Annotated in this window: 50 protein-coding genes and 2 pseudogenes; 40 read left to right on the top strand and 12 right to left on the bottom strand. The window is 41.1% G+C overall.

Annotation, left to right across the window (positions count from 1 at the left end; genetic code table 11):
• Positions 1 to 534, bottom strand: a 534-nt coding sequence (locus tag ACWNM1_RS21095; protein WP_449602532.1) for a methyltransferase family protein, incomplete at its 3' end; no start/stop codon positions are given.
• Between the two features lie 107 nt (positions 535 to 641).
• Here ACWNM1_RS21095 and ACWNM1_RS21090 point away from each other — a divergent pair.
• On the top strand, positions 642 to 1,172 hold the full coding sequence (locus ACWNM1_RS21090; RefSeq protein WP_449602531.1) for a peptidase M56: 531 nt from the start codon (positions 642 to 644) through the stop codon (positions 1,170 to 1,172).
• Here the strand turns inward: ACWNM1_RS21090 and ACWNM1_RS21085 are convergent.
• Complete coding sequence (locus tag ACWNM1_RS21085) at positions 1,142 to 1,690, bottom strand: MepB family protein (protein ID WP_449602530.1); 549 nt, start codon at positions 1,688 to 1,690, stop codon at positions 1,142 to 1,144. The genes ACWNM1_RS21090 and ACWNM1_RS21085 overlap by 31 nt on opposite strands.
• 118 nt (positions 1,691 to 1,808) lie before the next feature.
• On the opposite strand from ACWNM1_RS21085, the gene ACWNM1_RS21080 reads away from it, so the two are divergent.
• From ACWNM1_RS21080 to ACWNM1_RS21035, 10 genes and pseudogenes are all read left to right on the top strand, one after another.
• The gene (locus ACWNM1_RS21080; RefSeq protein ID WP_449602529.1) at positions 1,809 to 2,696 is read left to right on the top strand and encodes a phosphotransferase family protein; all 888 of its coding nucleotides are present in this window, start codon (positions 1,809 to 1,811) and stop codon (positions 2,694 to 2,696) included.
• Positions 2,697 to 2,800: 104 nt separating this feature from the next.
• The gene (locus ACWNM1_RS21075; protein ID WP_449602528.1) at positions 2,801 to 2,998 is read left to right on the top strand and encodes a cysteine-rich CWC family protein; all 198 of its coding nucleotides are present in this window, start codon (positions 2,801 to 2,803) and stop codon (positions 2,996 to 2,998) included.
• 87 nt (positions 2,999 to 3,085) lie between these two features.
• A complete protein-coding gene (locus tag ACWNM1_RS21070) occupies positions 3,086 to 3,652 on the top strand; it encodes a 5' nucleotidase, NT5C type (RefSeq protein ID WP_042189883.1) in 567 nt (188 codons plus the stop codon).
• Positions 3,653 to 3,806: 154 nt separating this feature from the next.
• Positions 3,807 to 4,133 (top strand): PadR family transcriptional regulator, encoded by a 327-nt coding sequence (locus ACWNM1_RS21065; RefSeq protein WP_042189881.1) that lies wholly within the window; start codon positions 3,807 to 3,809, stop codon positions 4,131 to 4,133.
• A gap of 6 nt (positions 4,134 to 4,139) precedes the next feature.
• On the top strand, positions 4,140 to 4,913 hold the full coding sequence (locus ACWNM1_RS21060; protein ID WP_449602527.1) for a permease prefix domain 1-containing protein: 774 nt from the start codon (positions 4,140 to 4,142) through the stop codon (positions 4,911 to 4,913).
• A gap of 18 nt (positions 4,914 to 4,931) precedes the next feature.
• Positions 4,932 to 5,093 carry a hypothetical protein gene (locus ACWNM1_RS21055; RefSeq protein WP_449602526.1) on the top strand — a complete coding sequence of 54 codons (162 nt, stop codon included), beginning with the start codon at positions 4,932 to 4,934 and terminating at the stop codon, positions 5,091 to 5,093.
• Between the two features lie 158 nt (positions 5,094 to 5,251).
• Positions 5,252 to 5,404 (top strand): annotated as a pseudogene (locus ACWNM1_RS21050) (TetR/AcrR family transcriptional regulator); the annotation flags it as partial.
• 194 nt (positions 5,405 to 5,598) lie between these two features.
• Positions 5,599 to 5,874: a phosphotransferase gene (locus ACWNM1_RS21045; RefSeq protein WP_449602525.1), complete on the top strand. Its 276-nt coding sequence runs from the start codon at positions 5,599 to 5,601 to the stop codon at positions 5,872 to 5,874.
• Between the two features lie 14 nt (positions 5,875 to 5,888).
• Positions 5,889 to 6,377 (top strand): GNAT family N-acetyltransferase, encoded by a 489-nt coding sequence (locus ACWNM1_RS21040; RefSeq protein WP_449602524.1) that lies wholly within the window; start codon positions 5,889 to 5,891, stop codon positions 6,375 to 6,377.
• Positions 6,374 to 7,126 (top strand): hypothetical protein, encoded by a 753-nt coding sequence (locus tag ACWNM1_RS21035; protein ID WP_449602523.1) that lies wholly within the window; start codon positions 6,374 to 6,376, stop codon positions 7,124 to 7,126. The genes ACWNM1_RS21040 and ACWNM1_RS21035 overlap by 4 nt, the downstream gene beginning before the upstream one ends.
• 23 nt (positions 7,127 to 7,149) lie before the next feature.
• On the opposite strand, the gene ACWNM1_RS21030 is transcribed toward ACWNM1_RS21035, so the two are convergent.
• Positions 7,150 to 8,415 (bottom strand): MFS transporter, encoded by a 1,266-nt coding sequence (locus ACWNM1_RS21030; RefSeq protein ID WP_449602522.1) that lies wholly within the window; start codon positions 8,413 to 8,415, stop codon positions 7,150 to 7,152.
• Positions 8,416 to 8,464: 49 nt separating this feature from the next.
• Complete coding sequence (locus tag ACWNM1_RS21025; protein ID WP_449602535.1) at positions 8,465 to 9,376, bottom strand: LacI family DNA-binding transcriptional regulator; 912 nt, start codon at positions 9,374 to 9,376, stop codon at positions 8,465 to 8,467.
• Positions 9,377 to 9,693: 317 nt separating this feature from the next.
• Here ACWNM1_RS21025 and ACWNM1_RS21020 point away from each other — a divergent pair, with 317 nt between their 5' ends.
• Both ACWNM1_RS21020 and ACWNM1_RS21015 read left to right on the top strand, forming a co-directional pair.
• Positions 9,694 to 10,245: a polymer-forming cytoskeletal protein gene (locus ACWNM1_RS21020; protein WP_042189865.1), complete on the top strand. Its 552-nt coding sequence runs from the start codon at positions 9,694 to 9,696 to the stop codon at positions 10,243 to 10,245.
• 138 nt (positions 10,246 to 10,383) lie between these two features.
• On the top strand, positions 10,384 to 10,629 hold the full coding sequence (locus ACWNM1_RS21015) for a hypothetical protein (protein WP_042189863.1): 246 nt from the start codon (positions 10,384 to 10,386) through the stop codon (positions 10,627 to 10,629).
• Positions 10,630 to 10,693: 64 nt separating this feature from the next.
• Here ACWNM1_RS21015 and ACWNM1_RS21010 read toward each other — a convergent pair whose 3' ends face one another.
• Positions 10,694 to 11,311, bottom strand: a complete 618-nt coding sequence (locus tag ACWNM1_RS21010) for a histidine phosphatase family protein (protein ID WP_449602521.1) — start codon at positions 11,309 to 11,311, stop codon at positions 10,694 to 10,696.
• Between the two features lie 155 nt (positions 11,312 to 11,466).
• Between ACWNM1_RS21010 and ACWNM1_RS21005 the strand changes: the two genes are divergently transcribed.
• Positions 11,467 to 12,402: a LysR family transcriptional regulator gene (locus tag ACWNM1_RS21005; RefSeq protein ID WP_449602520.1), complete on the top strand. Its 936-nt coding sequence runs from the start codon at positions 11,467 to 11,469 to the stop codon at positions 12,400 to 12,402.
• Positions 12,403 to 12,444: 42 nt separating this feature from the next.
• On the opposite strand, the gene ACWNM1_RS21000 is transcribed toward ACWNM1_RS21005, so the two are convergent.
• Genes ACWNM1_RS21000 through ACWNM1_RS20990 form a run of 3 tightly spaced genes read right to left on the bottom strand, consistent with a single transcriptional unit; the run spans position 12,445 to position 17,282 of the window.
• Positions 12,445 to 14,274 carry an ABC transporter ATP-binding protein gene (locus ACWNM1_RS21000; protein ID WP_449602519.1) on the bottom strand — a complete coding sequence of 610 codons (1,830 nt, stop codon included), beginning with the start codon at positions 14,272 to 14,274 and terminating at the stop codon, positions 12,445 to 12,447.
• Positions 14,271 to 16,112, bottom strand: coding sequence for an ABC transporter ATP-binding protein (locus tag ACWNM1_RS20995; protein ID WP_449602518.1), 1,842 nt, complete (start codon positions 16,110 to 16,112; stop codon positions 14,271 to 14,273). Before ACWNM1_RS20995 ends, ACWNM1_RS21000 begins: the two co-directional genes overlap by 4 nt.
• Positions 16,113 to 16,154: 42 nt before the next feature.
• Positions 16,155 to 17,282, bottom strand: a complete 1,128-nt coding sequence (locus ACWNM1_RS20990; RefSeq protein ID WP_449602517.1) for a helix-turn-helix domain-containing protein — start codon at positions 17,280 to 17,282, stop codon at positions 16,155 to 16,157.
• 182 nt (positions 17,283 to 17,464) lie between these two features.
• Between ACWNM1_RS20990 and ACWNM1_RS20985 the strand changes: the two genes are divergently transcribed.
• The 8 genes from ACWNM1_RS20985 to rbsB all read left to right on the top strand — a co-directional run bounded on the left by ACWNM1_RS20985 (position 17,465) and on the right by rbsB (position 24,208).
• Complete coding sequence (locus ACWNM1_RS20985; protein ID WP_449602516.1) at positions 17,465 to 17,941, top strand: DinB family protein; 477 nt, start codon at positions 17,465 to 17,467, stop codon at positions 17,939 to 17,941.
• A 42-nt stretch (positions 17,942 to 17,983) separates the two neighbouring features.
• A complete protein-coding gene (locus ACWNM1_RS20980) occupies positions 17,984 to 18,379 on the top strand; it encodes a VOC family protein (protein WP_449602515.1) in 396 nt (131 codons plus the stop codon).
• A 140-nt stretch (positions 18,380 to 18,519) separates the two neighbouring features.
• Entirely contained in the window at positions 18,520 to 19,500 is a 981-nt protein-coding gene (locus ACWNM1_RS20975) for a LacI family DNA-binding transcriptional regulator (protein ID WP_449602514.1), read from the top strand.
• Between the two features lie 27 nt (positions 19,501 to 19,527).
• On the top strand, positions 19,528 to 20,406 hold the full coding sequence (gene rbsK / locus ACWNM1_RS20970; RefSeq protein WP_449602513.1) for a ribokinase: 879 nt from the start codon (positions 19,528 to 19,530) through the stop codon (positions 20,404 to 20,406).
• Positions 20,407 to 20,408: 2 nt separating this feature from the next.
• Positions 20,409 to 20,807 carry a D-ribose pyranase gene (gene rbsD / locus ACWNM1_RS20965; RefSeq protein WP_042189845.1) on the top strand — a complete coding sequence of 133 codons (399 nt, stop codon included), beginning with the start codon at positions 20,409 to 20,411 and terminating at the stop codon, positions 20,805 to 20,807.
• A gap of 18 nt (positions 20,808 to 20,825) precedes the next feature.
• A complete protein-coding gene (locus tag ACWNM1_RS20960; RefSeq protein ID WP_449602512.1) occupies positions 20,826 to 22,307 on the top strand; it encodes a sugar ABC transporter ATP-binding protein in 1,482 nt (493 codons plus the stop codon).
• A 2-nt stretch (positions 22,308 to 22,309) separates the two neighbouring features.
• Entirely contained in the window at positions 22,310 to 23,278 is a 969-nt protein-coding gene (locus ACWNM1_RS20955; RefSeq protein WP_042189841.1) for an ABC transporter permease subunit, read from the top strand.
• Positions 23,279 to 23,290: 12 nt separating this feature from the next.
• Positions 23,291 to 24,208: a ribose ABC transporter substrate-binding protein RbsB gene (rbsB, locus tag ACWNM1_RS20950; protein ID WP_449602511.1), complete on the top strand. Its 918-nt coding sequence runs from the start codon at positions 23,291 to 23,293 to the stop codon at positions 24,206 to 24,208.
• 68 nt (positions 24,209 to 24,276) lie between these two features.
• On the opposite strand, the gene ACWNM1_RS20945 is transcribed toward rbsB, so the two are convergent.
• A complete protein-coding gene (locus ACWNM1_RS20945; protein WP_449602510.1) occupies positions 24,277 to 26,145 on the bottom strand; it encodes an LTA synthase family protein in 1,869 nt (622 codons plus the stop codon).
• A gap of 207 nt (positions 26,146 to 26,352) precedes the next feature.
• Here ACWNM1_RS20945 and ACWNM1_RS20940 point away from each other — a divergent pair, with 207 nt between their 5' ends.
• From ACWNM1_RS20940 to ACWNM1_RS20870, 15 genes are all read left to right on the top strand, one after another.
• Positions 26,353 to 26,904 carry a sigma-70 family RNA polymerase sigma factor gene (locus ACWNM1_RS20940; protein WP_449602509.1) on the top strand — a complete coding sequence of 184 codons (552 nt, stop codon included), beginning with the start codon at positions 26,353 to 26,355 and terminating at the stop codon, positions 26,902 to 26,904.
• Complete coding sequence (locus ACWNM1_RS20935; RefSeq protein WP_449602508.1) at positions 26,894 to 28,192, top strand: DUF4179 domain-containing protein; 1,299 nt, start codon at positions 26,894 to 26,896, stop codon at positions 28,190 to 28,192. The genes ACWNM1_RS20940 and ACWNM1_RS20935 overlap by 11 nt, the downstream gene beginning before the upstream one ends.
• A gap of 68 nt (positions 28,193 to 28,260) precedes the next feature.
• On the top strand, positions 28,261 to 28,746 hold the full coding sequence (locus tag ACWNM1_RS20930) for a hypothetical protein (protein WP_449602507.1): 486 nt from the start codon (positions 28,261 to 28,263) through the stop codon (positions 28,744 to 28,746).
• 194 nt (positions 28,747 to 28,940) lie between these two features.
• Positions 28,941 to 30,911, top strand: a complete 1,971-nt coding sequence (locus tag ACWNM1_RS20925; protein ID WP_449602506.1) for a serine hydrolase — start codon at positions 28,941 to 28,943, stop codon at positions 30,909 to 30,911.
• 824 nt (positions 30,912 to 31,735) lie between these two features.
• Positions 31,736 to 32,602: a carbohydrate ABC transporter permease gene (locus ACWNM1_RS20920; protein ID WP_449602505.1), complete on the top strand. Its 867-nt coding sequence runs from the start codon at positions 31,736 to 31,738 to the stop codon at positions 32,600 to 32,602.
• A 61-nt stretch (positions 32,603 to 32,663) separates the two neighbouring features.
• Positions 32,664 to 33,494: a carbohydrate ABC transporter permease gene (locus ACWNM1_RS20915; protein WP_449602534.1), complete on the top strand. Its 831-nt coding sequence runs from the start codon at positions 32,664 to 32,666 to the stop codon at positions 33,492 to 33,494.
• A gap of 69 nt (positions 33,495 to 33,563) precedes the next feature.
• The gene (locus ACWNM1_RS20910) at positions 33,564 to 34,724 is read left to right on the top strand and encodes an efflux RND transporter periplasmic adaptor subunit (protein WP_449602504.1); all 1,161 of its coding nucleotides are present in this window, start codon (positions 33,564 to 33,566) and stop codon (positions 34,722 to 34,724) included.
• Positions 34,725 to 34,766: 42 nt separating this feature from the next.
• Positions 34,767 to 36,080 carry an ABC transporter substrate-binding protein gene (locus tag ACWNM1_RS20905; protein WP_449602503.1) on the top strand — a complete coding sequence of 438 codons (1,314 nt, stop codon included), beginning with the start codon at positions 34,767 to 34,769 and terminating at the stop codon, positions 36,078 to 36,080.
• Positions 36,081 to 37,249: 1,169 nt separating this feature from the next.
• Complete coding sequence (gene cysC / locus ACWNM1_RS20900) at positions 37,250 to 37,789, top strand: adenylyl-sulfate kinase (RefSeq protein WP_449602533.1); 540 nt, start codon at positions 37,250 to 37,252, stop codon at positions 37,787 to 37,789.
• Positions 37,790 to 37,979: 190 nt separating this feature from the next.
• Positions 37,980 to 39,959, top strand: coding sequence for an ABC transporter substrate-binding protein (locus tag ACWNM1_RS20895; protein WP_449602502.1), 1,980 nt, complete (start codon positions 37,980 to 37,982; stop codon positions 39,957 to 39,959).
• 84 nt (positions 39,960 to 40,043) lie between these two features.
• Complete coding sequence (locus ACWNM1_RS20890; protein WP_449602501.1) at positions 40,044 to 41,072, top strand: FecCD family ABC transporter permease; 1,029 nt, start codon at positions 40,044 to 40,046, stop codon at positions 41,070 to 41,072.
• Entirely contained in the window at positions 41,065 to 42,066 is a 1,002-nt protein-coding gene (locus tag ACWNM1_RS20885; protein WP_449602500.1) for a FecCD family ABC transporter permease, read from the top strand. The genes ACWNM1_RS20890 and ACWNM1_RS20885 overlap by 8 nt, the downstream gene beginning before the upstream one ends.
• 39 nt (positions 42,067 to 42,105) lie before the next feature.
• A complete protein-coding gene (locus tag ACWNM1_RS20880; RefSeq protein ID WP_449602499.1) occupies positions 42,106 to 43,167 on the top strand; it encodes an NAD(P)/FAD-dependent oxidoreductase in 1,062 nt (353 codons plus the stop codon).
• 235 nt (positions 43,168 to 43,402) lie between these two features.
• Positions 43,403 to 44,182, top strand: a complete 780-nt coding sequence (locus ACWNM1_RS20875; RefSeq protein WP_449602498.1) for an SDR family oxidoreductase — start codon at positions 43,403 to 43,405, stop codon at positions 44,180 to 44,182.
• A gap of 138 nt (positions 44,183 to 44,320) precedes the next feature.
• Positions 44,321 to 44,797 (top strand): GNAT family N-acetyltransferase, encoded by a 477-nt coding sequence (locus ACWNM1_RS20870; protein WP_094874754.1) that lies wholly within the window; start codon positions 44,321 to 44,323, stop codon positions 44,795 to 44,797.
• A 172-nt stretch (positions 44,798 to 44,969) separates the two neighbouring features.
• On the opposite strand, the gene ACWNM1_RS20865 is transcribed toward ACWNM1_RS20870, so the two are convergent.
• From ACWNM1_RS20865 to ACWNM1_RS20855, 3 genes and pseudogenes are all read right to left on the bottom strand, one after another.
• Complete coding sequence (locus tag ACWNM1_RS20865; RefSeq protein WP_449602497.1) at positions 44,970 to 45,329, bottom strand: VOC family protein; 360 nt, start codon at positions 45,327 to 45,329, stop codon at positions 44,970 to 44,972.
• Between the two features lie 54 nt (positions 45,330 to 45,383).
• Positions 45,384 to 45,845 (bottom strand): annotated as a pseudogene (locus tag ACWNM1_RS20860) (SRPBCC family protein).
• 73 nt (positions 45,846 to 45,918) lie between these two features.
• Complete coding sequence (locus ACWNM1_RS20855; protein WP_449602496.1) at positions 45,919 to 46,740, bottom strand: helix-turn-helix domain-containing protein; 822 nt, start codon at positions 46,738 to 46,740, stop codon at positions 45,919 to 45,921.
• 124 nt (positions 46,741 to 46,864) lie between these two features.
• Between ACWNM1_RS20855 and ACWNM1_RS20850 the strand changes: the two genes are divergently transcribed.
• The 3 genes from ACWNM1_RS20850 to ACWNM1_RS20840 form a co-directional block, all read left to right on the top strand.
• Positions 46,865 to 47,578: a class I SAM-dependent methyltransferase gene (locus tag ACWNM1_RS20850; protein WP_449602495.1), complete on the top strand. Its 714-nt coding sequence runs from the start codon at positions 46,865 to 46,867 to the stop codon at positions 47,576 to 47,578.
• Positions 47,579 to 47,587: 9 nt separating this feature from the next.
• Complete coding sequence (locus tag ACWNM1_RS20845; RefSeq protein ID WP_449602494.1) at positions 47,588 to 48,337, top strand: DUF4184 family protein; 750 nt, start codon at positions 47,588 to 47,590, stop codon at positions 48,335 to 48,337.
• An 854-nt stretch (positions 48,338 to 49,191) separates the two neighbouring features.
• Positions 49,192 to 49,998: histidine kinase dimerization/phospho-acceptor domain-containing protein (locus ACWNM1_RS20840; RefSeq protein WP_449602493.1), on the top strand; the 807-nt coding region annotated here is incomplete at its 3' end.

Below are 49,998 nucleotides of genomic sequence, written 5' to 3'. Positions count from 1 at the left end.
CTCTTCCTGAAGAATAAGTAAATGAATGGCTACTATGTTAAGAAAGAATATAATTAGTGTTAATGAATTTGGATACATAAGATACAATCCAAGAAACATGAGATCGAAACCGACAAATGCGGCATTTCTACTAAATTTATATATACCGTGCGTGATGAGTTTTGTTACAGTAGACTTATCAATCCCAACTCTCCACGAAGTACGCATGGCAATCATTGCTTGTATGAAAATGGAACATCCGAGGGCTACTACACCAACACCGATAAAGTGAATCGCCGGATGATTAAAATGTTCTCCTACTAGTGTAACTATGTATGACTCCGCTAAGGAAAACGTAAACCACGCTGCTCCCCACACAAAAGTAGTAGTCTTAACGAACAGCTCGGTATAATGGATCATAGATCGTTTATTTTCTTTAGCTAATACGTTTCCTTTAATGTGGTTCTTTTTGTAAAGTATAAGGAGCTTCAAAAGGTAAGAAATAAGGAATATGGAGAAAAGAATTAGGGATAGGATATTTTTTAGATTACTCATTGTAATTTCCTCCTTACTAATACATATGAATGATTGCTCATATGTTTGCTTATATCTTATTTCCTGATGCTGTGCATGTCAACTAAATATTGATTTAGGGGGATAATGTGAAGACGTCAACGTATAAAAGATGGTGGTTAGGGGTCCTGATTATTGCGGCTATTGCATTAGTAAGTACTGGAATCGGAATACTGGTCAAGCCATCGGGGTTGTCAACATATACTTCAAAAGAGCATAAGGTCACTTTGAAGTATCCCTCCGAGTGGGTAGTGAATCCAGAATATGATGAAAAATATCAGGGGGAAGACGGATTCTTTCAATTATCCGCTATTTCTGGAGAGGGGTTATCCATCGATGATGTAGCAAACATGGATGCCTTTCATCAACTGAAGCCTTATGGCTCCGACCCACAAATCATTGAACTGACACTAGAAGGGCTAAAAGCGGAAGAGAAAGCACGATTGATTGTGCCTTCTGCTGATCAGGAAGAGGAATGGAATCATCAGGCTGCTATTATTTTGAAATATCCAGAAGCAGTGAAAATAGGAGATTCTATGTACAATTATTTTATTTTGTGGGCGGATATAAAGCATGCGGAGGATATTGGTCAGACTGTACGATTTACGGGGAAACCGTAAAGCGTTTGCGCACGAAGGAATTCTAATGGCTTATCTGTTGGTATCTCTAAGAAATATTCCAACTGCCATTGTTGTGTTTTTTGAGCTTGACGACTCGTGGGATTATCCCATGGCGGGTACACTCGTAGTGCTCTTTTGCCACCCTCACCTTTATCGGATAATATATCTTGTTTACCTAGCACAGCTTTTGGAAATACAAATTGACCAAAGTGATTCTCATTGCGCGTACTTATAACGAAGAGATCAGCAGTATCTGATATAGCATAGGGTTGGATGGGGCCATCTCCAATTCTCTCCCATAACGTGACAAACTGCCCGATCTTTGTAGGTGTGATTTTTGCAACACGGAATCTTATGGATAGCGCGTTTAAATTAAATATATACGCCCCATAATCAGCATTGTGTGGTTCATGAATGAGGTCAGAGCAATCAAGATTGCACGGGTTATATACAAGCTCTTGGGTAGCAAGCAGATCACTATGAATGATACCAGAAAAGCTATGATTCTTAAATTTCATCTGTTCAAATCTCCCGGTTGAGTTCCTGAGAAACTCCTAATGTTCTCTATCTTAATGCAAGAATAGGGAGTTCACAACCGTGAACAGAGCACCTTCCCTTGAGACTGGAGGTAGTCGTATGAAATCCATACATAAATTAATTGAAATTTTTAAGCTGAATGTTTTGAATATAGAGTCTGTTCCAGAGTCGTTTAGTTCTGAAGTGTATAAACTTACTCTTATTAATCTAGACAACGTATACGTGAAAATTCCATACAACAGGGATAAACTGGTTCGCGAATTTGATATGCTTGAAAGACTAAAGGGTGTTATACCTGTTCCAAAAGTATTGGATTTCTGGGACGGAGATAATAGGAGTGTCGGTGCAATGCTTCTCTCCGCTATAGATGGGGTGCCTTGTACGAGTAACATTGATCAGAGTCTGGCGTTTCAAATCGGTAATTATCATGCCATGCTTCATGAAGTTACCATGCCAGCGTATGGATGTTATGGATCCGATGGTTTTCAGATGGTAGAGAACAATAGCTGGAGATTATACCTGAAAAATAATTATGAAAAGTGGAAAGAACCTTGTAAGGAGCTCCTTCATCCTGATTTATTTGAGAAATGTATAACTCACTTTGATAGCGTATATTCGGCGTTACCTGAACCTGATGGGCCTTGTGTTGTTCATATGGATTTTCGACCAGGCAATATATTAATAAAAGATAATCGAGTCGTTGGTATAATTGATTACGAGAGCGCTCGTGGTGGTTCCTCTGAAATTGATTTTACAAAAATGAACCGATACGTCTGGGAAGTGAACCCGCTAACCCGGCTCCCGTATGTGCAAGGCTACGAATCGGTTCGTCCTTTACCTGATCTCGAAAATATAATACCGTTTTATAGTTTTTATGATGCTTTTAGTGCGGTAGTTTGGTGTAAAACTAGAGGGATTGAGAACAATAAGGCATTTCTTCAGGAAAGTATAGAGGAATTGCAAAGATCTATAGAAGGAATGAATTGATAGGAAATCTTCAGAGGCGGTTATGAAGGAAGTATTTGAATTTCATGAAAAAGAAAAGTAAATAATAGAAGTGAAATGTTTAATCGTATGGGGGAGTAGAAGCTTTGGAAATAAAAAATAAACAAATTAAACAACGGTATTGTCCTTTATGTAAAGAATTAAATCATTGTGGTGCTAATAGTGGTGATTGTTGGTGTTTTCATACGGAAATTCCTGCAGAACTACTAGAAAGGGTACCTTTGGAACTGAGTGGTAAAGCCTGTATCTGTCAAAGATGCGTAGAGGCGTTTAAAAAACATTAAATATAAATTTAACTAACTCAAGACGAAAACAGTAATTATATTGTGTATACTCAAATAGTAATATAAAAAAACATATGGGGGACACAGATGAGAAAGCCTATAATTGCAGTTGATATGGATGACACGATATGCCATCTAGTCAAACGAGCTATATACCATAACAACAATGATTTCCCCACTCATGTACTGAAGTACGAGGAGATGCTTGATTGGAATACGGATCATTTACGTCATCCAGATTGTACACAAGATGTATTCTATGGGCGGCCTGGTTTATATGAGGAGCTTGAATTATTCGACGAGCATGTTGTAGGTGAAATGGAGAAGCTGCACAATGCTTATGATGTTATTATTGTTACGGCGGCCCAGCCCAATGCAGTTGTTGAAAAATGGAACTGGCTGCAGAAGCATATGCCGTTTATTCCCATCGAAAATTTCTTCCCATGCAAACGAAAGAATCTTATTAATTATGATCTTCTGATCGATGACGGGGTTCACAACTTGGTTCCTGCATTGCAGGACGGAAGGAAAGTACTCTGTATTCCGCATCCATGGAATTTGAGAGCCCGTGAACAATATGGATTTCCATTATTGACCTCCTGGGAAGGTGCGAAAGAGAAGATTGATCAGATTTTTGAAAATTCAAGAGACTAACTGATTTGAGGAGAGTTGCTCACATAGAGCAATTCTCTTTTTTTATCTTTTAGATTTTTTTACCTATTTTTTTCGCAACTACTTCATCTGTCGTAGTAATTATGGTATACTGCAACTACTACGACAGATGAAGTAATCATAGGGGGTACCATTTTTGATCAGCAGTGATGTTATACGTGGTTACAATGATACGATGATCCTCTACATGCTGCTCGATGGGGAATCCTACGGGTACGAGATTTCTAAGAATATCAGGCAGTTGACTCAAGAGAAGTATGTCATGAAGGAGACAACGCTGTATTCCGCCTTTACCCGGCTGGAGAAGAACGGGTACATTGAATCCTTTTATCTGGATGAGAGTCTTGGCAAGCGGCGCACCTATTACCGGATTACCCCGCTGGGTCTCGCCTATTACCGAGAAAAATGTGAGGAATGGAAGGTTACGCAGGAAGTTGTAAACCAATTTATCAAGGAGTGGTGATAGTGCATGGAGACGATCATAGTATATCTGGATAATATGTTTGCGGGTCTGCCGAAGACTCCGGAACTGGAGCATTTGAAGCAGGAGCTGCTGTCCGGGATGGAAGATAAGTACCTTGAGCTGAAGCGGGATGGCAAGTCTGAGAATGAGGCGATCGGTATCGTTATTTCGGAATTCGGCAATATTGAGGAGCTTACTGCTGAGCTAGGCATCCATCCAGCCGGACAGGAGAAGACTGTGCCCATGCTTAGTGAAGAAGAGGTCTATGCTTATGCGGCTGCCAAACGTAGCTCTGGATTATGGACCGGTCTCGGTGTTTTTCTCTGTGCATGCGGCGTGGCGCTGTTGATTACTCTTAGTACATTGTTTGAAAATAATGCTGATATGGCTGATAAAGGTTCGATGCTGGGGATGGTCGGAATGTTCGTGCTGGTCGCTGTGGCCGTTGGCATGTTCATTCATAGCGGCATGAAACTCGAGCGCTTTGAAAGTCTAGAGCAAGGTTTTCAGCTACCTTATGCGCTCAAAACAGCGCTTCAGCGCAGTCAAGCCCTTTATGCTCCGACTTATCGCCTTGCTTTGATTGTGGGCGTCTGTCTTTGTGTGCTATCGCCGACCTTTATCTTCGCAACTTCGTATGTCAACGATGATTTCGCTGCTTATGGAGTCTCTGCCTTTCTGGTGATTGCAGCAACTGCGGTGTTCTTGTTTGTCTATTACGGAAATATCCAAGAAACTTATAAGAAGCTACTGAATGAGCCACATATCGATGCAAAGTAGAAGGGAAAAGAACAATTTGTGAGGGCTGTGTTGTGGCCGTTGGCGACGGCGATTTTTCTGTTTACGGGCTTTGTCTATGGATGCTGGGACATTAACTGGGGTGTATTCCCAATTGCTGGCATCCTGTCCGGCATGTTCAGCAATGTGTATCATATTCTAAAGCGCAAAAATGTCTCTTGATTATGCTGACTGCACATTAAGGTAACCTCATCCATTTGAGGTTACCTTTTTTCTTTCGTCCAATTTGCTGGAACATCATTGACATGATGTATTAAATGGATTTTAATGGAATGGACCGACGGTCGGTCTATAAAAAGGAGGACTCAGAATAAATGTGAATTTCCAAAGAAGCAGAAGAACGCAGAAATGAAATATTGGATAAGACAGAAATGCTCTTTTTTACGAAAGGTTATGCGAGTACTACAGTGAACGACATCTTGCAGGAGATCGGGATTGCCAAGGGTACGTTCTACTATTATTTCAAGTCGAAATAAAATTATAACGATCGTCTTATTTATTTTATGATGTTATCGGCGTTGCTTGCTGCTTGTGCTTCTCAAGTCATTATGGAATTAAATGCTAAGGATACAAAACAGGATGGTTTGGAATGGTCTAGCTTGCTATTAGATAACCTGAACCAAATAATCCTTGGGAACAACTTGTAGATTCTTCAGCGGAACAATTATTGATATTGAATCATATGGTTATCAGCCATCGGGATTTAGATCAAAAAAATGTACTATGGGATGAGCTTCAGATACCCATTATTATTGACTGGGAAGCAGCAGGACCTATCCATCCAACCCAAGAGCTAATAGATGTAGCCCTTTATTGGTCAGGCTTTGAAACGGGAAGTGTAAGAAAAGATGCTTTCTACACGCTTATAAGTACCAATCGGGAGCAAGGTGGCGAGATTTATGCTAACTCTCAGTGTATCGAATGGTGTAACCAAGACTACTAAAGGAGAACTTATATATGAATGTAGTAAACGCTACTATGGAGGATATAAGAGGATGGCTGGAGCTGGCGGCAGAGGTAGAGTCCCTTTTTGGGCCGATGGTAGATGATCCGAATTTCACTCTAGCGTTAGAAAAAAATATCAGTCGACAAAGCGCTTTTTGTGTACGAGAAAACGATGGTTCGCCAGGTTCAAGATTACTTGGAGCTGTGTTATTCTCTTCATCCAATGCCCCTAATTACAAGATTGGTTGGTTATCTGTTTCAGCCATAGAGAGAAATAAAGGAGTTGCGACAGCCCTTCTTAACTATATTATCGAAAGTATCGAAACCCCAGCAGAGATATTCGTTACTACATTTGGGGAGGATCATCCAGAGGGTCAACCTGCTAGAAGATTTTATCAGAAGTTTGGTTTCTTTCCTATGCAGGATGGGGTTCCAAATGGCCCCGAAGGTGGCTCAAGACAAAATTTCAAGCTGACGATCGCTCACAAGGATTCATTATGAAAAAAATAATTTATTTATCGGTGATTTCATTTTTCTTGCTAGCGATTTCTTTCAGCCCATTGTTCAACTATATCCGTGAGTATATGATTTCAGATCAAATCAATCAGCGTTATGAGATCAACCATGCTGAAAAAGGATATAACACGTTAAACGTTCGAGAACTAACGGTTGATGATAAGCATATTAAGATCCAAGAAGAAAATACAGGCAGGAAAGCAGAATTGACCCTTTGGGATGAAGAGGAGAGTGTCCCGCCTGGAGATATTGTGAAAGTTCAGTTTTTATTAAATGGTCAAAAAATCTCAACTCCTGATGAAATATGGTTGTCTAATCGGGAACGAGGAAGCAGATATTTCTCATGGATAGATATCCTTTCTGTTACGGATCGAAAGACTGGTGAGAAAGAAATTAATATAGTCCAAAGACTTACAGATGATAGTCAGCCGATGGAAAAGAGAAAATGGAAAATAATCACGATCTCACATGACGGCAGTATAGAAGAAAAGGTGCTGAGTTATGCTCAAAGAAGTGACAATCATCTAGGGGTGAAGCTTATCGAGTTCTCGGGTACATCACTTATGGGTATGGGCTTCTATTCGGATATTACTAAAAGTTATCCAAGTTTATTTTTCCCTCTAATTTATCCGTTTTTGACGGGCGTCGTAGGAATCTTCTTATTGATCATTATAGTTGTTCAATTACTGATTGAACTTCATCATAGGCGCGTTATTAGGAAAAATGGACGATAACGGTCATAAGATATGTTCTAAAATTACTTATAATTACGAATCACCTTTAACTTGGTCAAGGTTAATAAAGCAAATAGTAGTAACAGGACTCCGATGGAACCCATGACAGGGGCTGGACTGAAGTGATCAGACAGGAATGAAACAGCTGTAAGACCAAGTGAGGGTGCAACACTCATAATGGAGCCAAGTACACCGAAGACTCTACCTTGTATATCCTCCGAAACTTCCAGTCTGAGGATTGTATTTATCAGCAATGTACAGAATGAGAACATAAAGCCGATTAGAAGAATGATGGGAATGGCTAAGGCAGCAGTAGTGACGAACGATAACAGGAGGTACAGGGGACCCAGACACAGCAGTCCAGTCATGATAAAGAAGCCGCGATTCTTTAATTTGGAGCCGAGAAACAAGATCATGCTGGAACCAATCATATAACCTAGAGGAATACAGGCTTCCATGAGTCCAAACTGAAAGGGACTAGAATTCCATACTTTGACGGCCATAACTTGCGTTAGCATCAGTGAAGGCATAAAGAACAATGTGAGCGTAGGGAGCATTATGATTATTGCTCTGGCGAAGGGGTATCTCCATATATAACGAACGCCATCCACAAGATCCTGTGTGAATTTTCTTTCTTCTTTAGATCCGGTATTCACTCGGTTTGGGAGTGGAAGGGAGCGGACAGCAAGAACTAGTAGAAAGGAAACGAAAAATGTAGCTCCATCAAATAATATGGCATCTGCCGCTCCAAAACTCGCTACAAAAATACCTCCAGCGGAATACCCAATCGTCCGAAAGACATTCTCTGATAGGTTCAGAATCCCGACTGCTTTTTGCACATGTTCTTTTCCAACTACAGTGGTAATTGAAGCTTGATACGCAGGGGATTGGAATAATGCTGAGACTGTCGTAAGTCCCGTTAATATGGCCACGATAATGAATGATGTAGAAGACATGGAAATGGACAGAGCAAGCGTAACTGCTAGACCGCAGCTTATCAAATCAGTGATTAACATAATGGTTCTGCGATTGATCCTGTCTGCGAGTGTGCCTCCTATCGATCCGAGTAAAGAACTGAGCAATAAATTGATTATCGTAATAAAGGCAATCATTTTAGCGCTTCCGGTCGTCTGAAGTACCCATAAACTTAAAGCAATGCTGTGAAAGGTATTTCCAAACAAAGAAATGGAATAGGAGCTGAGTAGCAGCATAAATCTCCGGTTTCCCCAAAGGGTTGGATAGGATTGTGCAGTGGTGGATGCATGTTTTGCTAAAACAGGATCTGTCATGGGTATCTCTCCTTTTAACTTAAACGTTTAAGTGAATGTCGAAAAAAAATTAATCAACAAAATAATGATTATTCTCTTGTTTGGAGTAGTCAGGACGATGTAATAACTCCTGCATTAGTTCAAAAGCAGTGGCTGATTTATCCCCAGTGAATATGAATTTCTGAACGTCTTCTCCAAGCATTTCTGGGCAATTACAGGTACATAGAACAGAAAGACGTGCGAATACCCCGGATTTTTCAACATAACTTCCGATAAACTCATTAATAACTATAGCTTCTTTGTAGATCCCCTCCGATAAGATTGTATTCAATTCCTCCATATTTTGAACTTTGAATATCGCTTTCTCAGGTAAAGGAAGACTGTCTTGGATAAAGTTAGTGAGTAAGGAATTATTGAAGCTCTCCATAATTAAACAAACCTGTGAAAGATCCTCCGGCATTATCTTTTGTAGAGCTGAACGATAATTGTAAAGAACTTGCTTAAACAGCTTATCTTCAATCATGCTGTCGATCAAAATCAAGGGGATGCCTTCTACAAAATGTTTGGAAATTGAATAGAAGGATTCATCGCGGACATCGATCAGAAAGACGGCTTCGAGCTTTCTTTCGACGATGATATTCAGAGAAGGATGGTCAGCACCAAGAGAATATAACAGCGTATGATATCCGGCATCCGTTAAACGCTGTTCCAAAGCACGGATAAAGGTGAACTGTGCATAGAGTTTCCAAGGGGGCATATAAGCAGAATGATTGACAAGTATCCCTACTAATCCCGTTTTTTTATTGGCAAGCGAACGGGCTGCTAGATTAGGAATGTAATGAAGTTCTTCGGCAAGTGACAGTATTTGATTGCGGGTCTTCTCAGGAATGGTTTGGTTATCGACGCGGTTCAGAACATAGCTTACAGTCGCAACGGAGACATTAGCTTGCAGCGCGATGTCTTTCATTGTAGTCTTTTTCATTTTCACCAGTAAACTTCTCCCTTGCTGAGATATTTATTTCCAAATATTATCATTAACACTTGAATAGAGTCAACGATTGACTTTATACCAAGAAGCAAATGATGCTTGTGTTCATTTTTATAATTTGGGTAAATAGATTTAAGAACCTAAATCAGTCAGCGAGAAGAGGTGTGACTCATGGGAGCGAATCTTAATCGGGAAGAGAGAGAGCTGTGAAACCGCTTTATATACTGACACAAATTTGTGAAATCATTCACTTAATTATTAAGAATTTTAATATATAATTAATTCATAATCAAAATTAGGGGGAATCGAAAATGAGACTATTTAAAATGATTTTAGTGGCTGGGGTTTCGGTAGCAGTATTGGCAGGTTGTGGAGCAAATGAGGATAAAGCAAACAATTCGGCGGCAACTTCAGCTCCGGCTGCTGAGCAGACAGATGCTGTCACTACAGCTTCGATCGTGAATCAAGCAGATGCATTTACTAAGGCTGTTAGCAAAGATGGAAACTGGATTGTTGCGATTCTAAATGATGTAACGATTCCTGATGAGGTTGTTGTAGCTGGAGAATTCCGTAATAAAGGAGCCGCAGATGGCGACATCTACCGTAAGATTGCCCTTTATTCGCAAGATGCTGATCACAAGATCACTGCTACTTATACACTAACCGTACCAAAGTTTACAGTACAAAGTGAGAATTTGAAAGTTGAAGGCGGAACGATTAAAGGCGATGTTTATGTAGAAGCGAAAGGCTTTACTCTGCCTGAAACCGCCACTATTGATGGTAACCTCTACTTCGCGAGCGAAGATCTGAAAACATCAGCTGTTATTGATGGAAAAGTGACTGGAACAACAGAAGTTAAATAATTTCGTAATCAACTTATATAGTAGAAGCCAATCCATAGACTATGGGTTGGCTTTTTTCTTTTTGTGATTATGTGATCTTCAGTTGATTTTCTTAATATTGAACTTATAATATTACTACCACTACTAGGAGGAACACACATGTCTAAGGAGTATTCACGCACATATATCGAAAGTGTAAAGCTTGAAATGTTAAATAGATTGGGACTTAAGCAAGTGTTCTTTAAGGAGCAAATCGGTGACGGCCTGATTTTTGAAGCGGTTGGTTTTGATAAAGGGAGCAAGCATCGTTTTTGTGTTAGACCGAAGACGAAAACAATTGACGAATTTATTTCAGGAAAATGGATGAAGGTCCGCAGCTTTACAATCAAAAGTGTGGAAATTTAAAATTGAAGTCTAAAAAGGGAACCCCATTTAAATCGGAGTTTCCTTTTTTATTTTTGAGAAGGATTCATTGATAATGTGAAGTATCGCCGTACAGATCGATAGTTGTATTGTTGTCAGTTAGGGTTACTTTACACAATGCTGTAGAGAGAATATCCGGTAGTTCCCCTAATTCCTGCAATGATTTATTGAGAAAATGAGCCATAATGACTTTCAGGGTCATCCGATGCGTGACAATAAGTACCTCATGTCCTTCATTATCGTTAATGATACGCTCAATAGTCGGCGTTACTCTTTGTTCAAGCTGACTATAGGTCTCACCTGGGGCTAGAGGAATAAAAAGATCAGGTCTGGTGAAAAAATGGGTGTACTGTAATGGATATTCTTGTTCAATCTGATCTGTGTTCATTCCTTCCCAAATGCCCATGTTAATTTCCATTAATGAAGCTTGCTGCTGAATCGGTAATCTCCGATTTCCTCGTAAAATCTGCGCAGTATGCAATGCTCTTGGACTAGTACTAGAATAAATGGCTCCTAAATTCTCACCTTCCAAACGATCTCTCAACCATTCCGCTTGCTGTTCACCTAAGGTTGTTAACGCTGAATTTTGATGTCCTTGCATTCTTTTCTGCAAATTCCATTCGGTCTGCCCGTGACGGGTTAGAAATAATACTGTCTCTTTCATTAACGAAACCTCCCTTTTGAATAGTTGTAAGTATAAGATAAATAATTATAAATAAACAATATATAATAGTTAATATTCATAATGTATAGTTATAATAAGAAAGCCGAAGGTCCGTTAAATATGATTTTATTTTATATAGTTAGGAAGAAATCAGGATGAACTATCATGTATTAAAATTATTTTATTATGTTGCGATAACAGGGAGTGTGACCAAAGCCTCCGAACGTTTGCACATTAGTCAACCCGCTATATCAGCGCAGATCCGCAAATTTGAACGGGACAATAATATCGTATTATTAGAGGTCATAGGAAAGAGAATGGTGCTAACATCGATTGGGAGAAAACTGATCGAACCACTTGAAAAGTTATTTGCTATGGGTGAACAGGTACAGCAGATTATTGAGGATTATCATAAATTTCCTGCGGGCCATATTCGGATTGCAGGTAATTATTTGGCCACAAGCTTACTCATCCCCCGGTGGGCATCATTATACAAGCAATCTTTTCCGGAGGTTAAAATTCAGATCTCTACTGCTAATTCTCATGAAGTCATGGAACAATTAAATAACTTTGAAGCGGACGTGGCGATTTATAGTGATATGGCGTTTCCTTCTCATCATACAGGGGTGTTCGAACATCGGGAGTTGTACAAGGACGAGTATGTGTTCGTAGTTTCTTCAAATCATTCTTTAGCCAAGCAGGAGGTTAGCTTTGAGGAAGTGATGGCTGAGGCATTTATTATGAGGGAGGAAGGTAGTGCAGCCAGAGAGAGAATTGTACAATTATGTGAAGAAAGAAAGGTACAACAACCGAAGATCGAACTGCAATTTAATGGAGTAAATGAGGTTATTCAAGCCGTGATTGCCGGTTATGGGATTAGTTTTGTATCAGCGTTGTTAGCAAAGCCTTATCTTGATCAGGGTATGTTAGCCAAGGTCGAAGTGGTAAATGTAGTTTCTAAGCATTCGATATGGATGAGCCACAGAAAGAAAGAGCTTCAAGAAAGCTATATCCAGTCATTTATTAAGCTCGTCATGAGACGATTAAAAGAAGAGGATAATTTATACTCGATTCCAACGCATACACCTTAATTAAAATAACTTATGAATTACGATGTATGCATTGAACTGAGATCAAAGATTGGAATGAAATTGAAGCAACTCAGGTGCACTAATGTCTTCTGCTTCAGAAGATTTAAATTGAATGTTATATAATTGTGAGTATAGCCCATTCATTTCTAATAAAGACTCATGTGTTCCTTCCTCAACAATTGAACCCTGATTTAACACGATAATTCTAGATGCTTCACGTATGGTGGATAGTCTGTGTGCAATAACTAATGTGGTTCGATTCTTCATTAACATATCAAGAGATTGCTGAATCATTCGCTCAGATTCGTTATCGAGTGCGGAAGTGGCTTCATCTAGAAGTAAGAGTGGAGCATCACGAAGAAAAGCTCTGGCAATGGCTATGCGTTGTCTTTGTCCACCAGATAAAGTCGATCCATGTTCACCTAGGATAGTGTCATAACCATGGGGCATCTTCGTAATAAACTCTTCTGCACCTGCGAGCCGAGCGGCTTCTCGAATATCCTCTTCGCTAGCTGTACTAGAACTGAAGGCGATATTGTCTCGTATAGTTCCTGAGAACAAATAAGGGGTTTGGGGAACATAGGTAATCATTGCGCGTGCTTCTTCAAGCTGATCATGTACAGACTTTCCATAAACCGTGATGCTTCCTGCAGTAGGCTCATAAAGTCCATTACATAATCGAACGAGCGTCGTCTTCCCTGACCCGCTTGGCCCGACAACCGCGATAGTTTCTCCATGTTGTATATGAATATTAAGCCCTGTAAATAGGGAGGCTTCATTATCCGGTTTACCCGAATAGTTGTAGTGGACATCCTCTATTTGTAATGCAGCTACCTCTACGGAAGCAAGTGTTGATGAGCTGGAATCTGGCAAAGGATGAGTAGCTCCTTCATCAGGTGCATCAAGTATAGCGAATACGCGGTCAGCTGCGCCTAAAGCCTCCTGCACACCTCCCCATGTTTGAGACATATTGACAAAAGGCCATTGAACCCTACCCATCAAAATAATAAAAGCGAGTACTTCACCTGCCGATGTTCCGCCACTTAGAGCTGATAACGCAATTAAAGCGGCGCATGTCACCATTACGAGATTGTTGATAAAGGCAGAAGATTGCCATAAGAGACCATTTAGAAGCGATTTTCGCAGCTGCATTCTTCTTAACTGCTCACGTTCTAATGTATATTTATTTAAGAGAGTTTCTTCAAGCGAAAAGGCTCTGACGACCTTCATTCCTTGAAGCGTTTCTTGTAAGATTCCTCGTAATTCCGCCTCTTTTGCATATATTTGAGTAGATAATTTTCGTAATTTGCGATCAAAGAAACGTCCGGAAAGAAAAACAAGGGGACCCGATCCAAGAGCTAACAGGGCGATCCAGACATCCATTTTAGCCAAATATAGAAAGGAAATGAAACAGAGAAGTAGATTATATCCTAGATCGTATACGATGCTGTTAATCATCCCCATGGCCATCCCTGCATCCTTAGTGTTACGCGAAGTCAAATCACCTGAATGCATGGACTGAAGGTAACGGAATGGAATTCGGTGACTTTTGTCAAACAACTTCGCACGAATATCCCAAGCCATCCGACTCTGCATAACGAAACGGAAGTAATGCTGCAACATAAGACAACAAATAATGATGACACAAGCAATGGCACAGATTACAGTTATACGTGTTAATGCATCCATATTGGCGTTGTTGATCGTATCAATAAATACTTGCTGAACGGCTGCAAATCCTATGTCCATTACGAGTTTAGCAGAGAGCAGGAGTACAGCCACAATAAATCCAATTCGATAAGGGCTAGCGTAAGAGATTAATCTACGCAGAGCATACCCCAATTTTAGATTCTTGGATTCCATCTCATTCATACCTCTACCTCCCCGACCAGAGTAGAAATATCAGCTTTCTTCATTGAGGTCTCAACCATATTGTAATACTGTCCTTGTAAAGTCATTAACTCCAGATGAGTCCCAGCTTCAACAATAGAACCCGCCTCCATATAATAAATGTGATCTGCATTTCTGATGGTAGATAGTCTATGCGCGATAACAACCGTTGTACGATCATGCATGAGTTCTTGCAGGGCCTGGCCGACAATCTCCTCATTATGGCTATCAAGTGCAGCTGTGGGTTCATCAAGAAGGAGAAGCTTAGGCGCTCGGACAAACGCTCTGGCAATAGATAGCCGCTGCCTTTCGCCGCCAGATAAGGTATGGCCCCGTTCCCCAATAGAAGTCTGATATTGAAGTGGGGTTCTCATAATAAATTCATGTATCCCCGCACTTTTTGCTGCATTAATAATTTCTTCAAAGGTTGCGTCAGGTCTTCCCCATGCAATATTTTCATATAGAGTTCCAGTGAACAGATAAGGCTCTTGAGAAACATAAGCCAAATGATTACGCCAAGACCGAGGGGGAATGCTGCTTAATGGCAACTTACCAGATTGGATGACCCCTTCATTAGGTTCATAGGTTGCAAGTATTAATTGAAGGAGGGTGCTTTTTCCACTGCCACTAGGACCGGCAAACGCAGTTACTTTACCTGGTTCTATGGTTAGATTAACGTTAGTTAATACTTGATGATTACCATAATGAAAACCTACATTCTCAAAGGTGATAGGGTACAAGCCACTAATTGCTTGGTTGTTATTCATCGGCGTTTCTTTATGAGAATCTTCCTGATTACATTCACGGCTTGCGTCTTCTTCTGGTAAATCAATGACTTCAAACAATCGTTTACCTTGCGCCAGCGAGGCTTGTAATTCTGTCCATAGATTAGCCAGCTTTGATACAGGGTTTGTTATTTGCTCGAAACAAATCAGAAATGCCGCCACTGCTCCCACATCTAATCTCCCTTGGATAACTAGATATCCGCCGTAGGAGAGAACATATAGCAATCCACTAAGAATAACGGCAAAGGGCATATTATAGCCCACAGCTTCTAAGCGTGTGACAGGTAAATGAATGTTGAAATATTGCCTAACACGTTGTGTGAATTGATTATGCAGCTTAGGTGCAAGGGAGAAGGCACGCACAACCTCAGCACCCTGTACCGTATCTTGAATAAACATTTGTTGAGCGGTTTCAATTTGCTGTCTTTGCTCGTGCATGGAACGTAGGCGGGAAGTGAAGGGAACCATCACAAGTGGAACAAGCGAGCAAATCAATATAGTTCCGAGCGTTAAGGCATATTGGAGTGAGAGCAGATAAGTTAGAAGAAATGTAATTTGCATCAGATTACTGAATAGTTCAATGGTCTTCTGATTGATACCTTGCTGAGCAGCTGGGGCAGAATCATTGATACGACTAATGAGATCAGCAGAATGATAACGATCCAAATCTTTCATCTGTACGTTTAATAATCTAGCTAGCAGTGATACCTGAAGCTTGGAGGTCGACTTGAATTCAAGCACACCTGATAAATAAGTCAATAAGAAGCTGGCTAAAGCATCTACAATAACGATTACTAGAGCAAAGATAGCACCAGACATCAAAAAGGACATGTTCTGATTCGCAGCAGCGTTGATTATACGTCGTAAAGATTCGGCTATCCCAACTGTTGCAAGGGAAACGACGGCTGCTAAGAGACATAATACGAGGTACCAGCCTAAATAGGGTTTTCCAAGTTTCAGTAAACGCATAAAAGTGTTAGAAACTACTTTGGATTTTTTGATCGAGTCTGCTTCTATGTTTGTAGATCCATTCAATTTAGACCCTCCCCACTATGGTTTTAATTTGCTGTGGTTCACTTAAAAGATAGGAGGTTCCTCATCGAGCATGACTTTTGTGGTGACGGCAAGTAATTCTCTCAATTTATCCATTCGAAGATGGTAATATAATCGATGATCGGTTCTTTTTAGTTCGATAAGGTCTAAAAAGAATAGGAAGTTGGCATGATAAGTTACTGCCGCGGGCGTTATGCCAAGTGCTGATGCAATTTCTTGTCCATAGTGAGGGCGATTCCTTAAGAGCAGCAAGAAGTCTAAACGTCGTTTATCCGAGAATGCTTTTAAAAAAAGTTCAGTTTTCTCTCGATCAGCAGCAGGTCCGAATACATGATCATTAAAAATGCCGAATATAACCCAAGCGATACGAGAACTTCCTGCGTAAAAGAAGAGAAGATGATTCCCAACTTGTGAGAAAAAGCTGACATGAAAAGTAGTGGGAACATCATAAACTGCAGGTTCATTTTTGTTGATATCACGAATGAATCTTTCAGGATTCGCTAGGAACAAACCTTCATAACGCTGAGAGGCTTGTTCAGACTCCCTTTTTAACTCCTCTTTCCAAAGTGAAAAGACATCCTTGTAGAACTGGTTTAAGAGCTGCATATAACGTAGCTTAGTTTCTTCGGGATAAGCGAGACACTCTAGTAATGGCCCCTGCGCTTCAATCACATCCAACTGCGGTGTTGTTCTTGCCACAAGCTCAGCCATTAAGCGGGTATCCTTCTTGACAATTTCCCAATCGTTTCCTTCTAGCAACTCATCTAATTTATCGTAATACACACCATATACCATTTCAGCGACTACCTTTTCTGCAGGACTCTTTTCCAGTCGATTTATCCATGCTTCAGCTGTTTGTGGTTCTGGACAAGTGCAAATGGATTCATAGAATGCAAAATCGAGTGCTTTATGAAAAAAGTTGTACTGGAAAAAAAACTGAAGTTCTCGGTAGGAGTGAGGTGACAACCGTGCTCGTGCATCTTTATGATAGGACAACACTTGCGGGTCCATTTCAAGTTTGTAATCCTCTGCTGCCTTAAGCAACTGCTCTTCACAAGCAATCATTCCCATAGAAACAATGAATTCCAAAGCTTCGTTGTACGCAAATTTTATGTTCGATAGTAAGGTATCTTTCATGTTATCTTCCATCATAACCTCCGATATTTATTGCTATAGAATTTAAATGTTGGGATAATACGAGTAATATTTAATCATTACTTAATGTTAAAATAAACCATTCGCTTTCTTTTGTAAAGGGATATTTTACAATTCGTACTAACTGCTGGGATTCGGTTGTCGTGCATGGTAAACTATGGATAAAAAAAGGAGGGGCTATGATGGAGCAAATCGTGTTCAAACAAATTGAATTTGTACGTAGTGTTACTGTTCGTGCAGTTGAAGAACTTTCCGAGGAAATACTAGATATCATTCCACAGGGCCTTAATAACAACATTAGATGGAACTTGGGACATATTTATTTGGTGCAAGAGAAGTTCGCTTTTCATTCCGCTAGAGAGCTTATGCAATTGCCGGAAAGCTTTGAACGATTATTTGCAAAAGGTACTAAACCTGCAGAGTGGAGTGAGAAACCACCAACACTTGAAGTGTTAATTGAGATGCTTTCGGAGCAACCCAAACGTATTCAGGAAGCAATGCACAATCGCTTAAGTGAGCCAGCAACACCTCTTACAACCGGAAGTGGATTAACCTTAAATACAATCGGAGAATTCATAAATTTCACGCTTTACCATGAAGGGATGCATTTTAATACAATCAAACTATTAAATCGATTAGCTGATAAAAATCTTTAGAGATCTTTAGTAGACAAAAGTCTAAGGTCAAGTAGGTATTCGATGGAGGTTGGAAGAATTTTAGGTATTGCATATAATGTGATCCCAGTTAAAGACTTGGAGAAATCTGCAGCTTGGTTTGTGAAACATTTTGGTTTTAATATTAGGGATCGAAGAGAAGGCAATCTAAGCTTATTTAGAGAGAATAGACCGATCCTATGTTTAACACAAAGTGATCATGATTCAAGAGCAGTGTTCGAGGTAAGGGATAAGAAAAGATGGGTGATCACTTTCTTTACTAATGATGTCGTATCACTTCATAACCATTTGAGTTGTGAAGATGTGAAAGTCGGAAACATTAGTGACGAAGGTGAGTATGGTAAGTTTTTTGTATTTGAAGATCTGGATGGTAATTTATTTGATGTTTGGGAACACCATGATTGTGAACTGGTTTATTAGCATCACTAAAGATATCAAGTTCAATCGATATCTTTTGTTATATATTGGAACGAAAAAAGATTTGTAATGAAAACGGTTTTATGATAATCTAATTAATGTAATACATGTAACCGGTTACACATTGGGGGATGAAATGAATCATGATGACGATTAAAGATGTTGCAAAAATAGCTGGAGTGTCAGTAGCAACCGTTTCTAGGGTGTTAAATGAATCTGGTTATGTGAATATCGATACTCGAAAAAAAGTTGAGGCAGCTATCAAAGAAATGAATTATACCCCTAATGAGGTTGCAAGGTCATTGTATAAACGGAAATCCAAATTAATAGGACTTCTATTACCTGACATTACGAACCCATTCTTCCCGCAATTAGCACGTGGGATAGAAGATCGGATGCAGGAGCATGGTTATCGGATAATCTTTGGTAATAGTGATGAGAACGAGGAAAAGGAATTGGATTATATTCAAACCTTTATCCAAAATAATGTCATTGGCATGATCTCATCAACCAATTTTCCCGAGAAAGATATTTATTCTAATTTGAAAATTCCGGTTGTATTTCTTGACCGTACTTCTAATGACAGTCCCTCCGTATATGCAGATGGCAGAAAAGGCGGACGCCTTGCTGCTCAAGAAATCATTTCACGGGGAAGCACCAAGATCACAGTCATGCAAGGACCGGCGCATATTAAACCGGCGCAGGATCGATTTCAAGGTGCAATTGAAGTACTTGATGAAATGGGAATCACTTATCAAGTGATCCAGACTTCATCCTTCTCCCACACAGAAGCGGAACAATGGGCTGTAGAGTTGTTTGATAAATATATAGATACAGATGGTGTAATTGCCAGTAATGATATCGTGGCGACAGCTGTTATTCATGAAGCACATCGCTTAGGTAAAAGAGTGCCACAGGATCTCCAAATCATTGGATTCGATGATATCCCACTCAGCAGCCTGTTGTCGCCTTCGTTATCTACTATCCGTCAGCCTGCACATGACATGGGCCGTGAAGCAGCTGGTTTACTTATTAAGTTAATTGAGCAAGATAAAGTAGAAGATAAAATCATTCAATTCCCCGTCAGCTTTGTGGAGCGGGAAACAACAAGAAGAAAAGAATAGATGACAACATAAGAAAGGTTGATGGACATGGCTAAGATTTGTGTAATCGGAAGTTGTTCAATGGATTTGGTGGTGACCTCATCCAAGCGACCTCACGCAGGGGAAACTGTTCTTGGAGAGAGCTTCGCTACCGTTCCAGGAGGCAAAGGAGCGAATCAGGCTGTAGCTGCTTCGCGTTTGGGCGCAGAAGTTACGATGGTTGGTTGTGTAGGTGAAGACTTCTATGGTACGGAGATCATGGAGAATCTTAAGAGAAATCGGGTTCTTACCACTAATATGGAACCGGTTACACATGTCGAAAGCGGGACAGCTCACATCATTTTAGCAGAAGGTGATAACAGCATTATCGTTGTAAAAGGAGCTAATGATTTAGTCACTCCTGCGTTGGTTGAGCGAGCACTTGATGCTATAAAAGGGTCTGATATGGTGCTAATCCAACAAGAAATACCCGAGGAAACGGTGTCTTATGTAAGTGAGCTTTGCCATAAAGTCAATGTACCTATGCTGCTTAATCCAGCTCCTGCTCGTCCCATCAGTGACACGATTATAGAAAATGCCGCCTATCTGACACCGAACGAACATGAATGTACGATTTTATTCCCTGGGATGAGTACTACAGATGCTTTACGGAAGTATCCCAACAAGCTGTTTATAACAGAAGGAAGCAATGGCGTACGATTTTACGATGGAGAACAAGAAATTCTGGTTCCTACTTACAAAGTGAACGCTATAGATACGACTGGAGCTGGAGATACTTTTAATGCGGCATTTGCAGTTGCTTTAGCTGAAGGCAGCTCCATTCTGGATAGTGTAAAGTTTGCCAATCGAGCAGCATCTTTATCCGTTACTAAATTTGGGGCTCAAGGTGGTATGCCAACAAGAGCAGAGGTGGAGGCGAATCTGTAATTATGAAGAAACACGGAGTATTAAATAGTCATATTTCTAAAGTGCTTGCGGACTTAGGTCACACCGATACGATTGTCATCGCAGATGTTGGGCTTCCTGTTCCACCGGGTATTCCGAAGATTGATTTGGCGGTTAAACTAGGTGTCCCTAGCTTCCAAGATATCGTTGATATGATTTCAGAGGATATGGTCATCGAAAAGGTAATCGTTGCAGAGGAATTAGAGACCGATAATAAAGTCACCTCTCAATACTTGAATAATAAATTTAAGGGAATACCGATAGAGGCGTATTCACATGAGCAATTTAAGCAGCTAACCCAGCAGGCTAAGGTTATTATTCGCACGGGTGAAGCTAAGCCATATGCAAACTGTATTCTACAAGCCGGAGTCTATTTTGGATAAAAAGGGGGTTCTAAGTGTATGCACATTACGATGAAAGATATTCATAAGTCTTTTGGCGCTAACCGTGTATTGACCGGTGTGGATTTTGAACTTAAGGATGGTGAAGTTCATGCCCTGATGGGTGAGAATGGCGCAGGTAAGTCTACGCTGATGAATATTCTGATCGGTCTGCACCAACGTGACCAAGGTACCATTCGTATAGATGATCAGGAGAAATACTTTACGAATCCCAAAGAGGCAGAACAATATGGAATCGCATTTATCCATCAGGAGCTGAATGTATGGCCAGATATGACGGTTCTTGATAATCTGTTCATTGGCAAGGAACGAACATCCAAATTCGGCCTGTTAAATAGGAAAGAGATGAAAGCGTTAGCAAATGAACAGTTTTCTAAGCTCTCTGTGACCATTCCTTTGAACCAAGAGGCGGGGGAATGTTCGGTAGGTGAAAAACAGATGATTGAGATCGCTAAAGCGCTTATGACTCATGCGAAAGTTATTGTTATGGACGAGCCTACCGCTGCATTAACCGAGAGGGAAATACAGAAACTATTCGAAGTCATTGCCTCACTGAAGAAAGAAGGCGTCTCTATCGTCTATATTTCGCATCGGATGGAAGAAATTTTTACGATATGTGATCGAATCACCGTTATGCGAGACGGGAAAACCGTAGACACGAAGCCCATTCCTGAAACTAATTTTGACGATGTAGTTCGGAAGATGGTAGGTCGTGAATTAACGGACCGGTTCCCTGAGCGTACTTCTAAACCCGGAGAAGTGGTTCTTGAAGTTAAGAATGCTTCAAAGAAAGGGCAATTTAAAAATGCTAATTTCTCTGTGCGAGCTGGCGAAATCATAGGATTCTCTGGATTAATGGGATCTGGACGTACAGAGATGATGAGAACCTTATTCGGATTAGAATCATTAGACCAAGGTGAGATTTGGGTGAAGGGACAGAAGGTTACCATTCGGAATCCCAATGACGCTATGCAAGCTGGAATCGGCTTTGTTACAGAAGACCGCAAAGATGAGGGGTTAGTCCTAGATTTCTCTATTCGAGATAATATGGTGCTGACGAATTTATACGACTTCGCCCCTAAGGGTGTAATTAATGCTAAGAAGGAACAAGAATTCGTGGATATGCTTATTAAACGGCTACACATTAAGACTCAATCATCATCCACTTTGGTCCGGAATTTATCTGGGGGTAATCAACAAAAAGTAGTTATCGCCAAATGGATTGGTATTGGCCTCAGTGTTCTTATCCTTGATGAGCCTACACGCGGCGTCGATGTTGGGGCAAAACGAGAAATTTATCAGCTTATGAACGAATTAACTGAACGAGGTGTCGCCATTATTATGGTATCCTCAGAACTTCCTGAAGTCTTAGGGATGAGTGACCGCATCGTAGTTGTTCATGAAGGGGAAATCAGTGGAGAACTTTCACAACAAGAAGCTACGCAAGAAAAAATCATGACGTTAGCTACAGGGGGGCAATAGTAATGACTACTATCAAAGATGAGAGTGTAAAGAAAGGTTTCCAAATTGGGCAAATCACGCAGAAATTAGGGCCGTTACTAGGGCTAATCATTCTAATTATTATTGTAACCGTGCTGAACCCAAGCTTTATGGAACCCCTTAATATACTGAACTTGCTTAGACAAGTCGCAATTAATGCGCTTATCGCTTTTGGGATGACCTTTGTTATTCTAACGGGTGGTATCGATTTATCAGTAGGGTCTATTCTAGCTTTATCCAGTGCCTTCACAGCCAACTTGATGTTGTCAGGCTGGGATCCAATCTTAGCTATTGTTGTGGGTTGTTTAGCGGGTGGACTGATGGGGATGGTCAATGGACTGATGATTACGAAAGGCAGAATGGCGCCTTTTATTGCTACACTGGCGACCATGACTATTTTCCGCGGATTAACGCTTGTATACACGGACGGTAATCCGATCACAGGTCTTGGTGACAGCATGACGTTCCAATTGTTTGGCCGTGGATATTTACTAGGAATACCTGTACCTGCTATCACGATGATTATCGTATTCGCTGTGTTGTGGATTGTACTGCATAAAACGCCATTTGGCCGTAAAACGTATGCTATTGGGGGTAATGAGAAAGCTTCCATTATTTCAGGGATCAAAGTAGACCGCATCAAAATAATGATCTATTCCTTAACCGGTATGTTATCAGCATTGGCTGGTGCCATCTTGACCTCTAGATTGAACTCAGCGCAACCAACAGCAGGTACATCCTATGAGTTGGATGCGATCGCGGCAGTAGTATTAGGGGGGACGAGCTTAACAGGTGGCCGTGGACGTATCGTAGGCACATTAATTGGTGCTCTTATTATCGGGATTCTGAACAATGGCTTGAACTTGCTCGGCGTATCATCATTTTACCAAATGGTAGTTAAAGGGATCGTTATTGCGATTGCTGTACTCATAGACCGTAAGAAAGCCGTATAAGGGGGATTCCACATGAAAAAGCTCACATTAATTTTTACTTCCTTACTCTTGATTCTTATGACCGGTTGTTCCTTAGAGCCTCCAGAGTGGGCAAAGCCTAACATCGGCGGGGGCCCAGGGAATATGAAGATTGGATTATCCATATCTACCTTGAACAATCCGTTCTTTGTATCGGTTAAAGATGGAGTTTTGGCAGAAGCTAAGAAGCTAGGTATGGAAGTTCTCGTTATCGATGCACAGAATGATTCGGCCAAGCAAAGTAATGACGTTGAAGATTTAATGCAAAAAGGTGTAAATGCGCTGTTAATCAATCCAGTAGACTCTTCAGCGATCTCGACGGTTGTTCAGACAGCTAACAGTCTAGATATTCCAGTCGTTACTTTGGACCGTTCTGCAGATAAGGGAGATATTAAAGCCCTTGTTGCCTCTGATAATGTAAAAGGTGGATCAATGGCAGCTGAATATATTGTAGAGCAGCTTGGAAAAGGTGCAAAGGTTATAGAACTAGAAGGATCACCGGGAGCATCAGCTACCCGCGAACGTGGGAAAGGATTCCATGAAATTGCCGACACGCAGCTTGAGGTGATTGCGAAGCAAACTGCTGATTTTGACCGTACGAAAGGGTTGACCGTTATGGAGAACCTTCTTCAAGGAAATCCAGATGTACAAGCGGTTTTCGCTCATAATGATGAAATGGCTCTTGGTGCTATAGAAGCGATTCAGAGTTCAGGTAAGAATATTCCTGTCATCGGTTTTGATGGAAATGATGATGCACTTAAATCCATTGAGGCGGGTAAACTCACAGGAACCGTTGCTCAGCAGCCTGCATTAATTGGACAGTTAGCAATTCAAGCAGCGAAAGACGTGTTAGATGGCAAGACGGTTGAGAAACTGATCGCCGCACCTCTAAAACTGGTCGTAAAAGAATAAGTAAACGGATATAGAAAAACACTGCATTCGCCGATTTGGTGAATGCAGTGTTTTCGGTATATACAAGCTTATTTTTCCTCAATTACTCTATCCGGTAACTGTGTTACATAACTATCTGATAGATGGAGAAGCTCTAAAGCACGATCGAACTCATCCTCGGTCGTTTGTTGCGTGTGATTACCATCGCCAGATAAGGTATAATGCTGACCATCCTCGAAGCCACTGCCAGATAGGAAGAGCTCCTCATTATTTACGAAAGATCCTGTTGGCAAATAATAGCGCTGAGGAAGTAGGTTATAAGTCGATTGATTCAATAAATCTTGCCCGAAATGAATATGATCCGCAAGAGAAACACCCAATAAATTAGCTACAGTAGGCAAAATATCCACTTGACCGCCTAACTGTTCTTTTACACTTGGCGTTGTAATCCCCGTCGCTGATAGGATCAACGGAATATTAATTAATTCGCGTTCCGTATATTCATGACCAAGGATTTCCTGTAATAAGACGTGATCGTCTTCTTTTAGAGAGAAGATTGGAAGTCCGCGGTGATCTCCGTACAATGCAATCAAGCTGTTATCCCAAACCCCGTTTTGTTTGAGCTCATCAATAAAAAGTCCCAGTGCATAGTCAGCATAATTCTGAGCACGAATATAATCTCCGACTAACGTTCCTTCGAATCGTTCTGGAAGGGCCATTTTGTATTTATCCTCAGGGATCGAGAATGGATTATGCGCTGACATCGAAATAACATGAGAGTAGAAAGGCTGATCCTTCTGATCCATCCTTGCTAGCTCTGCAGCTGTTTTCTCATACAATACTTCATCAGAAGCGCCGTAAAATACAGTGTCCTCTTCACCATAGTATTCCTTATCGTAATATCTATTAAATCCTAAAGCATTATAAAGCTCGCCACGGTTCCAAAAGTCGACTTCATTCGTATGGAATGTTGCCGTATCATAACCTTGCGCTTGAAGTAGCTTAGGTAAGCTTGGAAGCTCTTTGGGCGCATACATTTGAGTGGCTGGACCATCAGGTGGAACATAGAAAGAAGTATTTACAATGAATTCAGCGTCCGAAGTATTTCCTTGTCCAACCTGCTGGTAGAAACGCGGAAAGTAATAACTGCTAGCCGCAAGCTTGTTCATATTCGGTGTGATTTCTATTCCATCAATCTTAAGGTTGATTAAGAAGTTCTGGAAAGACTCCATCTGAAGAATGATCAGGTTCTTTCCTTTGGCGGCTCCAAATTGAACCGGATTAGAGGTTGTTTGAATTCCTTTGGTCTCGTTAATCGCAGCTTGTGTAATCTTAGCGACGTCGATTTGTTCTTCTTCTTGATTGGCTAATAGAGAGTAAGCTTCATAATTGAGAATGCCCATTTGCTCGGCTTTAACAGTTTCGTTCATACTGGCTCGGTTTGGAAAAATATTCATTGCACAAATGACGATGGAAATACAGAACAAGATCGCAACCGCTTTCCGGTTACTTTTACGCGACATGGCTTTTTTCCAATTAAGTGCCTTCTGTTTTCTAAACATGACCAAACCAATGACAATGATATCCACGAAAATAAGCATATATTGCGGACGCATGACCGAGAAAATACTTTTCTTAACGGCTCCAACTTGCTTGACCTGATCTAATACTTGTGAAGTAGCAATAATGCCAAAATGATTATGATATACAATGAGTGAGAAAAATAGGGTAGTGATCAACACATTGACCAGCATGTAGATGGCAATTTTTCGTTTCGTTGCGAACCATTCAATCAAGCAAAAGACTAGAAGCACAAAAGGGATTTCTTTAAGCCATGTGGTCCACGTAGGCCCGTCTTCAAAGAGAAAATACCAAGCAAAATAACTTTTAACTAGCATAATGAGAGAGAAAAATAATAGGGATCTTTTACTGAGTGTACGAGGTTCTTTAAACGGCATCTCTTATGCCCATCCTTTTCTTTTAGATTAGTTCATTCTATTACTTGAAGTGTTTAAAATCAACTAGATTGGGGTATAAGAGATACTTATTTTCCTTAATATTACATTTGGGTGAATGAAACCATAGATTTTATATATAAAATTATTTTTATGGGAAATGAACTTTTTAAGGTACTCCTAACTCTTATAGGGGAGAGAGGTGAAAGCATGGATGTCGCACGATGGGTGAAAAAAGCCAAAAAGGGGAATAAAGAAGCATTGCTCCACTTAATCATGTCTGAAAAAGACGTTTATTATAGGCTAGCATTCAGCTATATGGGGAATGCGCATGATGCCATGGATGCCATGGAGGAAATGATTGTCACACTTTATGAAAAGATCGGTCAACTAAAGAAAGAGGAAGCATTTTATAGCTGGAGTAAGACGATTCTGGTGAATGGCTGTAAACGACTCCTTCATAAGCGCGGCAAGCTGGTGCTGTTAGAGGATTGGAGTAAGGTTGACGATAGGGAAATAGGCCAAGTAGTGATTAGTAGTGATCCATATAGCAGAACTGAGCAACAAATGGATTTGGAGACTTTATTGTTACAAGTAAATGAGCATCAGAGAGAAGCGATTCAATTAAAATATTTTCATGATCTCGATTATCAAACGATAGCTGACATTACAAAGGTTTCGATAGGAACGGTTAAATCAAGAATTTATCATGGATTACAAACGCTCAAAAATCAGTACAGAGGTGATGTTGATGAACAATAATGTCGAAGAGCGATTAGCTGATGAGAAGACGCGCATAGCGTCCATTACCGCACCTGAAGAATTAGAAATGAGATTAAGAAAGGCTTTGAATTCGGCTCCCGTAAAAAGAACGAAAAGAATAGCACCGATTTGGAAGATCGCGGCAGTTGTGCTATTGGTGACAGTAATATCTGGACAAAACTACAATGCTTTTGCTTATTATGGCAAACAACTTTTTGGCTTTGATGAATTGCTTAATGGCACAACTTTACAACAGCTAAATGAAAAAGGGTTGGGACAAAACGTCAACAAGAAGACTACGTTAGTAGATGGGACGGAACTTACCATTAACGGAATTATGGCGGACTCCAATCAATTCATTATGTATTACACGTTAACTAACCCCAATGGATTAGAGGATATGTCTGTGGACGCTTTTAGACCCTCTAAAATAAGTGGTTTTTTAACTGATTCTAACGTAGTAAGTGGTACATCATTAATCAATGAAGAGCATACGGAGATTAAAGGACAGATGTCGTTTGACAGCGTAAATCCATTTTCGAAAAAACTAACGTTACACTTTTGGCAGCAGCTGGAAGAGAACAGTCAGATGAGCGAAGGAAAAGTTACGTTCCCTTATAACCCTAATGAGGCCATGGAAACTCAGATTAAACAATCGATTAACAAGAAGGTTAAAGTCGACAAAGGCACGATTACCTTCAAATCAATCACAGCTACACCAACGATGACTGTAGTAAAAGGGAAGCTGGATGTCGATAATTTTGATCGAGTAAAGCTTGGATTACATGGGGTACAATTAATTGTCGATGGAACACCTGTAGAGATCCTGGGTAGTGGTAATCAAACCTCATTAGGTGGAAGAACGTTTGATATTCGCTTCGACACATTGCCTAAGGAGCTACATTCCATGCAGCTAGTCGTTAAAGAATTTGCTGGGTATCAGACGATAGATGAAAAGTATCTCCTGACTGCGAGAAGTGACAAGCCGTTAATGCTGGGTGATAAAGAACTATGGTTAAAGGATGTATCCAAAACCTCTAAAGGTATCGAAATAACGATTGCTACGGATGATGATGTAATGCTGGATGGTGTGTCTATTGAAACGAACAACGGGAGTACAACTTTAAAAACAACGATTAATCAAAAAGAGGTAAAACAAACGGATGGTAAACTAATGAAAGAACGAACTTTATTATTTGATACACAAAGTGAGCCTGAGTCATTACTAATAGAAGGATTGCATTATTTGAAAGCATATAATAAGGTGATTGAGATTCCTGTGAAGTGAAGAAAAGTGTAATATCCATTTTTTATAACATATGGTAATCTATATGGACGTGAGAAAAGGAGGGGCACATGGATCATATAGGGGTTTATAGAGTAAGGCGTCCGTCGTTAATACCACTTCTGGTGTATATCAGTCTGCTAATGGGGATTCAATTATTTCAAATTTATAATCTAAACTATCGCTATACAAGTAGTGACAACTTAGTGCTTTCTTGTTTACTTTATGGTCAGGCTATTTTGTGTTTGATTGTTGCAATTGTTTTAGTCTACAGGATATTTACGATCAGAAGAGTTGTTGAAATTCAGATTCAACCGGAATCTATATTAATAGAAGATCTAGGAATAGAAGCAGAGCGGATTAATGACATATATATAAAAGGATATTTTAGTCCTGTAGTTGGGATTAGGCCTAAAGTGAATAAATTTGTTCCTTATAAATTATGCTTTAATTTTCTGTCACAAAAAGATGAAGATGAAATAATGAAACAGTTAAAAGCTTGGGCCGAGCGAAATCAGATCAAAGTAACTCATAAAAATTTTTCAAGATGGCTATAAGCTCTTCTAGACTAATATACGAAATGAAAGACACTGACTCCTTGTTGGTGTCTTTTTTTTGATCAACCTACACGTCATATGACATGTAACAAAGCTAAGTGGTGACAGAACGTTTCTAGCTTGAATGACATTCCATTTGTGATACTCAGAACAGGTTCACTATTCACAAATCACCCTATAGAGGAGAATGGATTATGAAGAAAAAGACACGCAGGCTCAGCGTCATCGCACTAATATTATCAACAACTGTATTTACAGCATGTTCAGCACCAGTCTCCACTAACGCAACCAGTTCGAAAGGATCTTTTAATGGAAAAGAAATCGAGGCTTTCGCGGACCCAATATTTGCGCAGAAAATGAAGGAATACAATGTGAACGGATCCAATTTTGTCGTGGTTAAAGACGGAAAGGTGCTCGTGAATAAAGGGTACGGATATGCGGACAAAGAAAAGAAAACACTTGTCGATAAGAATACCGTCTTTCAGATCGCATCCGTGTCGAAGACATTTACCGCACTAGCAGCTCTGCAGCTAGTGGAACAAGGAAAGATGGATCTTGATCACGATATCAATGGGTATCTTGGAGGTATGAAAGTACCAAATGAAACGGAAACTCCGTTAACCTTAAGAAATATGTTATCTTACACAACGGGCTTTGATTACCCGGATAAAGCTAACTTTGTTGCACCGGAATATGTAGATCAAGACATTCCCATGAAAAAGTTTATGACGGAGCATATGCCGACGGTCGTTCGGACACCTGGTGAAGCGTATACCTATGATAATTTTGCGTTTTTACTTGCGGGCTATGCGATTGAGAACGTAAGTGGCATCCCGTTTTATAAGTATATGGAGAACCAGGTGTTTAAACCTTTAGGAATGAACTCTACTAGTTCTCGATTTACCCCAGAGCTTTTAGATAGAATGGCTACACATTATGGACCAGATGGTAAACCTCATCCAACCTTTGGGCATGCGCCTACCGATGGGCCACAGGGCAGCATCCTATCCACAGGAGAAGATATGGCTAAATATTTAACTCTTTTTCAACAACAGGGTAGCGTGAATGGAAAGCAAATCATTAGTAAAGAAACCACGGAGATGATGCAAACGTACTCCGTTTTTGCGAATGAATCGCTTCCGATGACGACGGTTGGAGGATTTGAAGGGTATCGTAATGATCTGATGAATGGCCATCATGTGGTTCTCAAAGGTGGAAATATGCCTGGTCATCAATCACTGATCGTATTATTGCCTGAGGAGAATATGGCTTTCTACATGTCCTATAACAATGACACAATGATGAGTTTAGATATTTATGAAGCCTTGATGGATCACTATTTTCCTGAAAAGAAAGCTCCAGAGGCGCCAACGTATCTCCCATTGCCTGCATCAGAAGCTGCTAAATATACTGGAACTTATTTGAACACCAGATTCTATTTCTTGAAATCGAACTTCACCTATGCAGACGGCAATCTGATTATGGAGACTGGAACAAGCGGTACACATACGTTACGAATGATTAATCCGCTATTGTTCGAAGATGAATTAGGTAACAAATTGGCCTTTAAAAAAGATCATAAAGATCAGATCGAATACTTCTATTATACGAATCCTAATAGCCCAGACTTTGTTTCAGATGCTCGTAAGGTCCATACGAAGCCAGCATTCGCTGATGTATCTGAGGAGAGCGCTTATAAATCTTACATCGACAACCTGTATTCGCTGGATGTGATAAGTGCTAAATCTGGCAACCATTTCGAACCGCAGGGAACGATGACGCAAGGTGAGTTTATGGATGCGCTAATTCTTGCCCATGGTTGGTACGGCTTTCCTCATTTAATTGAGGGGAATAAAGAATTAACGAAAAAAGGAATCCCTGGTTTTGATCGTAATGCAGTCATCACAAGACAAGTAGCAGCCGTTATGATTCAAAATCTAAAACAAGCTAAGCAAGCTTCAGAAATTACGCTTAAAGGTGACACAGACTCATGGGCCACTGATTCGATCATAGCATTAGTGTCACAAGGCATTGTAGATCCTGATACAAAAGTGAATGATGACGGGACTGTCGATTTTCGTTCTAAAAAGCCTTTGCTTCGCCAAGAAGCGAGTGCATTACTTGATCTTGCTTTTGGATACTATACGTTGCCAATCAAACACTAAGAATTGGACACCTCAGAGAGACTCTTTGGGGTGTTTTTTTTAATGATAGGTTTAAGAGTCAACGAGTACGGTAATTTTGGTTATCAACTGCGAATAATTTCTCCTCGTAGCGTTCGTTTGCAATAGATTGTACTACGCGAATTCCGCCTACATTATCCTCAATACGTAACAACATAGTTCAGAATGCTATTAAGTGCATAGATGGCGAGTAGGGCCAGACAGGCCCACACGATAAGCGACCAGTTGCCATTAGGTAGTAAGTCATCAATAAAGCTACTTACCGCAAGCGGCAATGCCAGTTCTAGCAGCCAGAAACGTCGAATCAACGGCAATATTTAGTGAAAAAGAGTCTGCTATCTATTGTAGTGTTGGTCGTCAGTGGTGTTTGGAATACCCAAGCAGCTATTCAGTCATGTAACAACGATTCCTACACATGTTGTCGATGGGGCAAAGCTATGTGCAGCTGAAGCTGCTGTTCTGACCCGGTATTGATGCTTGCTGGCTTGCTTCAGACTCCTGAAGAAGACATCCATTACTATTTACAATCGTTTTGCAGCATACTCATCAAAATTAAATCCAAGCCTGAAATTTAAGGAAATTTTAACATTTACCCTACTTCTTTTTTAAACAGTTGTCCTTATTCTAAATGAGTGGAGGAGAAAGCTGAGGATGAAGAAGTGTTTTTTTGGTTTGTCCTACTTCTATTATTGGGTTATGTAGTCTTTCAAAATCGTCACTATGGGATTTCGGACAACAATATGGATGGAGTCATTGTAACGGTGTACCCTTGAACAGTAATTATTGAAAGGACGATGAAGACAACAATGAAGAAATGGATCCGCAAAGATACTTCAGCGGCATTGATGTTTCTCGCGCCGAGTGGTATCGGATTTGCGCTGTTCTACCTTATTCCGTTTGCGATGGGAGTGTTCTATTCTTTTATGAACAGTACGGTAGACGGCCAATTTGTGGGATTGGATAATTATCGCGAGCTGCTCGCGAGTAATTCCTTCAGAGAGGAAGCATCCAATACGTTTTATTTTAGCGTGATCAGTGTTCCGCTTATGCTTGTGCTGTCGCTAGGTTTGGCGATGCTGTTGAATAAAAATATTTATTTTCGAAAATGGCTACGGACTGTATTTGTGTTACCGCTTGTCGTTCCAGTCGCCTCGATTATTCTGATCTGGCAGATGCTGTTCGATTGGAACGGCTCCCTGAATGCTTGGATGAGCTACTTTGGATCCGAACGTGTGGATTGGATGAAGACCGATGCGGCCCGAAATGTCGTCATTGTCGTGTATTTATGGAAGAACATCGGCTATAACGTCATATTGTTTTTGGCGGGACTACAGCAAATCCCGAAGGATTACTACGAAACCGCCCAAATTGAAGGGGCAGGGCGTTTGCGGCAGTTTAGAAGTATTACACTTGTCTATCTAACATCCACGATGTTCTTTGTAGTGATCATGTCGATCATTAACTCATTTAAAGTATTTCGGGAAACGTATTTGATCGCAGGCGATTATCCGCATGACAGTATATACATGATGCAGCACTATATGAACAACATGTTCATGTCGTTGGATATTCAGAAGCTGACTGCGGCTGCGACTTTGATGTTTGGTTGTATTTTTCTGATCGTCATGGGATTGTTTGCGATTGAACGCCGGCATCGGCAGTTCATGGAATAGGGGGTAGAGAAGGGTTGTGCCAGTTACTAAAATATTGAAAAAAATTTCGTTAACGGTCGTCATGGTCGCTATCGCGGTCATGTTATTATTCCCTATTGTAATCACTTTCACAAATTCGATCATGACAGAACAAGAAATTGGCATCAATTATGGGCCCATAGGGCAGATGAACGAAGCGGTTGCAGGGAGATCAAATCCTTTTGTGAATTTAAAATTGCTGCCGGATAAAGTGTCCTTGGAGCAGTATGACAAGATTTTGGTGGGTAGCCCAAAATATCTGATGATGTTCTGGAATTCGGTATTCATGGTGGTGCCGATCATCGCAGGGCAGACCATCATAGCAGCACTGGCTGCGTACGCGTTCTCCAAGCTAAAATTTCGCGGCCGAGAGCCCTTGTTTCTCGTCTATGTCTTGACGATGCTCATGCCATTCCAAGTGACGCTAGTACCGAATTACATTATGGCGGATAAGCTTGGGCTGTTGAATAGTCCAAATGCGATTATATTACCTGGGATTTTCGCAGCTTTCGGTGTGTTTATGCTCAGGCAGTTCATGCTGGCTATTCCATATGCCTACATCGAAGCGGCCAAGATCGATGGATCCGGACATTTGCGGATATTCTGCACCATTATCATCCCGATGATCAAGCCAGGTTTGGCTGCACTCGTTATTTTATTGTTTGTCGACTATTGGAACATGGTGGAGCAGCCACTTATTTTTCTGGACGATCCGTTCAAGCAGCCGCTATCGGTTTATTTATCCATGATCAATAAAGAGAAGGGGATTGCTTTCGCTGCATCGGTGCTCTACATGTCTCCGATGGTGCTGTTGTTTCTGTATGCAGAGTCGTATTTCATTGAAGGCATTCAATTGTCTGGCATCAAGGGGTAATGTTTGCGAGGTTGATGCTTACGAAGTAAACTTTCCTACGGAAAGTTCTTAGGAGGAGAAGAACGGGATATGGAGTTAGAAAAAGTAGCGGCTGATCGTAGGCGCAAACGAATCATTCAGATCGTGTTCATTATTTTTATGGGATTGTTAATCTTCTTTACGTTGTTCAGTAACACGCTACAGTCGCTGACCTTGCCGAAAGTGAGAACGGAAAAGCCGGCTGCTGGAAGTCTTGTACTTACGATCGAAGGTAGCGGAATACTGCAACCGCTCGCCGAAGCTAAACTATCGAATGCTGCCGGCTGGAAGGTCCAAAAGATTCTCGTGAAAGAGGGAGATCGTGTGAAGAAGGGGCAGAAGTTAATCATCTATGACAGCAAATCTGCCGAACGAGAATTGGAAGATGAAATAACCAATTTAGAAAAACAGCAAATCGAGCAGCAGAATATTCAAGATCAGTTCATTCAGTCGAGCATGGAAGGGGACGAACTCAAGATTCGGAATGCAAGACGTACTATCGAGACAGGTAAACTTAATCTACATATGCAGGAACGTAAAATTAACGAGATGAGAGATAAATTGACAAGCCAACAAGATATTGCCGCCCCTTTCGATGGTATTATAGCGAAATTGAATGCCGTTGAAGGGTTAACATCAGCGGGAGAACCGGATGTTCTTATCTCGAACAGCAGGCTAGGTTATCGATTCGACATATCTGCTGATTCAAAGGTGTTGTCCAGCTTAGGGATTTCGATCGGAGAGAAGATCGAGGTCGAGGTAAATACTGTCCAAGAACAACAGGCCCGTATGATCGAAGGCACGATTGAGGAAGTGGCGAATGAACAACCACGTATCGAGAGCTCATCTAGTGAAGAGGGGGGGCAGACCATAACGATCCCTCAGAAGGTTCTTCGCATAAAGGTCGTTAACTCTGAACTGAAAGGGGGTGAGCAAGCAAAGATCAAACTTGAGAAAGGTTCACGGCAAGAGGGATTGCTCGTTTCCAATAAGGCTATTCACGAGGACCGTGGCGGCATGTTTGTTTATAGAGTTGAAGAACAGAGAGGGGCATTAGGAAATGTCTTTGTTGCCCGTAAAGTCCTCATTCATACAAGTGAAACGAATGACAAAGAAACGATGATCCAATCGGATAGCCTGTATGAGGAAGAACTGATTATTCTGGAAAGCAGTGAGCCTTTACAAGACGGAAACCGTATTCGAATGGAATAGTTAAGCATTTATGCGATAAAAATTATAGGAGGAATTTATACGATGAAAAAGTGGCTAGGGATGATATGTGTTGGTATTTTAATAACGACAACGACTGCATGCGGTTCTGGAGGTAGTGAGGAATTGGCAAGTAAGGAGAAACAGGTAATTAAAGAGGGCAAAACAGTCGTTACTTTGTCTATCCAACAACCGAGCGAATTTCTTAAGACAGCAGAGAAAAAGTTTGAAGAAAAGTATCCGGACATTGATCTTCAAATTCAGACTACAGATGATTATGAAAAATACACAAAAACGACGAATACAGCGCTGCTATCAGGAAAGGGTCCGGATATCTTCGAAATAACCGGCCGCATGCCTATCGATGATTTCGTGAGCAAAAAGCTTCTCCTGAACATGGATGACTCCATGGAACAAGACAAAACGTTGAATAAAAGCGATTTGAAAATGAACGTATTGGAACTATTGAAGATGAATGGCGGTATGTATGCCATGCCTCTCGGATTCGGGATGAGTTTATTCGCAGGAGACGGGAACGTGATTAAGAACTCCACTGTGAAGATTGACGACAAGAGCTGGAACTGGAATACCTTTGAGGATATCTCGAAGCAGCTCATTCAACAGGCAGAGAAGGGTGGCAAGAAACAGTTTTATGGCTTGGCTTATTACCCGGCGGATAGCATTCTCACGAACATGGTCGCGGACAATTACGCGGAGTTCGTCGACCTCACGGCGAAAAAGGCAAAGTTCGACTCCCCCGAATTCGTGGAACTGATGCAGAATATCAAAACAATGTTTGATGAAAAAGTCATGACTGAGGAGCTAGCGGAAACGGACAATCAGTTGTTTTCTCACGTCAATTTAACGTCGGTAGACTATATCGGCGGCTTATATTCACACTTTGAAAATCCGGTACTGCTGCAACAGCCGCATATAGGGAAATCAGAAGGAACGCGGATATTTCCTTTATCCCAAATTGCGATACGGGCCAATTCTCCGGTGAAGGACGAAGCGTGGAAGTTCATTTCCTTCCTATTATCTGACGAGGCACAATCGCTGCAAGAGAGAGAAGGTTTCTCCCTGCTAGCATCTGTGGACGATAAAAAACTGAACGAGATTCAGGAACAAGTTAAAAGCGGAACATACAAGCTCTTGGACGGCAAAAAGGCCAAGGTATCGGATGAAGAATTTACGCAATTCAAACATTTAGTTAATGGCACGTATCGATACGAGGACGCGGATGGTAAAGTAATGCGCATGATATCCGAAGATTCCGTATTCTTCTTCAGTGGACAAAAGTCCGCAGAGGAAGTTGCCAAGCTTATCCAGAACAAGGTGACAATCTATTTAAACGAATAGGAAACAATAAAACTGAAGCAGCTTCCCTGTGAGCTGCTTTTTAAAGCTATATAGATTGAACTAAAGTTTGCGCTCACAAGTTCAATCATTTCTAAAGAGAATCATGAATATGAGGGTTCGTCTTTAGTACAATCTATTAATTAACATGGAAAACCAGCTATTCATGCTATTCAATCGCAATCGATAGATTTGGCCATTTTGGATATTATGCTGGCTGAGCTGGATAGTTACGAGGTCACCCGTCAATTTCGGGAAAAGAATCATCTGCCGATCATTTTTTAAGTGCCAAGACCTCTGATCTTGATAACTCAAACCTCGCAGAGCGAAAATAAGCGTAAATCCTAGGTGGAATTGGTATCGAAGATCATAGAATAGGAGGGCTTACAAAAATAGAAAACACCGTTTCTGTTTGGTATAGTGATTGTGACGAGCAATCAACTCTCCCAAGGAATTAAACCTGCAATCAAAGAAATTAACGTTCTGCGTCATTAAAGGAATACGAAGATCAATAAAAGTTCGGCTATACCGCAGCGTACCTGTTCCTGAAAAATATTGAATTTAAGATAGAGGATATTAGAGAATGTAAGCCAGATCCCCAGTTTTTTAATAGTGAAAAAGAGTATAAGAGAAGGATGAGAATCCCACATTTTCTCGTGTTTAAATGTATAAAATAAATTGTCGAAGTAACGCTAGTCTAATGAGCATATGAATTCAAAGAATTGCAATGAGGAGGTTTAAAGATGAAGTGGATGCCATTTATACGCCCAACTGAGCATTATGATCAACAAATTATAGATATCGATGAGCAGATTTATGCATTGATAAAACAACGTAAGGATTGATTTTTTTATACACTGACCTCTATACGACAATACAGTAATGCAAGTGTTATCACGCTTAGTATAGATTGGGATATTACCTCTGAATTATATGCCAATAAACTTAACCATTTTGAGCTGTATATAGGAGAAGCGTATGACAGTAGAATGACGAATGGCGGAAGTTCATCAGGGCATGCAGCTTATAACTACGTAGTATCTCCGCCACTCCCCGACGATATCTCCGGTATTAAATTAGAGTTCAGGGAATTTAGTTCACCCTTAAAGAAGGATGGGACAGGTACTGAAATTGTGTTTAAGCTAGAATAACTATACAAGGTATTTTTAACAATAGAATCTAGCAGGAAGAGGTACGTATCTATGAATCAAATGATATGGCTAACTGGACTATCGGGTTCAGGTAAATCTACGCTTGCAGAGGAACTGAAAAATCACATTGAGAATTGCTACATTCTGGATGGTGATACATTGAGGAGAGGTATTAATCAGGATCTTCAATTTAGCGAAGAGGATCGATTGGAAGTTGGTAGAAGAATTGGTGAGATAGGTAAGATTCTGCTTGATGCGAACCTGAATGTGATCGTTGCCTCGATCTCTCCATACCGCTCCACACGTGATAAGGTCCGTTCTCTCATAGGGGACTCCTACAAGGAAGTTTATGTGCAATGCCCTTTGGAAGTATGTGAGAAGAGAGATCCGAAAGGTCTATATAAACAAGCAAGAGCCGGACAAATCAAGCATTTTACGGGTATTGATTCTCCATATGAGGAGCCCGTTAGCCCGGATGTGATCGTAGAGACAGACAAGTTTTCCTTAGATGAATGTGTGTCGAAAATCCTTCAACACACATCAGCTATGGGGAGGAAATAAAACATTTATTAAATTTGATAGAAAAGACGAGCAAACCATCAACGGTTGCTCGTCTTTTTTACGTTCCATTGTCAGTAACACTGCTGGAAAATAGTTCTGCGAATATCATTGTAAATGATAATCATTATCATATATGATGGGGGTATAAATCTCTCAACATGGAGTGATAGAGAAGGGGGAGCGCAAGACAGTGACATTGAATGATCAAGCTTTGCTATGGAATCAGGCATTCATCAAGATCATAGATATACGACATACAAGAATGGAACAAGGCGAGGAGCTGTACGCGTACAGAATGCCCTCAAGCGTCTTCTTATATGTGACTAGAGGTAGCGCACATCTCCAACTGGACGGCATAGCACACCGCGTCAGCCGCTTTTCCTTGCTCCATGGTGGCAAGGGTCTCTACCTTGATATTACGGCAGATGAGCTGCTGGAATACTATATTATTTTGTATAAAGCGGTACTAGCACTACCATCCCGTCAAGAAACGATCAAGCTGATGGAGAAGCACAATCCGTTTCAAATGCAATATGTATTTAAGCCCCATTATCCGATTTCCGTTTTCCATCATGTCACCTCCATGAGCAAGGAGTGGCATCGTTCAGATCTTCTCAATAAGCTTCAAGTTAAAGCAATATTTTATCAAATGGTTTATGAAATTCTAGAGCAGATGGAACGCCAGAATATCATAGCCGTTAAGCCTGACTTGGTGGCCCAAGCGGTTCGTTATATTCATGAACGCTATCGGGAGCCGATAACGCTTGAGACGCTGCTTGAACATCTTAGTTGCAGCTCCAGACAGCTACTACACGCCTTTAAGAAGCAAGTGAGAACGAGCCCGATCGATTATTTGATTCAATTGCGGATGAGCAAAGCGAAGCAGTTGCTTCTATCCACAGATTTCACGCTGAAGGAAATCGCCGAGAGTGTAGGCTATACCGACAGCTATTATTTCAGCCGTATCTTCAAGAAATACGAGGGTGTTTCTCCCACCAGCTTTAAAGAAGCAGCGTTGCAACAGGAGCAGCGTCGAAATAATCCATCCTTCGTGTTCAGATCTCCCATTGTTGCTAGAAGGCAGCAACGTTATATTGGTAATGAGTTTGAGAATCATTATCAATATAAAAGAGAAGGGGAAATACCGATGTATCGTAAGTCAAGAACAACAATGGCAGCAACCTTATTATTTTGTTTCGTTCTCTTTTTGAGCGCATGCTCGACAGGGGGAACGAATGTCACACCGACAAGCAACAGCACTTCTACTAATAATGTTGCAACTTCCGCAAGTCCAGCTGCGAGTCCGTCGACGGATGTAAGTAATGACACAAGAGTGATTAAGCATGCGATGGGGGAAGAAACGCTTACCGGCGCCCCTGAACGTGTTGTCATATTGACCAATGAAGGAACAGAGGCACTTTTGGCACTGGGCATCAAACCGGTCGGAGCCGTTCAGTCTTGGATTGGTGACCCTTGGTACGACCATATCAAGAAAGACATGGAAGGCGTTACGGTTGTAGGAGACGAGCTTCAGCCGAATATTGAATTGATCGCGAGCCTCAAGCCGGATCTGATTATCGGTAATAAGGTCAGACAAGAGAAAATCTACGACCAATTAAAGCAGATAGCTCCGACGATATTCTCCGATGACCTGGCAGGAGATTGGAAGATTAATTTCAAGCTCTACTCCGAAGCTTTAAACAAGCAGGAAGAAGGAGCGCAGGCGATGGCGGACTTCGATAAACGAGTTGCGGAAGTCAAGGCGAACCTCGACAGCAAAGCAGACACGAAAGTGTCGGTGGTGCGCTTCTCCGCGAAACAAGTGCGTATTTATCAGAAGCAAACGTTCTCCGGCGTGCTCTTGAGCCAATTAGGAATTGCACGGCCTGAGTCGCAGGATAAAGACTCCTTTATCGAAGTTATGACCAAAGAGACAATTCCTAGCATGGATGGTGATGTGCTCTTCTATTTCGTGTCAGAGACTCCGGGCAAGGACGATGCATCGAAGGTCGTGGAGGAATGGAAAAAAGATCCGTTGTTCCAAAATTTGAGCGTTTCAAAGAACAACAAGGTGATTCAAGTCGATGAAGCGATCTGGAACTCGGCAGGCGGATATGAAGCAGCCAATCTGTTGCTGGACGAACTCGTTAAATACTTTGATGTGAAATAATAAAGGCGGATCGAATCAACAAGCTGGCGCTGTATTCGCGTCAGCTTGTTGACGATTCCGGCAGTTTAGTTGTTAAGACTGCCAATGAATAGGAGGCTCGGTGCAGACGTGAATGGTTCTTTCCTAAGCAAGCGAAAGCTCGCCGGCCTAGTTGTCGGTGCAATTTTGTTTCTAATTAGTATGTTATGCAGTGTATTGTATGGTCTTCATCAATTCAGCTTGAAAGATCTATGGCTGGCTTACAGTCAATTCAACGGTTCCAACGAACATCTTATTCTGACGAAGGTTCGTGTTCCCCGAACCCTGATTGCGGCACTGGTGGGGGCAAGTTTAGCAGTAGCCGGGGCAATTATGCAGGTTCTGACAAGAAATCCGCTGGCTTCGCCCTCTGTCTTCGGTGTAAATGCGGGCGCTGTGCTATTTATTGTCATCGGGTTACTCGTATTCGGTTCCTCGTTAACGATGAGCGGTATGGTCTGGCTTGCTTTCGCAGGTGCGGTAGCAACATCGGTGGTCGTCTATACGCTTGGATTGCAAAGAGGCGGTTTCGAGCCGGTAAAGCTGACCTTGGCCGGCGCTTGTATGGCAGCTTTCGCTTCCTCTATTACATCCGGCATTATTCTAATTAATAAGCAATCGTTGGAATCTGCCCTATTCTGGATGATCGGCTCTGTAGAAGGAAGAAATCTGGAGCATTTATTGATGGTTCTGCCTTATATGGCAATAGGAATGACGATCTCACTATTACTCTCGGGCTCGTTAAATATTATGGCGATTGGAGACGATAGCGCGAAGAGTTTGGGACAGCGTCTAACGCTGGTCCGCGTGCTGTCTGCTACGGCAATTGTACTATTGGCGGGAAGCTCGGTAGCAGCAGCTGGTCCGATTGCTTTCATAGGACTTATTGTCCCTCACTTATGCAGATACATCGTTGGGCATGATTTTAGATGGCTGCTTCCTTATACCGCATTAGTTGGGGCGATTCTTTTGGTGACTGCGGATTTAGCATCGCGCTTTATTCTGGAATCCAGAGAAGTTCCGGTTGGTGTCGCAACGGCGATTATCGGCGTTCCCTTTCTGATCCATGTGGCTAGGAGGAAACAGCATGCTTAAAGCGCGTATAGCGAAGCATTCATTCTTGTTGTTTTTAGGTTTAACTTGTCTCGTTGCCGCCTTGTCACTCCTTAGTTTATCCGTTGGGGGAGTTAGCGTACCAATAAAAGAGGTACTTGCTTCTCTTACGGGGCGAAACGCAGAAGCCAGTAACCTGATCATTATGCAGTTCCGTTTGCCTCGAATAGTGGCTGCTATACTCATTGGCGCAGCATTGGCTGTAGCGGGTGCGCTATTACAGGGCGTCATCCGCAATCCTCTCGCTTCGCCCGATCTGCTGGGTGTAACCGGAGGGGCATCGGTAGCTGTGGTTGCCTTCATGACTTTCGTGACCGGCTATAGTATCCACTGGGTACCGTTCATTGCCATCGGCGGTGCGTTGGTTGCGACAACTATTAATTATGTATTTGCTTGGAAAAAAGGTGTGTCGCCGTTTCGGCTGGTGCTGATCGGTATTGGCATTTCTACGGCAATGGGCGCGCTCACTACGTTTCTGCTAATTAGCGGGCCGGCTTATTTGGCCGCACAAGTGCTGAATTGGATGACGGGAAGCATCTACGGCACCAATTGGAGTTATATTGAAGTGCTGTGGCCATGGGTAGCGGTATTCATTCCTTTATCGCTACTGCTCGCGAAGGAATTAAATGTGCAATCCTTAGGTGAGGATGTCGCTCGCGGGCTTGGAAGCAGGCTTCAGCTAAGCCGGATGATTCTCTTATTTTATAGCGTTGCACTTGCCGGTGCTGCAGTTGGCGTAGCCGGGACGATATCGTTCATCGGATTGATGGCACCGCATATCGCCCGAATGCTTGTTGGAAATTCTTACAAGCTGATCATCCCGGTATCCGCGTTAATAGGTGCAATCATTCTACTGTTGGCGGATTTGGCAGGAAGAATGCTTTTTCAACCGCTAGATGTTCCGGCAGGCGTGTTCACAGCAGGCATTGGAGCTCCTTTTTTCATGTATCTGCTGTTTAAGCGTAAGAAGATTTAGATCTTCTTTCAAGAGGATGAGAACAGAGGGAGGCAAAGAATGGGACAGAAATTGGAGCTTTTTGACGTAACTATAATCGGCGGAGGACCGGCGGGGTTGTATGCTGCCTTTTACAGTGGAATGCGCGACATGAAGACGAAGCTGATTGAGGCGAGAGAGGAACTCGGAGGAAGGACATTAATGTATCCGGAGAAGATCGTCTGGGATGTCGGCGGTATGGCCCCGAATCGCGCAGCGCAGCTGACAAAGCTCATGATCCAGCAAGCTCAAACTTTTGATCCGACCATTGTACTGAGTCAACAAATTACCGGGTTGGAGAGATTGGTTGATGGCACGATGCGTATAACATCTGCGACCGGAGAGCAGCATTGGAGCCGGACGCTGATTTTGGCCATAGGCCATGGTGCGCTAAAGCTTGCTAAGCTTAACCTGCCTGGAGCGGAAAATTACGAAAAAAATAATCTCCATTATAACGTTACGGATGTGGCAAGCTTTCGCGGTAAAAGAGTGCTAATCTCTGGAGGCGGTGATTCAGCTGTCGATTGGGCTAATGAACTAGTAGGAATCGCTTCATCGGTTACGCTCGTGCACAGGCGGGATCGATTCAGTGGTATGGAACGGAATGTGAAGCGTATGAAGGCATCGAACGTTCAAGTTCTTACGCCATATGCCATTAAGGATTTATATGGGAATGGCAATCGTCTTGATGAGGTTTCAATAGCTCCATTAAATGCGGACGGGGAATGGACGGATGAAACAGAACAGGAGCGTCTTGCGGTGGATGCCGTCCTAATTAATCATGGGCTACGCGGGGATTTAGGTCCTATTGTAGATTGGGGGTTAGTGAGAGAGGATTGGAATTTTAATGCGGACGAGAAGCTGGCAACCAATCTTCCAGGAGTGTTCGTGGCTGGAGATACGGCAAATTACGGCAGCAAGCTTTATCTTATTGCCGGAGCTTTTACGGATGCAGCGTTAGCCGTGAACAGCGCCAAGTTGTATATCGAGCCGGATGCGTCAACAAGAGCGCAGGTCTCCTCACATAACAGTAAGTTTGATGAGAAGAACAGGGCGTTAGAACTTGTAGAGGAACGACGTTGAAGGGATGACTTACAAGCGATGTAAATTCATTAATTGTTTTGGAAAGTTTATCTATGTTTGAAGCAGAATTTCAGCTACTATTGTTAAAGGATAGAACAGTAACTGTTCCTACACTAATTCACATAATTAATAAGACGATACACTATCTCCCTTATAGATTAGTGATGCTGAATCTGCTTATGTCTATGGATCTCTACCTATCTATCCTTCTAATTTATGATCGGAGATGGTATAGATGAACTCATTGAAAAATAAAATAGCAATCGTTACTGGAGCAAGCAGATCCACAGGAATCGGTACAGCCATATGCCGTTCACTTGCAAGCCAGGGGGCAGATATTTTCTTTACGCATTGGCATCCTTTTGATGAAACGGAAGGGAATGGTGGAGAAAAGGAATGGCCGGAGCAACTTTGTGCAGAACTGAAAAGCTTGGGAGTCGGGGCGAGTCACATGGAAGCAGATTTTTCCAATCCTGAAATCTCAATAAAGATTATGGATCAGGTAGAACAAACTTTAGGAAATGCTTCCATTTTGATTAACAATGCAGCTTATTGCGTGCCCACGAATTATCAGAACCTGAGCATCACTTCGTTAGATCAACACTATGTAGTGAACAATCGTGGCACGGTTTTACTCAGTACTGAGTTTGCCAGAAGGTTCGAAAAGAATCATTCAAAGGGGACTCCAGGTAGAATTATTTTTATGGTTTCTAAAGGGCCTGACCCTGATAACCTGGCTTATATATTAACAAAGGGTGCATTAATTGGATTAATTGAACCTCTTTCAGTTGGTTTAGCTCCGCTACATATCACAGTTAATGGTTTTGATCCGGGTCCTACGGATTCCGGGTGGATAACGGATGAGATGAAAACTCATTTTTTACCTATGTTTCCAATGGGAAGAATCGGGTTGCCAGAAGATGCAGCTAGAGGCATTAGTTTCTTAGCGAGTGATGATTCGCAGTGGATTACGGGGCAAGTGATTAAGTCTGAAGGTGGATTTCTAGGAAAATAAAAGACATAAGTACTTTATCCTGGCTACCGATTGAACGGTAGCCTTTTTTGTTAGTGGGCAGACTATCGCTACAAAACATGGAGAATGATGATATAATATCCAAACTCAATGATTTAGATATGAAGGGAGAAGCCCAGCATGATTACTCTCAGAAAGATCACACTAGAAAACCGACGTGCTATTTTCAATTTGGAGGTTTCAGACGATCAACGTCGCTTCGTAGCGTCCAATTTATCAAGCATGGCTTCGTGTTATGTCCTTGTAACCAATGGTGGTCATCCATTTCCGTTTGCGATTTACGCGGATGAAGAGCCGGTTGGTTTTGTGATGATGACTTATGGTATTACTGGATATGAAGTACCCTCCTTTGTAAATGATAGCTATTGTATCTTGCGACTAATGATTGATAAACGATACCAGAATCAGGGCTACGGCCGAGAAGCCATGACAAGAATTTTAGAATTTATCCGCACTTTACCGGCAGGCCCCGCACAATATTGCTGGATTTCTTATAAGGCTGATAACTTGCCCGCTAAAAGGCTCTATGAAAGCTTCGGTTTCCGTGACAGCGGCGAAATTATTGAAGAAGAGCTAACAACCGTATTGCGACTTTAATTTGCTTTAACCTTGGGAATTTCGAACCGTTTCGTGAAATCATCGTTACTTTGAAGCAGTATCAAATCACAATTCACGTTCGGAGATGGAACTAGCTCCCATGTATTGATCGATGTCTCATAGCAATTAGTATAAACCGCTACTCGAAAATGCAAGTAACGGTTTATACTAATTATCTATATTCCAACAGTTCAATTACATTGCCAAACGGATCTACAATGGCGCTATAGATGCCTGGAGGACACTCGCGAGGTTCGTCGTATAGCACTTTGATACCAAGCAGCTTATATTGCTGAATAGAAGCGACTAGGTCCTCGACTTGGAGTCCAATTACAACTTGCGATTCTCTTGGATACTGAACTTGAGTATTGAGCTCCACTTGACAGAGTACAATCGGGATAGGTTCGTGCTTCAAGCTAACAAGGCAATCATCATATTGGGTGGAGATTTCGAATCCTAATTTATTACAATAGAAATCAATGGCAACAGTCATATCTGCTATGTTAATAGAAATAACACTGATATTAGGCATACAATTATTCCTCCAATAGGTTAGAATACATGCACAAACAAGGGATAGGATCATTTATTGACAGCACAATGTTCCTTGACCTGCCTCTAACTTGCTCTTAAGACTTGAAAGCATCTGTGCCCAAGCCTGCTCATGCCAGCTTCTAGCGGTTTGTGACGGTTCAGATTCTGTCCATCCCGAATGACATATCGTAACAAGTGTACCATCGGAAAGAGCTATCAATTTCACCTCAATCTGTGTTAGATTTGCGGGCTTATTCATGACTTCAGCGAACGGATCAGGACCTTTCCATTCAATGACGAGTGTATGAGGTGCTTCTATCCGAAGTATTTTACAACCAGCAGTACTCATCGATCGCTTGTTGATAGGATCGAATTAAAGTTCGTATTTCCCGCCTTCCTTCAATTCGATTAATACTTCTGGTGCAAACCATTCCGATAGACGATCCGCATCAGTCCATGCCTTCCATACCAATTCTAGATTACTGTTAACGACGATTTGTGATACTAGACTCATCTGGTCACCTCTTATCAGGAAGATTACTGTCGATTTGATTAAGTATATGTGATTAATCAGCTTGTAAAGTCTTCTAGTTTGCTCGCTTTCGGTTAAATTTCTCAAACAATAACAGCGGTAAATTAACGACGATTGGTGGATCATACGGGAGAGGATCTCTTAAAAGGATGTGTACGTGCAACTTCGTTGTAATATTCACTTCAACAGGTTCATCAAATTTCCCTCGCAAACATGTATCTAACTTAAAATAGTCAACAGGATTACGACTCCATGGAATACCTGCTGCAAGTATGTAATACGTACCAGGTGAGATATCAGTAAATATGCATTCGCGATTACGCATATTGAGCGCAGTACCGACGATGGGTTTTTGATCGGGAATGGGGCGTGGAAATAAACCTACAAATAATAGACCACGAAAATCCGGAGGGGTCTCTAGTTGACAGTGAATGCACATTTGTGGTGAGGATGGCAATGTATCAGATGTTAAGGGTGTGTGTTCATATTGATTCATATGGGAGAATAATTCAGACGAAGTGGCTGCAAACTTCTTAGGTGATAGGCCGACGAATTGCTTGAACCGATGATGGAAAGAGCCGGCACTTCGGAAGCCTATCGAGAGCATAATCTTCGTTAGCAACGAAGGTTGTTTCAGCAGCGCTAGTTTACCAGATTCCATCCGCAAGGCGGACAAGTATTGGCGTGGTGAAATTCCTGTTGCCTTCTTAAATATTCTAGTGAAGTGATAGGCGCTATAACCAACTAGATGAGCGAGTTGCTCTGAAGTTACTTCTTCATCAAGATGCTCCTTCATGTATTGAATAGCTAGCTCCGTCTTGTGGATATAGCTATGATGTGGTAGATGAGTAGGCTCTACGTTAACCATCTCCTTCATTATCATAGGGGGTTCATAGTGTGTAATATTAAAAAAATCCTATATATGTAGTATTTTAGGTTTTATTTGAACGCAGTACAATGCTTAGTTGAAAATATGTAATAAGGAAAGCTCGAGGTGTGATATGGACAGAGTAGCGAATATAAGAACTGAAGAGAAGAGATATCATGACTTGTGTTACGATAGTTATAATTTGTTCGAGCCAGGTTCCTGGCTACATAAACCCGTAAAGACGGTAATCGATCTATTAGAAGAATACAGAGATCAAGAATACTTAAGTGTATTAGATTTAGGAGCTGGGATTGGCAGGAATAGTATCCCCATAGCGGAATCCATGAAAAATAGAAATGGGAAGGTAGTTTGTGTTGATTTATTGGAGTCGGCCATAGAAAAATTGGAAGGCTATAGTCGAAAATTTGGAGTCGAACCATTTATTGTAACAAGACTATCTGACATTGAATATTTCATTATCGATCAAGAGGAATATGACATTATCTTAGCTGTATCTGCCTTGGAACATATAAGTTCGGAAAAAGCTCTGGAAAGTAAGCTTAACGAAATGATTATTGGAACTAAAAGAAATGGAATCAATTGCATTATTATCGGATCGAACATACAAGAGGTAAACCTTGAAAATGGACAAGAACTAGACCCGATGTTTGAAGTGAATATACCTACAGAAAGAATGATGGATTTATTAGTTCAGCAGTACACTGGATGGGAAGTTAAACAACGATCTGTAAAACAAATAGAATATGAAATTGATAGAAAAGGCCACCTCGTAAAACTGACAACAGATTGTATAACCTTTGTTGCTAAAAAAAATAATAAACACTAGGAGATTGTTATGCCTTTCACTTTTGCTCATCCTATTTTTGCACTTCCTTTTAAATATGTGAACCCAAAATACTTTAGTGCTACCGGCTTGATTCTAGGAAGTATGTCACCTGATTTTGAATATTTTATTATGCTTGAGCCCCATCAAAGTATAGGGCATTCAATAACAGGATTGTTTTTACAGACAATTCCCCTATGTGTGATTATTGCACTGATTTTCCATTTTATAGTTAAGGAGATGTTAGTATTGCATCTTCCTTCGAACTATAATATAGATCAACGAGCGTACAATACCTTGAGCAAGTGGAGATTGACCTCTAAGGGCTGGGTAGTGTTCATCATATCTGTGATTATTGGTTTCTTTACTCACGTGTTCATCGATGGTTTTACACATTTCAATGGTTACTTTGTAGAACAATTTCCCCCATTAAGGGATATAGTGATTTATAATTTCACTCTTTATAAAATATTGCAGCATTCGTTTTCCATATTCGGATTACTCATGGTAACTTGGATCATAGTTAGGTCGTTGTATCGCCATCGTGAAACGGTAACAATGATACCAACAGTTACAACGATACAAAAAAATATTTTCTGGACATCAGTAGCTGTTGTAGCGATAGCAGTAACCAGTATGAAGTTACTTTTTAGTTCGAGCAGAAATATAATTGGTATTCTTCTGGTTTCGCCTATTACAGGGGGATGTTTAGGAATATTGCTTGTATCGATCATAATAAGAGGTTTACAAAAGACAAAATAATCATAATTCGATTCGTTAAATAAATTACGAGTAAGAATATCATCGCATCATTAAAACATCCATTGAATGTTTTTTGCAATAATGGAATTAATAAAATTTCGAGACTGCGGAGAATTGTGAAATAAATTCAATGAATGGTCCTAGATTCAACTGTTGGCCATGGGGGGCCCTGTTTTTTATTAAGCACACGCCTCTTTGGGATGTAGAATGGACCGAGTGGACCTTATATCCTCCGAAATGCATGTTTTACTCGAGCTTACGGACAAATGTATGCAAAAAACCGAATACAATGTGCCGCCGGTAACGTAACGAGCTAAATGTATGCGAAAAACCGAATACAATGTACCGCCGATAACGTAAACGAGCCAAATGTATGCGAAAAATCGAATACAATGTGCCGCCGGTAACGTATACGAGCCAAATGTATGCGAAAAATCGAATACAATGTGCCACCGGTAACGTAAACGAGCCAAATGTATGCGAGAAATCGAATACAATGTGCCGCCGGTAAAGTAAACGAGCCAGCGCCGTTATTCGCCCTGATTCACCCGGAATGGGCTTGTTATTAGGGAATAAGTGCAATATGGTCCGTCCCTAATATATGTGCTTATTTCATCGAAATAAAGGCTATACGGTTGGTAAGCGGAACCTCACACGGATACGAGTATGGAATTTCGGATGTACTCAGCTTGTAACTTTACCTCCAAGGACGCCGTCGGGTCCTTTTTTTATTATTTTAAAAATGGTTGAGAAATACATAGTTAATAAGGGGAACTTTACTTATAATATTACTTTAGCGTATTTTTCCAGTACGCTGTCTTTTATGCAACACTAGGCTGAAAGGAAGTTATCCCTTGTTTGAGACTTTGCTTTTGAATTTCTTGTTTTTATTGTTTCCAATCTTAATTTTTCTACTTTTCTTTGAGAATCGTGCTTTTGCTTATAATAGTAAGATTCTAGTTCTACTGTCGGCAGTGACCATGTGTCTCTGTATAGCCAAACCTTTTAAACTCGATATGGGCTTTATTTTTGATTTGAGATATGTTCCGTTTATCATTGTGGCTCTTTTTGGTGGATACAAGAACGTTCTACCGCTATATATCCTTTTAAATATCTATCGATTCTATGTAGGTGGAGAGGGTACGTTACAATCCTTTCTTTTCGCCACTTCAATCCTGATTCTGGTTCCTCTATATAGTAAAAAGTTCTTAAAACTAGATTCGAAAAGTCGCATCATCGCGGCAACAATAATTTCTTTTCTGACAATGGGATTTTACCTAATTATATTAGGTTTTACACAGGGGAGTTTAAATAGGGAATATTGGTATCTCACCTTAAATGCCTTTACGACGCATGTCGGGGTGATGTGTATCAATATGATCTTAATAGAAAAGATTATTACTAATATTAAGAATCGCGACCGAATTATGCAATCTGAAAGATTAAATGTCGTGAGCGAGCTAGCGGCAAGTGTATCACATGAAATCAGAAACCCGCTTACAGTGACCAGCGGTTTTTTGCAGCTGTTGAATAAATCTAAGACGATCACAAGGGAGGAGAAACAGTACGTAGAGTTATCTCTATTAGAATTACAGAGGGCTGAAAAAATCGTGAGTGACTATCTTTCATTTGCTAAGCCACAATCCGATAATATGGTTTAT

This window comes from Paenibacillus sp. Marseille-Q9583 (assembly GCF_976954365.1).
The sequence above is the reverse complement of the archived record's forward strand: the minus strand, read 5'-3'. Positions and strand labels throughout refer to the sequence as shown.

Excerpts from the sequence above, each read along its gene's own strand:
- rbsB (WP_449602511.1), top strand. The coding sequence starts at position 23,291 with ATGAAAAAGCTCACATTAATTTTTACTTCCTTACTCTTGATTCTTATG.
- ACWNM1_RS20955 (WP_042189841.1), top strand. The coding sequence starts at position 22,310 with ATGACTACTATCAAAGATGAGAGTGTAAAGAAAGGTTTCCAAATTGGG.
- ACWNM1_RS21080 (WP_449602529.1), top strand. The coding sequence starts at position 1,809 with ATGAAATCCATACATAAATTAATTGAAATTTTTAAGCTGAATGTTTTG.
- ACWNM1_RS20905 (WP_449602503.1), top strand. The coding sequence starts at position 34,767 with ATGAAAAAGTGGCTAGGGATGATATGTGTTGGTATTTTAATAACGACA.
- ACWNM1_RS21025 (WP_449602535.1), bottom strand. The coding sequence starts at position 9,376 with ATGAAAAAGACTACAATGAAAGACATCGCGCTGCAAGCTAATGTCTCC.
- ACWNM1_RS20935 (WP_449602508.1), top strand. The coding sequence starts at position 26,894 with ATGAACAATAATGTCGAAGAGCGATTAGCTGATGAGAAGACGCGCATA.
- ACWNM1_RS21040 (WP_449602524.1), top strand. The coding sequence starts at position 5,889 with ATGAATGTAGTAAACGCTACTATGGAGGATATAAGAGGATGGCTGGAG.
- rbsK (WP_449602513.1), top strand. The coding sequence starts at position 19,528 with ATGGCTAAGATTTGTGTAATCGGAAGTTGTTCAATGGATTTGGTGGTG.
- ACWNM1_RS20880 (WP_449602499.1), top strand. The coding sequence starts at position 42,106 with ATGGGACAGAAATTGGAGCTTTTTGACGTAACTATAATCGGCGGAGGA.
- ACWNM1_RS20940 (WP_449602509.1), top strand. The coding sequence starts at position 26,353 with ATGGATGTCGCACGATGGGTGAAAAAAGCCAAAAAGGGGAATAAAGAA.
- ACWNM1_RS20960 (WP_449602512.1), top strand. The coding sequence starts at position 20,826 with ATGCACATTACGATGAAAGATATTCATAAGTCTTTTGGCGCTAACCGT.
- ACWNM1_RS21060 (WP_449602527.1), top strand. The coding sequence starts at position 4,140 with ATGGAGACGATCATAGTATATCTGGATAATATGTTTGCGGGTCTGCCG.
- ACWNM1_RS20915 (WP_449602534.1), top strand. The coding sequence starts at position 32,664 with ATGGTCGCTATCGCGGTCATGTTATTATTCCCTATTGTAATCACTTTC.
- ACWNM1_RS20885 (WP_449602500.1), top strand. The coding sequence starts at position 41,065 with ATGCTTAAAGCGCGTATAGCGAAGCATTCATTCTTGTTGTTTTTAGGT.
- ACWNM1_RS20845 (WP_449602494.1), top strand. The coding sequence starts at position 47,588 with ATGCCTTTCACTTTTGCTCATCCTATTTTTGCACTTCCTTTTAAATAT.
- ACWNM1_RS21030 (WP_449602522.1), bottom strand. The coding sequence starts at position 8,415 with ATGACAGATCCTGTTTTAGCAAAACATGCATCCACCACTGCACAATCC.
- ACWNM1_RS21020 (WP_042189865.1), top strand. The coding sequence starts at position 9,694 with ATGAGACTATTTAAAATGATTTTAGTGGCTGGGGTTTCGGTAGCAGTA.
- ACWNM1_RS21010 (WP_449602521.1), bottom strand. The coding sequence starts at position 11,311 with ATGAAAGAGACAGTATTATTTCTAACCCGTCACGGGCAGACCGAATGG.
- ACWNM1_RS21085 (WP_449602530.1), bottom strand. The coding sequence starts at position 1,690 with ATGAAATTTAAGAATCATAGCTTTTCTGGTATCATTCATAGTGATCTG.
- ACWNM1_RS20925 (WP_449602506.1), top strand. The coding sequence starts at position 28,941 with ATGAAGAAAAAGACACGCAGGCTCAGCGTCATCGCACTAATATTATCA.
- ACWNM1_RS20855 (WP_449602496.1), bottom strand. The coding sequence starts at position 46,740 with ATGAAGGAGATGGTTAACGTAGAGCCTACTCATCTACCACATCATAGC.
- ACWNM1_RS21035 (WP_449602523.1), top strand. The coding sequence starts at position 6,374 with ATGAAAAAAATAATTTATTTATCGGTGATTTCATTTTTCTTGCTAGCG.
- ACWNM1_RS21070 (WP_042189883.1), top strand. The coding sequence starts at position 3,086 with ATGAGAAAGCCTATAATTGCAGTTGATATGGATGACACGATATGCCAT.
- ACWNM1_RS20865 (WP_449602497.1), bottom strand. The coding sequence starts at position 45,329 with ATGCCTAATATCAGTGTTATTTCTATTAACATAGCAGATATGACTGTT.
- ACWNM1_RS21000 (WP_449602519.1), bottom strand. The coding sequence starts at position 14,274 with ATGAATGAGATGGAATCCAAGAATCTAAAATTGGGGTATGCTCTGCGT.
- ACWNM1_RS20870 (WP_094874754.1), top strand. The coding sequence starts at position 44,321 with ATGATTACTCTCAGAAAGATCACACTAGAAAACCGACGTGCTATTTTC.
- ACWNM1_RS20875 (WP_449602498.1), top strand. The coding sequence starts at position 43,403 with ATGAACTCATTGAAAAATAAAATAGCAATCGTTACTGGAGCAAGCAGA.
- ACWNM1_RS20945 (WP_449602510.1), bottom strand. The coding sequence starts at position 26,145 with ATGCCGTTTAAAGAACCTCGTACACTCAGTAAAAGATCCCTATTATTT.
- ACWNM1_RS20850 (WP_449602495.1), top strand. The coding sequence starts at position 46,865 with ATGGACAGAGTAGCGAATATAAGAACTGAAGAGAAGAGATATCATGAC.
- ACWNM1_RS20920 (WP_449602505.1), top strand. The coding sequence starts at position 31,736 with ATGAAGAAATGGATCCGCAAAGATACTTCAGCGGCATTGATGTTTCTC.
- rbsD (WP_042189845.1), top strand. The coding sequence starts at position 20,409 with ATGAAGAAACACGGAGTATTAAATAGTCATATTTCTAAAGTGCTTGCG.
- ACWNM1_RS20985 (WP_449602516.1), top strand. The coding sequence starts at position 17,465 with ATGATGGAGCAAATCGTGTTCAAACAAATTGAATTTGTACGTAGTGTT.
- ACWNM1_RS21005 (WP_449602520.1), top strand. The coding sequence starts at position 11,467 with ATGAACTATCATGTATTAAAATTATTTTATTATGTTGCGATAACAGGG.
- ACWNM1_RS20910 (WP_449602504.1), top strand. The coding sequence starts at position 33,564 with ATGGAGTTAGAAAAAGTAGCGGCTGATCGTAGGCGCAAACGAATCATT.
- ACWNM1_RS20975 (WP_449602514.1), top strand. The coding sequence starts at position 18,520 with ATGATGACGATTAAAGATGTTGCAAAAATAGCTGGAGTGTCAGTAGCA.
- ACWNM1_RS20930 (WP_449602507.1), top strand. The coding sequence starts at position 28,261 with ATGGATCATATAGGGGTTTATAGAGTAAGGCGTCCGTCGTTAATACCA.
- ACWNM1_RS21015 (WP_042189863.1), top strand. The coding sequence starts at position 10,384 with ATGTCTAAGGAGTATTCACGCACATATATCGAAAGTGTAAAGCTTGAA.
- ACWNM1_RS20890 (WP_449602501.1), top strand. The coding sequence starts at position 40,044 with ATGAATAGGAGGCTCGGTGCAGACGTGAATGGTTCTTTCCTAAGCAAG.
- ACWNM1_RS20980 (WP_449602515.1), top strand. The coding sequence starts at position 17,984 with ATGGAGGTTGGAAGAATTTTAGGTATTGCATATAATGTGATCCCAGTT.
- ACWNM1_RS20990 (WP_449602517.1), bottom strand. The coding sequence starts at position 17,282 with ATGATGGAAGATAACATGAAAGATACCTTACTATCGAACATAAAATTT.